29 protein-coding genes (2 of these 29 only partly in view) are annotated in these 57,671 nt (G+C 58.5%); 13 read left to right on the plus strand and 16 right to left on the minus strand.

Translation table 11 applies throughout. The features are described 5' to 3' along the window. The 3 genes from AAY81_RS07330 to AAY81_RS07340 form a co-directional block, all read right to left on the minus strand. On the minus strand, positions 1-280 hold the 5' portion of the coding sequence (locus tag AAY81_RS07330; RefSeq protein WP_066663319.1) for a helix-turn-helix domain-containing protein. Its footprint begins 272 nt before the window's first position; only the first 280 of its 552 coding nucleotides appear in the window; the start codon lies at positions 278-280; its stop codon lies beyond the left edge, outside the window. Between the two features lie 230 nt (positions 281-510). Next, positions 511-1,446, minus strand: coding sequence for a manganese-dependent inorganic pyrophosphatase (locus AAY81_RS07335; RefSeq protein ID WP_066663321.1), 936 nt, complete (start codon positions 1,444-1,446; stop codon positions 511-513). A gap of 37 nt (positions 1,447-1,483) precedes the next feature. After that, a complete protein-coding gene (locus AAY81_RS07340; protein WP_066663324.1) occupies positions 1,484-3,820 on the minus strand; it encodes an ATP-dependent helicase in 2,337 nt (778 codons plus the stop codon). A 302-nt stretch (positions 3,821-4,122) separates the two neighbouring features. Between AAY81_RS07340 and AAY81_RS07345 the strand changes: the two genes are divergently transcribed. The 4 genes from AAY81_RS07345 (at position 4,123) to AAY81_RS07360 (ending at position 8,874) form a co-directional block, all read left to right on the plus strand. After that, positions 4,123-5,250, plus strand: a complete 1,128-nt coding sequence (locus AAY81_RS07345; RefSeq protein WP_066663327.1) for a 5-methyltetrahydropteroyltriglutamate--homocysteine S-methyltransferase — start codon at positions 4,123-4,125, stop codon at positions 5,248-5,250. A 459-nt stretch (positions 5,251-5,709) separates the two neighbouring features. Continuing rightward, positions 5,710-6,312, plus strand: a complete 603-nt coding sequence (locus AAY81_RS07350; protein ID WP_066663329.1) for a tryptophan transporter — start codon at positions 5,710-5,712, stop codon at positions 6,310-6,312. A gap of 37 nt (positions 6,313-6,349) precedes the next feature. Continuing rightward, positions 6,350-8,107, plus strand: coding sequence for an ABC transporter ATP-binding protein (locus AAY81_RS10705; RefSeq protein WP_066663331.1), 1,758 nt, complete (start codon positions 6,350-6,352; stop codon positions 8,105-8,107). Then, a complete protein-coding gene (locus AAY81_RS07360) occupies positions 8,104-8,874 on the plus strand; it encodes an energy-coupling factor transporter transmembrane component T family protein (protein WP_066663334.1) in 771 nt (256 codons plus the stop codon). The genes AAY81_RS10705 and AAY81_RS07360 overlap by 4 nt, the downstream gene beginning before the upstream one ends. Before the next feature lie 82 nt (positions 8,875-8,956). Here AAY81_RS07360 and AAY81_RS10185 read toward each other — a convergent pair whose 3' ends face one another. From AAY81_RS10185 to AAY81_RS07380, 4 genes are all read right to left on the minus strand, one after another. Continuing rightward, on the minus strand, positions 8,957-11,479 hold the full coding sequence (locus AAY81_RS10185) for a S8 family serine peptidase (protein ID WP_169815804.1): 2,523 nt from the start codon (positions 11,477-11,479) through the stop codon (positions 8,957-8,959). A 38-nt stretch (positions 11,480-11,517) separates the two neighbouring features. Further along, complete coding sequence (locus tag AAY81_RS07370; RefSeq protein ID WP_066663337.1) at positions 11,518-12,108, minus strand: P-loop NTPase family protein; 591 nt, start codon at positions 12,106-12,108, stop codon at positions 11,518-11,520. Between the two features lie 208 nt (positions 12,109-12,316). Beyond that, positions 12,317-15,100, minus strand: coding sequence for a RodZ family helix-turn-helix domain-containing protein (locus AAY81_RS10605; protein WP_205630817.1), 2,784 nt, complete (start codon positions 15,098-15,100; stop codon positions 12,317-12,319). Between the two features lie 420 nt (positions 15,101-15,520). Further along, on the minus strand, positions 15,521-16,798 hold the full coding sequence (locus tag AAY81_RS07380; protein WP_240480570.1) for a MalY/PatB family protein: 1,278 nt from the start codon (positions 16,796-16,798) through the stop codon (positions 15,521-15,523). A 99-nt stretch (positions 16,799-16,897) separates the two neighbouring features. Here AAY81_RS07380 and AAY81_RS07385 point away from each other — a divergent pair, with 99 nt between their 5' ends. The 4 genes from AAY81_RS07385 to AAY81_RS07400 all read left to right on the plus strand — a co-directional run bounded on the left by AAY81_RS07385 (position 16,898) and on the right by AAY81_RS07400 (position 24,296). Then, the gene (locus tag AAY81_RS07385; RefSeq protein WP_066663344.1) at positions 16,898-19,027 is read left to right on the plus strand and encodes a hypothetical protein; all 2,130 of its coding nucleotides are present in this window, start codon (positions 16,898-16,900) and stop codon (positions 19,025-19,027) included. Positions 19,028-19,098: 71 nt separating this feature from the next. After that, complete coding sequence (locus AAY81_RS07390) at positions 19,099-19,974, plus strand: LysR family transcriptional regulator (protein WP_066663347.1); 876 nt, start codon at positions 19,099-19,101, stop codon at positions 19,972-19,974. 141 nt (positions 19,975-20,115) lie between these two features. Next, positions 20,116-22,341: an oxidoreductase gene (locus AAY81_RS07395; protein ID WP_066663350.1), complete on the plus strand. Its 2,226-nt coding sequence runs from the start codon at positions 20,116-20,118 to the stop codon at positions 22,339-22,341. Positions 22,342-22,508: 167 nt separating this feature from the next. Beyond that, entirely contained in the window at positions 22,509-24,296 is a 1,788-nt protein-coding gene (locus tag AAY81_RS07400; protein WP_066663353.1) for a sensor domain-containing diguanylate cyclase, read from the plus strand. Between the two features lie 22 nt (positions 24,297-24,318). On the opposite strand, the gene AAY81_RS07405 is transcribed toward AAY81_RS07400, so the two are convergent. The 5 genes from AAY81_RS07405 to AAY81_RS07425 form a co-directional block, all read right to left on the minus strand. Next, positions 24,319-26,013, minus strand: a complete 1,695-nt coding sequence (locus AAY81_RS07405) for an acyl-CoA dehydratase activase (RefSeq protein WP_066663356.1) — start codon at positions 26,011-26,013, stop codon at positions 24,319-24,321. Then, the gene (locus tag AAY81_RS07410) at positions 26,010-27,281 is read right to left on the minus strand and encodes a 2-hydroxyacyl-CoA dehydratase subunit D (RefSeq protein ID WP_066663359.1); all 1,272 of its coding nucleotides are present in this window, start codon (positions 27,279-27,281) and stop codon (positions 26,010-26,012) included. The genes AAY81_RS07405 and AAY81_RS07410 overlap by 4 nt, the downstream gene beginning before the upstream one ends. Positions 27,282-27,392: 111 nt before the next feature. Beyond that, positions 27,393-27,605, minus strand: a complete 213-nt coding sequence (locus AAY81_RS07415) for a hypothetical protein (protein ID WP_066663362.1) — start codon at positions 27,603-27,605, stop codon at positions 27,393-27,395. Continuing rightward, positions 27,602-29,128, minus strand: coding sequence for a Y-family DNA polymerase (locus AAY81_RS07420; RefSeq protein ID WP_066663365.1), 1,527 nt, complete (start codon positions 29,126-29,128; stop codon positions 27,602-27,604). The genes AAY81_RS07415 and AAY81_RS07420 overlap by 4 nt, the downstream gene beginning before the upstream one ends. Positions 29,129-29,143: 15 nt before the next feature. Further along, positions 29,144-30,283 carry a cation diffusion facilitator family transporter gene (locus tag AAY81_RS07425; protein ID WP_066663368.1) on the minus strand — a complete coding sequence of 380 codons (1,140 nt, stop codon included), beginning with the start codon at positions 30,281-30,283 and terminating at the stop codon, positions 29,144-29,146. A 177-nt stretch (positions 30,284-30,460) separates the two neighbouring features. Between AAY81_RS07425 and AAY81_RS07430 the strand changes: the two genes are divergently transcribed. The 4 genes from AAY81_RS07430 (at position 30,461) to AAY81_RS07450 (ending at position 35,656) form a co-directional block, all read left to right on the plus strand. Next, the gene (locus AAY81_RS07430) at positions 30,461-31,684 is read left to right on the plus strand and encodes a cation diffusion facilitator family transporter (RefSeq protein ID WP_082867916.1); all 1,224 of its coding nucleotides are present in this window, start codon (positions 30,461-30,463) and stop codon (positions 31,682-31,684) included. 420 nt (positions 31,685-32,104) lie between these two features. Beyond that, complete coding sequence (gene nadE, locus AAY81_RS07435; RefSeq protein WP_066663371.1) at positions 32,105-32,869, plus strand: NAD(+) synthase; 765 nt, start codon at positions 32,105-32,107, stop codon at positions 32,867-32,869. A gap of 315 nt (positions 32,870-33,184) precedes the next feature. After that, positions 33,185-34,912: an aminotransferase class I/II-fold pyridoxal phosphate-dependent enzyme gene (locus tag AAY81_RS07445; protein ID WP_074777214.1), complete on the plus strand. Its 1,728-nt coding sequence runs from the start codon at positions 33,185-33,187 to the stop codon at positions 34,910-34,912. A 96-nt stretch (positions 34,913-35,008) separates the two neighbouring features. Beyond that, positions 35,009-35,656 carry a class I SAM-dependent methyltransferase gene (locus tag AAY81_RS07450; RefSeq protein ID WP_066663378.1) on the plus strand — a complete coding sequence of 216 codons (648 nt, stop codon included), beginning with the start codon at positions 35,009-35,011 and terminating at the stop codon, positions 35,654-35,656. Positions 35,657-35,868: 212 nt separating this feature from the next. Here AAY81_RS07450 and dtd read toward each other — a convergent pair whose 3' ends face one another. The 3 genes from dtd to AAY81_RS07465 form a co-directional block, all read right to left on the minus strand. Next, positions 35,869-36,351: a D-aminoacyl-tRNA deacylase gene (gene dtd / locus AAY81_RS07455; RefSeq protein ID WP_066663381.1), complete on the minus strand. Its 483-nt coding sequence runs from the start codon at positions 36,349-36,351 to the stop codon at positions 35,869-35,871. Between the two features lie 2 nt (positions 36,352-36,353). Continuing rightward, complete coding sequence (locus AAY81_RS07460) at positions 36,354-37,574, minus strand: CDP-glycerol glycerophosphotransferase family protein (RefSeq protein ID WP_066663385.1); 1,221 nt, start codon at positions 37,572-37,574, stop codon at positions 36,354-36,356. A 188-nt stretch (positions 37,575-37,762) separates the two neighbouring features. Further along, positions 37,763-38,842 carry an acyltransferase family protein gene (locus AAY81_RS07465; RefSeq protein WP_074777220.1) on the minus strand — a complete coding sequence of 360 codons (1,080 nt, stop codon included), beginning with the start codon at positions 38,840-38,842 and terminating at the stop codon, positions 37,763-37,765. A 599-nt stretch (positions 38,843-39,441) separates the two neighbouring features. On the opposite strand from AAY81_RS07465, the gene AAY81_RS07470 reads away from it, so the two are divergent. Beyond that, on the plus strand, positions 39,442-40,458 hold the full coding sequence (locus tag AAY81_RS07470; RefSeq protein WP_143117346.1) for a hypothetical protein: 1,017 nt from the start codon (positions 39,442-39,444) through the stop codon (positions 40,456-40,458). 544 nt (positions 40,459-41,002) lie between these two features. Here the strand turns inward: AAY81_RS07470 and AAY81_RS10465 are convergent. Beyond that, positions 41,003-57,671, minus strand: the 3' portion of a protein-coding gene (locus tag AAY81_RS10465; RefSeq protein WP_066663396.1) for a BspA family leucine-rich repeat surface protein. The gene runs 15,962 nt beyond the window's last position; only the last 16,669 of its 32,631 coding nucleotides appear in the window; the start codon falls outside the window, past its right edge; the stop codon is at positions 41,003-41,005.

Raw genomic sequence — 57,671 nt, forward strand, 5'->3', positions numbered from 1 at the left:
AACCGGGAAGGCGGTTCACCTCACGACCGGCGCCAGCTTTGACCACCTGGATGTTGGTCAGGCGCGTCTCGCCGCCCGTAAGAATCTCGGTGAACTCAACGCCAAACTTATTCGCCATATGATAGATGGCGGAAATGGGTACGTCGGCACCCGTCTCTTCCCATTCAGTGTACGTATCGACATCTACGCCAAGCTCGGCTGCCATGGAATGACGCGATACCTCGCAGGCCTCACGGAGACCCTTGATGCGTTCGCCCAGCTCGCGAAAATCGTCTTGCATAGTCTTACCCCCTTGGGAAGTGTCGGGACCAGTGGCAATCAGTGTAGCGCACTTTAGTATGCGAAAGTGCCGAGGGCGCAAATCGTCACACGAGCGACGCATTGGGGCTGAAGAACGGCACGATCGGCCCTGCGAATTGGCGAAAGCATTGATTCGGGCACGAAAAAAGCCCGCCCCGCGATATGGCGGAGCAGGCTTGCAGTCGCTGTTCGGCGGAAACCGCGCGAAGGCTAGTTGGCAGCCAGGATGGGAGCGGCAACCTGCTTCTTGCGGGACAGGATGCCATCGATCCAAACCGTCTTGGAGCTATCGATGCCGAAGACGCTGTCGACGACAGCATGATTGCCCTCTACCAGGAAGTTGCTGCCCTCGGCCAGAATGTCGGTAACGAGCACGAGCACGAAGTCGTAGCCCTTTTCCTCCTGCAGCTTGCGCATGTAGGCGCGAGCTTCCTCTTCGCGCTTCATGGCACCTTCCAGGTCGACCGTTTCGTGCTGGGCGATGAGCACCGTGGTGGAACCTACTTCGAATTCCTTGGCGTCGGCACCCACGTACTTCTCGATGGGCAGATCGGCTTCGCCACCGCGGCACTTGAAGAGCTGCTGGCCAAACTCAACGTACTTCTTGCCCGTGATGCCTTCCAGGTAGGCGATCTGCTCTTCGTCGACCTTGGTAGCCGTGGGGGACTTCAAGATGACCGTGTCGGTGAGGATGGCGGACAGCAGCACGTTTGCGATGGCAACCGGAATCTCGATGTCATGCTGGCGGCAGAGCGCGGAAATGACCGTGCACGTAGAACCCCAGGGGCGAACCGTCATGTAAATGGGAGCGGCAGTGGCAACGTCGCCGATGCGATGGTGATCAACAATACCCACGACCTCGGCATCAGCCAGACCATCGACAGCCTGCTTCAGCTCGTTGTGGTCGACGAGCATGACCTTCTGGCCAGCTTCCACGTGGTCGATCAGACGAGGAGCGTCGATACCGTTCTGCTCGAGGTTCCAAGCCGTCTCGGGCGGAAGGGGGCCGAGGCAGACGGCCTCGTACACATCATCGCGGCCCTGGCGACGAGCCAGCTCGTTCTCGAAGAACGCCAGGCCTACAGCGGCCGAGATAGCGTCGTTGTCCGGATTCTTGTGTCCCACAATGATGATGGGTTCTGCCATGGGATTTCCTTCCTTTGCAGCTTTCAGGCTAAATGGATTACTTTCCGATTTTGACAATTGGAGCGTAGTCTTTCAACAATTTTTTGGTGGAACCGCTCTTCGAGAAGCGAATCGAGAGGGTATCTCCATCTACCTTCACAACGCGACCGCGGCCAAACACCTTATGGTCCACGATGTCGCCGATGGCAAACGTAGCACCTGCGGCGGCCTTCTTCTGGGGAGCCTTCGGGGCCGTATGCACGCGCTTCGACGTGCCACGCGCGCTGGACGTACCGAACACGCGTCCCTGCCCCGCTTCCGCGCTACTGCCGGAAATGCCGCGACGACTGCCACGCTTTTCCCAGCCCGTTCCCGAGAAGCCCGACGAACCCAGGCCCGTAGTGGAAAGCAGTTCGGAGGGAATCTCGGCCAGGAAGCGCGAGCGAGGATTCGCCTGCGTTTGACCAAACAGCTTGCGTTGACCCGCACAGGTAAGGTACAGACGCTTGCGAGCGCGCGTAATAGCAACGTAGGCCAAGCGACGTTCCTCTTCTACGCCCGCACCGTCGTTCATGCTGCTCATATGCGGGAAGATGGTTTCTTCCATGCCCGCGGTGAACACATAGTCGAACTCCAGGCCCTTCGCGGCATGCACCGTCATAAGCGTAACGGCCGTGCCGTCGTCGCTCATGGTATCCAGGTCGGTACGCAGCGTAACCCACTCGATGAAGTCGGAAAGCGAGTTGCCGGAAAGCACGCGAACGGGTTCTTCGCCCAGCTGTTCCGCACCTTCCCCACCGGCAACGGGCGCGGCGAACTGCGCATCGGAGTCATCGTGCGTGGCAGCGAATTCATCAACTACGCCCAAGAATTCCTTGATGTTCTCGGCGCGACCACGCGACTCGTCGGTATTCTCCTCTTCCAGGGCGCGCACCAGGCGGCTCTTATCGATGACCATCTCCACGAGCTTGCGCAGTTCGCCTTCCCAGAAGGACGTCTCCATGATGAGCTGAGTAAATTCGCCCAGGGCACGACGCGTTGCAGCACGGAAGGACTCATCGGCACAAGCCAGCTGGCAGGCCTCCAGGAACGTGCACGCATTCTCGATCGCCATCATGTCGATGCGCTCGACGGTGCTCTTGCCAATACCACGGCGCGGCACGTTGATGATGCGCTTAGCCGCCATGTCATCGGCAGGATTCACAGCAAGCGTGAGGTACGCCATAACATCGCGAATCTCGGCGCGATCGAAGAATCGCGTGCCGCCCACGATGCGATACGGAACGCCCGCACGCAGCAACATATCTTCAAGCGTACGACTCTGCGCATTCGTGCGGTAGAACAGGGCGAACTGGTTGTAACTTGCGCCCTTGCCATGCTGGCGCTCAATCTCGCCGGCAATCCAACGCCCTTCGTCGCGCTCGTCGCTGGCCAGGTACACCTGCACCTTTTCGCCCTCTTCGCCCGTAGAGATGAGCTTCTTGCTCTTACGATGCACGTTGTTGGCGATAACGGCATTGGCGGCATTCAGGATGGTAGCCGTAGAGCGGTAATTGCGCTCTAGCTTCACCGTGTGAGCGTTCGGGTAATCCTTCTCGAAATCCAGGATGTTGCGAATGTCGGCGCCACGCCAACTATAAATCGACTGGTCGTCGTCGCCTACGACCATGAGGTTGCGACGCTTGGCGGCCAGCAGCTGACAGATGGCGTACTGGGCGCGGTTGGTGTCCTGATACTCGTCGACCATGATGTAGCGGAAGCGATCCTGGTACGCCTCGAGCACCTGGGGATGATTCTTGAACAGCAGCCACGTAAATACGAGCAAGTCGTCGAAGTCGAATGCGTTCGCCTGGCGCAGGCGCTTCTGCAACTCGTCGTAGACGCGGGCCGCCACCTTGGTAATGGGGTCGGCAGCCTGGGCTTCGAACTCGCCAGGAAGCACGAGTTCGTTCTTCGCCGAGGAAATGCGGTTGCGGATGGCGTTCACCGGAAAGCGCTTCGGATCGATGTTCTGCTGCGCCATGATGTCCTTCACCAGGCGCTTGCTGTCGTCGTCGGCATAAATGGTGAAGCTATTCGAAAAGCCCAGCACCTCGGCATTCGCACGCAGAATGCGCACGCACATGCTGTGGAACGTGGAAACCCACATGCCGCGGGCGGCTGGCCCCACGATGCCATCCAGACGCTCGCGCATCTCGTTGGCCGCCTTGTTGGTAAACGTAATGGCCAGAATCTGCCAAGGCGGCACGGAAAGGTCTTCCACCATATGGGCAATGCGGTACGTAAGCACACGCGTCTTGCCGCTTCCGGCGCCAGCGAGAACGAGCAGCGGGCCTTCGGTGCATTCCACCGCTTCGCGCTGCTCGGGATTGAGCGAATTCAGGTCGATTGCCATGTACTCCCCATCGATAACGTGATTTCATCTGTGTCGTAGGCCACTTACTTTACTTCATAACGAAGCACGCCCCGCGGGATGGCACAAAGTAAGCAGAGCCGAAAACGCGACAGGGTAAGCCCATGCGCAAGTCCCATTCAGCAGTAACGCAGCCCATCGCTTTCCCACCAGGTGCTTTATACGAGAAGCCCCCAAACGAACACGCAATTCAGGCGTCAGCTATAGATTTTCCCGAACGCCCTGCAGACGGGCGGGCGCGTATACTAACAGCAATGCTTTCATACTCATGGAAAGGACGCCTCATGGCCATTGCCTACGATAAGAAGACCCCGCATCGTTTCGACGTCGTTGGAAGCTTCCTGCGCCCCGCTGCGCTGCGCGAAGCGCGTGCCCAATTCGCGGAGGGGGCAATCTCCCGCGAAGAGCTTACAGCCGTAGAAGATGACGCCATCCGCGATCTAGTAGCAAAGCAGCAGGCAGCTGGCCTTTCCACGATCACCGACGGCGAGTTTCGCCGTGCCACCTGGCACCTCGACTTCATGTGGGGTTTCGCAGGCATAGGCCATGCGCCCACCGAAACGGGCCTCCCCTTCCACGATGAAGCGGCTATGCTCGACGACACCTTCGTAACGGGCAAGATCCGTCTGGAAAGCGAGCATCCTTTTGTAGCCCACTATCGCTTCGTACGCGACCTAGAAGACGAGAATACGGTCGCGAAGCTCACCATCCCCGCGCCGGCACAGTTCCTGGAGCAGCTCATCATGCCGTTCAACGCCGAGCGTACCCGCGCATTCTACGCAACCGACGAAGAGGTCGCCGACGACCTGGTGGCCGCCTATGGCGCATTCATCAGCCAACTCTACGAGGCAGGCTGTCGCAACCTGCAGTTCGACGACTGCTCGTGGGGCATGCTCTGCGACAAGCGCGCACCCCTATTCTTCGGCACCGACGAAGCAGGCATCGAAGCCGTGAAGGAGCAGCTGCTCGCCGTGAACAATCGCGTACTCGACGCACGTCCCGAGGGCCTTACCATCAACACGCACGTCTGCCGCGGAAACTTCCACTCCACCTACGCCAACGAAGGCGGTTACGAAGCCGTGGCAAAAACGCTATTCGCACGTGAGCACGTTGACGCGTTCTTCCTGGAATTCGACGACGAACGCTCGGGTGGCTTCGAACCGCTGGCAAGCGTTGCGGAAGGCAAGCAAGTCGTGCTAGGCCTCATTACTTCGAAGCGCCCCGAGCTTGAAGACAAAGACCAGGTCATCGCACGCATCCGCGAAGCAGCGAAATACGTTCCGCTCGACCGCCTGTGCCTCTCGCCCCAGTGTGGCTTCGCTAGCTGCGAAATTGGCAACAAGCTCACCGAGGACGAGCAATGGGCCAAGATTGCACTGGTCCGCGAAATCGCCGAGGAGGTATGGGGCTAGCCACTACCACTTGGCGAAATCGCCTACCCCTTTTGAAAAAACTTGTTGACAGTGGCAAACCAATGCCCTTACACTTCGTTTCAATCGAATAGCTCGAAACCGTTGAGGCGAAGATCAAGCCAATCGGGCACTCACAGAGAGCGAGGGATGCTGGAATCCTCGCAGAACGCCAATTGGTAAATGGATCGCCGAGGGAAAGGGGAAAGGCCAACCCACAGGAAGGCCGAGTATCCGGACCGTGAGCCCGCGTTAGAGGCAGAACATGTGATGGCATGTTCACGAGTGGGTTTCCGCAAGGAAACCAAGCAAAGGTGGCACCGCAGGTTGAATGGCCTGCCCTTTGAAGCTCCAAGCCGGAGTTTTGAAGGGCGGGCCATTTTTTATTTGCGCGAAAACGACTTCGAGGCATTCGAACCTAGCAACCGGCCGCATAAGCGGCCACAACCGAAAGGAACAGCAATGTCCGAAGTAACCGCTACCCCCGCAGGCCAGAAGCGCACCGTACATGCCGTTGCCCAGGAAAAGAACGGCCTGAGCACGCAGGACCTCATCCTCATCGCCGTTTTGCTGGCAGCCGGCGCCGTGCTGAAGCTCACCGTGGGCTCCATGCTTGCCTCGTTTGGCATGAAGCCCAACTTCATCATCGCCATGTACTGCCTGGCCATCATCCTCACGCGCCCCAAGGTGGGCCAGGCCGCTATCATCGGACTCATCGCTGGCCTCATCTGCCAGCTGCCCATGCTCAACGCCACGCCGGGCCTGAACATCATCTCGGAAGTGCTGGGCGCGCTCGTTTGCGGCCTGCTCGTAAAGGTCCCCATGCGCATCGGCGGCAAAGCCGACATCAATCCCATCGTCAACACGTTCATTTCCACGGTAGTCTCCGGCGGAACCTTCGCACTCATGGCCATCTACATCAACGTGGTGAGCAACGCCAACAGCCAAACCACCTTCGCGGCAGCCGTAGGCGCATACGCACTCATCGTGCTGGGCACCGCCACGTTCAACGCCATTCTGAACCAAGTGCTCGTGCCCATCATGCGCAAGGTGCTGAAGAAATAGGCTGGCATCACGAGTTTCACCTCACAGGAGGATTGGCATGATCACTATTAGGGACTTCTCGTTCGTATACCGAGAAGGCGATGCGCCCACCGTAAGCGGCGTGAACCTAAACATTCCCAAGGGAGCCTTCGTGGGCATCACCGGCCCTGCGGGATGCGGCAAGAGCACGCTCACCTACGCACTCAACGGCATCATCCCCCACTGCTATCCCGGCGACTTCTACGGTTCCGTGCAAGTAGACGGCCTGGACACCTGCGAAGCATCGCTCACCGACATATCGCGCGTCGTCGGCAGCGTTTGCCAGGACATCGATTCGCAGATGGTTTCCTCCATCGTGGAAGACGAGATTCTCTACGGCCTGGAAAACTTCGGCGTGCCACACAGCGAAATCGAGGAGCGCGTTAGCGAGGCCCTAAACGACATGGGCATTGCCGAACTACGTGATCGCAGCATCGCAAGCCTTTCCGGCGGACAGAAGCAGAAGGTTGCCATTGCCTCCATCTTGGCACTGCAACCACGCGTGCTCGTACTCGACGAACCAACTGCCGAGCTCGACCCCGCCAGCTCGCTTCAGGTATTCGAACTGCTGGAACGTTACGCGCGCGAGCACGAAACCACAGTTGTAGTAGTCGAACAGAAAATCGCGCTGCTTGCACGCTTCGCCAGCCAACTGGTCATCATGAACGAAGGACGAATCGTTTTCGCCGACGAGCCACGCTGCGTACTTACCCACGCCAATGAACTAGCCAACCTGGGCGTAAACTGTCCGCGTGCAACCACGCTCATGAATCGCTTGGGCTACGGCGTATGCCGCAACGTGGAAGAAGCGCGCAACATGCTAGCCGAAGCACTACCCACGCCCACACACACCGCAACGATGCAGGTGGAACGCCTGAGTTCGCCCACACACACGCAACCCACCGTTCTGGAGTTCCGCAACGTACACGCCTCGTACGATGAGGGCACCCCCATCCTTCGCGGCGTGTCCTTCACCATACGGGAAGGTGAGTTCGTAGCATTCGCCGGCACCAACGGAGCAGGCAAGTCGACCACCATGCGCTTGGCAAATGGCCTCCTGAAACCCGATTCCGGCACCGTGCTCGTAAGCGGCAAGCCCACCACGCACCTGCAAACGAGCGAACTGGCCCAGCGCGTGGGGTTCCTATTCCAAAACCCCGACCGGCAGATATGCTGCCCCACCGTACGCGAAGAGCTCCTGTTCGGCTTCCGCGCGTTGAAGAAGGACGAATCGGAAGCCGCGAAACGTGTTGACGCAATCATTGAAGAGTTTGGGTTCAACCCCGACGACGATCCATTCCTGCTGAACCGCGGCACGCGCCAGTTACTGGCGCTCGCTTCCATCGTTGTGTTGGAGCCGCGCGTCATCATCCTGGACGAACCCACTACGGGCCTCGACTACCGCGAATGCGAGAAGGTCATGGGCATCATTCGTCGCCTCCACGCTTCGGGAACCACGGTAATCATCGTGTGCCACGACATGGAAGTGGTAGCCGACTTCGCCGAGCGCGTTATCGTAATGAACGAAGGCTGCGTCATTGGAGATGGCCCCACATTCGCCATGCTTCGCTCCGAGGAAACGCTCCAAAACGCCCACATGACGCCACCGCAGATAGTAGAGCTTTCGCTGACTCTACCCCTCGCTCGCCCCGATTTGGCGAACACGACCATCGCACGCGCGAACACGCTCGACGACATGGCAAACGCCATTGACGACATTCGCGTCAACCAATCCATGTCATCGCACGAACCTGCAACTGAAAGGAGCCCACGATGAGGGGATTCCTGGAATACATTCCTGGCAACTCGCTGCTGCATCGTTTGAACCCCATCACGAAGCTGTTGGGCGCCATCATCTTTGCCGCGGCCTGCTTCTGCACGTCGAACCTGCCCTTCCTCCTGGCCATGCTCATGGCTGGCGTGGCCATGGCTGCTAGCTGCGACATGATGCAGCAAACGTCAAAGCTCATGAAAGCCGTGCTCGTATTTTCGGCCATCCTGGCTCTCATCCAGCTACTCACCATCCCCAGCGGCGCCATGCTCATTCCCCTGCCCTGGGGCTATGTGGGATCCGACGGCGCCGGAGCGGCCGCAACCACCATCTTGCGCTTGGAAGCCGCAGCCATCCCCCTGTTCCTGACGTTCTACGTTACGAAGATCACCGACATGACAAACGCAGCCGTGAAAGTGCTGCACGTGCCCTATCGCTACGCGTTCACGTTTTCCTCGACCGTGCATTTCATCCCCGTATTCCTGAATGACATGCACGGCATCATGGAGGCCCAAACCGCACGCGGCGTGGAGTTCGATGCAGGCGGCATCGTGAACAAGGTACGCCTCATGGTTCCCCTCTGCGTTCCCCTGCTAGTAAGCTCCGTACGCAAGACGAATAGCGCCGCCATTGCCGCAGAAGTGCGTGGGTTCAATCTACGCACCCGCGCTTCGGGATACCACGAGTACCCCATGACGGCAACCGACTACGCAGCATTCGCGCTGGTTATCGGCATGCTAGCTGCTTCCATCTGCCTTACCGTTCTGCTGTAGCACGCCCACCATACGCACGAGGCCCTGCGCGAACCCGTCTGTTCGCGCAGGGCCTCGATTATACGCATGAACGAAAGGTCTGCTACCCCTCCGCCAAGGCGTACCAGGCGATTCCTTCGGCACGCCACCCCAAACGTACGAGCATGTCGTTTTCAGACGCGCTCGTAGTGAAGTTATGCGCACCCGACGTTGCATTGGGATTGTACTGGCGATACACGGGAACATCATCCTCGTCGGCGCTGTACCAGCCAATGCCCTCGTACTTCCAGCCGAGCCCTCGCAGCCAATCGCGCTCTTCGGCGCTCATCGTGTAATGATGATCGCCTCCATTCGGGTTATACAGACGATACACCGGCGTAGGCGAAACGGCAGCGGCAATCCACCCCACGCCTTCATATGTCCAACCAGCCCGCACCACGTCATCGCGCTCGGAAATGACCGCCGTATAGAAATGCTCACCGGAATTGGGGTTGTACAAGCGATACATTATCGAGGGCGCGTAAGAGACGGCAACTTCGATCGATTGAGCGGACGCCACGTAGTCGCAGTCGTCGGCATAGGAAACGGTAATAGTTGCCTCACCCACCGCCTTCGGCACGACAAGCCCGTCCTCCGTTACTTCGACAACCGCTTCGTCTGAAGAAGCGTAGGCAAGCATCGCATCTGATGCGACACCCCGTACTTCCAGGGGCGAAGCGGCATCGCCATAGTTCAGCTGGGTCGACGCCAGAGAAACGGTAAAAGGCTGCTCGGCCTTTTCGATGGTGAACTCAAGCGTTTGCGAGCCCGAATAGCTGCCCATGCCGGCAACAACCACCGTCGCCGTACCCGCATGCACGTTATCGGCGTACAGCACCGTGTAATCCACGCCTTCCTGAAGCACCGTACCATTAACATCAGCAACGGTCACCGCCGGCTCACACGCTTCGCCCGTGTAGACGGTACTTTCGTATTCCAGAGAGACGTCGAAGCAGGGAATGTACGCATCGAGCATCTCAAGCGCTGCACACGCATCTATCATTCCGTAGCCATAGAGTCGATCCCAGCCAGAATCACCCAAATCCGTGGATGACTGTTCCAAAATCTCCTGCGCGTCGTCTGGCGAAAGCGATGGACACTCAGCAAAAAGCAACGCAGCTATGCCAGCCACCAACGGCGATGCCTGAGAGGTACCATCAAGCCAGTTGTACGGCTTAGGATTTTCGTCCGCACTGTCATATTGAATCGTGCTCCAGATACGGGTGCCAGGAGCACTTATATCTTTCGTTCTATTCGAAGAGTCCCGCGTAACGCCTGTCTCGTTGTAATTCGACGAGGATGACTTCGTATACGCAGCACCACTCACCTTGACAAGATAATTCGCTAGAGCGGTCTCGTTCGTGAGGCTCGTTGGGGGCAAAACGCTGCTCGTAAGATTTATCACGCTCAAACAATCATCGTAATCGCCAGGATACTCGGCACACGGAGCGATAATGTTGCCTGACCCAGTATTCCCCGCGGCACACACCGTAAGAATACCCGCCTCGCGCGCAGCAGAAATGCACTGGCAGAGAGCGTCGTTGGACCAATCGTAATCGGTAAAAACCTTCACACCTGCGCTAATATTCACAACGCGGATATCGTATTCCTGCGCATGGTCGAGCACGTAATTCATCGCACGGAACGTATACTCCGACGTATTGCCGCCACTATCGTCGAACATCTTAACGGCCACGATATTCGCGTTATACGACGCACCGGCAACGCCCACGCCATTGTTCGCAACGCCCGAAATAATGCCCGCAACATGGGTGCCATGGCTATCGGAGCTCACGTCCGTAATTGCACCCTCGGTATCAGTCGCGGCATCGTACTGCGCGACAACGTTACCTTGAAGATCCTCGTGACTAGCATGGATACCCGTATCGAGCACGGCAACGCTCACATTGGCATCGGCCACGCTTTCATTGCTATTGTCGCAACGCGCCAAATCCCACGCCTCGGGAAGGTTCACGGCGTCGAGCGCCCACTGATACGAGAGCAACGTATCGTTCACCTGGGTCGTTTGCGCTTCCAATTCCACAGCAGCATCGGACTGGGCAGTAAGCCCCAGCAATTCGGCAGTGCTTTCGTCGTCGGATGTATCGGCCACCTCGTCGTCGGGCAGCTCGAAGATCCAATTGGGTTGAGCGGAAAGCACGCGCGGGTCGCTCTCCAACTCGGCAATGGCCTGCGCAACCGTCACGCCATCGGCCACGGGAAGGACCACCACCGCGCCCGAAGTGTAATCGCACGTAAGCACGCCGTCTTCGATTGAGCCCAGAACCACGTCACTGCTGGCTATATCGGCATCCTGCACCGATGTGGCTGCATCGACGACCGACTCGGCATCATCTTCCGCAATATCATTCTTAAATTGCACGAGCACTTCGCCCGCAACGTAGGCATCGCCTTCCGCTTCGGCGCTTACCCCCGTAACGTCTTCGGCGGCTTGCACCGAAAGGACATTCCCCAAAGACGATTCGTCCGCATATGCAGAATAATCGCCCAGAACCCCAAACGCGGAAGCGGGAACGCATGCCAGGGATAGCCCGACGGCGCACAGCGCCGACAAGAAAGCCCTCATGGCAGCTCCTCGCATCCGTATGAACAGGTAAACAGCGGTTAGTGTAGCAAATTCGCGTGGAGCAGATTACCACTTTGATCGTCGGGCTGCAGAATAACGTGCTCTCCCCATGCCGAGGCAAAGCGCTCGCAAGCGCATTCGACCAAAGACGACCGCACGATGATAAGGGCGTGAGGATACGCCGCGCTGGGACCCATGTCGAGCAGCGCCATGGCTTGCGTAAGACCCGCTCCGCGCACGAGCTCGAGCGGCCCCAATTCGTCCACCACGAGCAGCGACGGAAACGCGACCACGTCGTTTCGCTGGGCGGCAAGCGTGCTGAATAGCTCGTTTACCTGATTCACTGCATCTTCCTCGATGCGCCACTTGGTGCACGTCTCGTTCGCGTGAGCCGCTTCGGGCACGCCATCACCGGACAAATCACGTCGGAGCGCAAACCGAATGCGCCTGCCTTCGGGCAGCAACACGTTGTCGATGCCCCGCTTTTCGAACCCATCGGGCGTGCGCTCCCATATACCCGGAGCAATGACGCCCGCAGCAGGCACCCCATTCGCACGCAAGTATGCCAGCTCGGCTTCGAGCCAGCGAGTTTTCCCGATTTCGAATTCGCCCGTGAGAATGAAAAGCATGACAACTCCTGCAGCCGAACGACCGCTCCGTAGGCTAGGCACGTATACGCTGAACGGTAGCATGCCGCGTTGCGAGGTTCAAGCGAATGAGTCAGGCGCTTCGCCAAGCGCCCGCGAAAAGCGCAGGATGAACGCCTAGCAGTAGCTCGCCCCACGCAAAGGAGGGCGCCAAAGACGCCCTCCCAAGTGCATGTATGTTCGTTTACGCTTAGGACAGGGCCCTACGACGAATGCAGATGCCAAGCACGATCGCAGCGATAAGCTCGGCCAGAGCGAGGAACGCGAGAGCCAGGGGGCTCACGGAATCGCTCGTTGCAGGCACCGAAGTATTGCCGGCAGCAGATGCGGCCTTGGCATCGCTATTGACATTACTCTGGGCAGGCTCGCTCGCACCCGACGTGGCCGCATCGGCAGTCTGGGCATAAGCCTTGTCGACGCCCGTCTGGGAATCTACTGCGGGAATGCCAGAAGGCTCTTCCCCGGATTCGCCCGTCGGGTCAGTCGGCTCGGTCGACTCTCCACCCGTAGAGCCACCCTCACCCTGGCTACCGCTTTCGCCCGAGCCGCCTTCGCCCGAACCGCTCTCGCCGGAACCACCTTCGCCGGAAGTGCCGCTTTCACCCGAACCACCTTCGCCAGAACCGGTCTCGCCGGAACCACTCTCACCCGAAGCGCCTCCACCTTCACCCGAGCCACTCTCGCCAGAGCCGCCTTCGCCCGTGGTGCCGCCCTGGTCACCAGAGCCGCCTTCGCCCGAAGTGTTTCCGCCCTCAGGATTGGTAGTTCCGCCTTCGGCCCCTTCGCCACCAGTAGCGGTGTCGTCCATCAGGAAGACGAACGTGGAAAGCTTGCCATTCAACTCAATTTCGACTTCGCCGTTCTCGACAGTCGCCTTGTGCTCAATAATCTCCTCGGCGCTCGACTCGTCCTTCTTGTGAATCTGCAGGATCTTCAGCTTGTCACCATCTTTGGCGTTGATTCCGCTTTCCGCCATGTTGAACTTGAGCTTCATGCCCTCCAGACCCTCATGTTCGGTCACGTTCGTCGTAGTATTGCCGGAATCGTCGTTGTACTGAGTAAGGTCGACCTGTACCATGCCAAGCACCGTATCGGCTGACATCAAATCCGAATGGGCAGAAATAACGTTGCTTGCCTCGGACGCAGTTAAAGGCGACGAAGTCAACCCGTACGAAAGCACGCCAGCCGGCAGCGCATCTCGACTGAAAAGTCCGCCCGTCGCATACACGATCGATTGCCCCGCATTGTTCTTCAAGGGAATTGTGCGGAATACGGCGATGTAATTCGTATCGCACGTTACCGTATACACATAGTCATAACTCCAGCCAGAAGTTTCGAGTGGCGTGCCGTCGGCAGCAGACACGGGCTTCCATTCGTCGAAGATGTACTTAGCGTATTCGGTAGCGGCCTTCGTGGGATGAGCAGGCTTCCAAACTACCTTGGCCTCCGTACCCTCGTTGTACAGCCTGGAATCGACCGTAATGTAATTACCATTTTCGTCCGTGCCGCTTACCGGGACAATCGTGACGCCGTCATCCATGTAGAACGTAACTGCATACTGAGCTGCGGGAATATGAGGAACCAAATTAATGTACTTGATGTAGGGACTATTCGAGACCTGCCATGAATCAAGAGCGAAGTACTCAACGTACTTCTCAAACAGATTAGTCACATGGGTCACCGTCAGCTTGTACAAGCCCGTGGTGGCAACCGAGTACTCATTGGCAGCCGACGAGCAATACGCATACGGGAACCACTCATAATTCGTACCACCCCATTGCTGTTGCTCGGAGTACATGTCAAGATAATCTTTCTGCAAATCGACGATGAAGTCATCGCTGTTAAGCTCTATAAAATCGCCCGTAGTGGAGTCGCTGGCAACGATGATCATATTAGCAGGGCCCGCCGAAGCAGCAGCAACGCTAATGTGGAACACCACCGGATTTGAAGCGTAGAGCACATAGCCAACGTTCTCGTCTACAGTATTTTTCGAACGATATTCCTGCACGTACGTAAACTGGACAACGATGGTGCGCTCGCCAGGCGTTTCAAAATACGCCGAAGAGATCAAGTTCCTATATGAGTCAGATCCGCCAAAGTGGCTTTCACCCGTATTGGGATACAGAAGCTTAATGGTTCCGGTAAACGTGTCGTAGATATAAGGAAGGTGCCTATAAAACCTAAACGATGTGCTATCCGCAAACCGAGATGCATCAACCCTCCAAAGCCTGGACTTAGTGTCCATAAAGTCATCGATGGTGACACCACCATACTCCGTAAGGCTCGAGCCGCCTGCTATGCCACCACCCGATAAAGCGGGATTCGTAGTAGGGTCGGAATAATAGGTACCCTGACCCAGTGGAGTGCTGTTGAGATACCAGGTATACATCAAGCCTTGCTCAAAGGATCTCATGGTGTATTCACTCGTATCTTCGGACGGCAAGGGAACCGTAACGTACACCCCCGAACGAGCATCGTACACGGAACTCCCCAAGCGAAGGTAATCGACGCCAACCTCGAGGTTTACGCCCTTCCCAACCTCACTCGAGATATACACATGCACTGCATTAGTGGTTGGGTCCAACGTGGAGGTGCTGGCATCATACGAATCCGTCGTCCTAGGGGTAAGTCCCACAAACACGTTCGCCGTGCCATCATCCCCTGGATATGGAGTGCTATCAGCGACGCTCAAATTAGCACTGTCGGCGGATCCGCCCTTATTAGCCTGCGAAACTGCGGGGGTAGCAGAGGCTGGGGTATCCCCTCCTGCGTCGGGCGCAGTTACCTCTTCGGAGGACGGTGCGATGTCAGCGCCCGCTGCAGGCATAGAAGCATCCTCGGAAGACGCAATAGGAGCTGCAGACACATCAGCCACGGCCTGCTGGCCCTGGTCGACATCAACTACAACCTCGGAAGCGTTATCGCCGTTCACGCCTTGGTTTTCAGCGTCCGCATATGCGGGGGTAGTACCCATGGCAAATGCCAAGCAGAACGTGAATGAAAGGATTGCAAGAAACGAGAGTGCCCGCTTCGTAGGGGCCATGCCTTGCGTGGTCATGGAGGTCATCGCACACCACCCTCCTCGAAAAACGTGCAGAGACGACACCACTGTACCCTCGTTCATCACCAATCTCTTGCACGGTCGCAAAGCTAAACGGAGCGATTACCCATCCGTAATAGAAATGTTATCGATTCAGTATCACTTGTTATATCACCGCTGGGTACCCTACCCACATGTAAGCAATAGAAGCAACGGCCACTCCCCTTGCAAACAAAGCTCGCATGAGAAACGACCGTTATAAACGACTTTTCAAGCAGGCTCTACGACTCGGCGGCCGGCAACTTATCCTGGCGGACGAACGAGACTACAGATCCCAGGGAGGGGATCCCCCACCTACATGCGAGCAATCGCATCCGTAAGTTGGGTAAGCGCGCGTTGCACCGTTGCGCGTTGCGTAGCCAAATTCAGGCGGATGAAGCCATCGCCCTCGGGCCCGAACATATCGCCCAGATCAAGCCATAGCCCCGCTTCGTCCTCGATGAGCGCGCGTAGGTCTTCCCCGTACAAGCCAAGCTCGCGACAATCGACCCACGCAAGGTACGTGCTCTGGGCAGGCACCAGATGCAGCTGGGGCGCATGCTCGGCCAGATACGATTCAACCAGCGCCCAGTTCCCCTCGAGGTATTTCTTCAACTGCGCAAGCCATTCAGCGCCCTGTCGATAGCACGCCTCGGTAGCCACGAGCCCCAAGACGTTCGGTCTATTCGTGCCGGTAGCATGCATGGCGTCCTTGAATACGCGGCGAAGCTCGCCATTAGGGATGATGATGTTCGATGTTTCCAGCCCTGCCAAGTTGAACGTTTTACTGGCTGCCGTGCACACGACGCAACGCTGAGCAATCTGGTCGTCAAGCGTGGCGAACACCGTATGCTCATAGCCCGGGCGGACGAAGTCCATGTGAATCTCGTCCGACACTACTATGACGTCGTTGCGCAGGGCGATTTCCGCAATGCGCGCCAATTCGTCGCGCGTCCAGAGGCGCCCACCGGGATTATGGGGATTGCACAGCAGGAACAGCTTCGCTCCGCTTTCCTGAATCGTCTGCTCGAGCGCATCGAAATCGATGCTATAGATGCCATCTTGGTACGCAAGCGGCGCATTGGCCACGCGACGCCCGTTACGTTCGATCACATTGGTAAACGGATAGTACACGGGGCGCTGAATGACCACCGCATCACCCGGCTCGGTAAACGCACGCACGGCCATGGCCAGGGCGAACACTACGCCCGGCGTGGGGACGATCCAATTCGGGCTTACCTGCCAACCATAGCGCGCCATCCAGGAAACAACTGCCTCGCGATAGCCATCCCACGGATTCGTATAGCCGAAGACGGCATGGTCAACACGCTGATGCAGGGCTTCCACCACAGCAGGAGGCACGGTGAAATCCATGTCGGCAACCCACATGGACAGCAAACCCTCGCGCTTGCCCATTGCCGCAGCCGCATCGAACTTCATCGAATGGGATCCTCGCCTATCGACGGGCGCATCAAAATCGTATCGCTCCATGAGCACCTCCGCTGTTGTCGTTTTACTGTCGTTGTACCAGAGTTGGCAGTCGATAACGCGCAGTTCGAACTTCCACGCCGAATCGGCACGAACACGTGACATAGCACGTAAAGAAAGAGGGACGGCCAAAGGCTTTGCAATCGAGTTCGGCTTGCCTTACTATTGGTCAGAAACATCGAACGCAATCGAGGGGACACACCCATGAAACAGCACATCATCGGCATACGGAGCGCAACGGGAACCCGTCTGAGGTACGCCTTGGCCGCAGGAGCTATCTGCAGCCTGACCATCGCTCCCCTTACGCAGGCATTCGGCGACAACGAAGCAGCCAACCCGAATACGTCCAACGCAACGAACGACAACGCGCAAGAACAGATGCAGGAAGCGATTGCCAGCACGAAGAAGGAGATCGTCTATACCTACGCCGACGCAAATGGAAACACAACGCGCACGCAGGTAAACGACACGCTCACCAACCCTTCGGGAGCCTCGTTGCTTGACGACGCCTCCACGCTCACCGATATCGAAGGAAATGACAACGACCAAACCTACAGCCAGAACGGAACGAACCTGGTATGGTCGGCCGACGGAGACGAAGTAAGCTACAAGGGCTCACCCACCGAAAGCACGCCCATTACCATGAAGGTTTCGTACACGCTTGATGGGAACGCCATTTCCGCCGAACAGCTCGCGGGCAAAAGCGGACGCGTCACCATTCGCTTCGATTACGAAAACACCTCGTGGAACATGTGCGATGTAAACGGCACGCAGGAAAAGGTCTACACCCCATTTGCCTGCATCTCCACGCTGCTCCTTTCAAACGACCATTTCACGAATATCGAAACCGAAAACGGCAAGGTCATTGACGACGGGTCGAACAGTGTCGCCGTCGGTTTCGCCTTGCCCAGCCTGCAGGAATCGCTGGGCGTAAGCGAGGACGACTACGAGATTCCCTCCTATTTCGAAATCACTGCCGACGCCACCGACTTCCAACTAGACGGAAGCTACACGATAGCCACGACCGAGCTCTTCAGCGATATCAATACCGACAGTCTGAATATGGACGACATCGACAGCGCCCAGAGTGGACTGCAACAGGGCATGGATGCGCTCCTTTCGGGAACCGACGCGCTTGCCGCAGGTCTGCTCCAACTTGCTTCAGGCGCGCAAGCACTCGATAGCGGAACGCAAAGCTTGCACGCTGGAGCAAGCGCACTGCAAGAAGGTGCTGCAGCGCTGCCCAGCGGCACCCAACAGCTAGCCGAGGGCGCAAGCAACCTGGCAGAAGGGGCAAGCGCCCTTGAAGGCGCAACGGACCAGCTGAACAGCGGCACGCAAGCGCTTGCAAGCGGCACCGCGAGCCTCTCCGATGGCATCCAAGCGCTTCAGGGGAACGACAACGCCGGCCTGCAGCAAACCAGCATCGCCGCAGCTGCGCTCCAAAGCGGCCTGGGAAAGCTCGCAAGCGGCACGCAAGCGCTCATAGACGAGCTCGACGCAAACACATCGCGCCTTTACGGCGCAGGGAACGCTGCCAGCGCCGCCGCAAGCAGCGCAGGGGACGCCAAGAGCAATGCGCAAAGCGCGCTTACCACGCTCCAGGCGCTCAAGGACTCGGGAACGCTTTCGCAAGATGAAGAAAGGCAGGTAGACGACGCAATCAGCGCGCTTACCTCGACGAAGGCGAGCGCCAACAGCGCGCAGGTCGCAGCCGAAAGCGCCCAGGACAACATCGATTCGGCCATGCAGAGCATAAGCTCCACGGGAGACCTAGGCGCAGGCCTGCGCAGCACCCAAAGCGACCTTTCGAGCGCTGCAAGCGATGCCTCGGACCTGGCCACCAACGTATCGAGTGCGTACGACACCGCCGGAACCCTGGCGGATAGCGCCTCGAAAGTTTCCAGCGGCTCCAGCGAACTTGCCGAAAGTGCCAGCTCCATTACGAGCGGCATTTCCCGCCTTTCGAACGGAGCAGCCTCCGTTTCCAGCGCATCATCCCAGCTTGCCGCTTCAGCAACACCGCTCTACAAAGCGCTATGCCAGCTCAGCGGGGGCACGGAAACACTTGCATCGTCTACGCCACTGCTAGCCAACGGCCTGCAGAGCGCCTACGAAGGGTCCGTCGCACTCTCCAGCGGTCTCTCCACGTTCCAAAGCGAAGGCATTCAGAAGATCGTCGACGCCCTAGGAGACGCAGAGGCCGCCAAAGCGCGCCTGAACGCGGTCTCGGAAGAGGCAACGGCTTACGACAACTTCAGTGGCAAAGCCGCAGGCACGCAGGGTACCGTGCGCTTCGTGTTCAAAACGGCAGCCATCGAAGCTGGTAACTAGCCGATAAAAGCACCAAGACCTGGCATAACGCACCACATGTTACAATCTCCCCCGAAGAGAGGGAGACAATCATGAATAGCAACCAGCTGCGATGGTTCTGCAGCGCATGCGAAACGCGGTCGTTCGCCAAGGCAGCCGAAGCCACGTTCGTATCACGCCAGGCATTTGGTAAGGCGATCAAGAGCATGGAAGACGAACTGGGATGCCCCCTGTTCCACCGTACGGAGCAGGGGGTCACCCCTACCGAATCGGCAATGCTCATCTACCCCATCGCCCAGCGTTGCGTGAACGACATCGCGCACATGCGCGCCATTTGCGACGAGCACGCGCTTTGCACGCGCACGCCCATCCGCATCGCCATCGCCGACGGCGTAGTGGAGTCCATGGACGATAGCTTCTTCGACGAGCTAGAGCGCAAGAACCCCACCTGCGATATCGCCATCGAGAAGCACTTCTACACACGCTGCATGGACTACCTGCACGATGGCAAGGTCGACTTCGCTATCGCCCCTGGCCCGCTTCGTGAACAGCAGCTGGAATCCATTCCGCTGGCACGCGAACAAGTCTACGCAGCAACCGCGCCGGGAACCGTTCACTTTCCCGCCAACGAGGTCACGCTGGAAAACCTGGCCACGCTCTCCTTCTTTTCGGTGGGAAACGGCGAGCGCGCCATGCTCGGGCTCGATCGCATCTTCGAAGAGCACGGACTTGCCATCAACCGTATCGACCAGTACACCGAATTCGGCATCGTTATGCAGAAAGCCCATACAGGCACGGCAGCGGCACTCGTACCGGAAAGCATGCTCCCCCGCTTAGCTGCCGACATGGTCACCCTGCCCATCCCGCCAAGCATCACGACATGGGAGCTGCACTGCTTCTGGCTGCCGCACGAGCCCTCCAACGCAGAAGCAAGCATCATTCGCTTCATGCGGGAGCGAATGGTCTAGCTTTTCCCAAATCAAACGCTTGCGTAAACCCACAGTTTCACCCCTGCGCGCAATCGATTCTTCTCCATTCGCCCGCCCATTTGCTTGAATAGGCGCATCGGGCCCCAATGGGAGGTGGGCCCCATTCGCAAGGAGGAGAATATGGGAACTTGGGATGTGTCGCGTCGCGGCTTTCTGAAAGGCGCCATGCTGGGTGCCGTAGGCGCAGGCGTAGCCGGTACGGGCCTGGTGGGCTGCAGCAGCCCGAAGCAGGGCGCTTCCACCACAAACGCCGCAACCGCAACCTCGGGCGCTCAGGGTGACGTTATCGCCGCCGCGCAACTGAATCCGCAGGATTACGACTATCGCGACAACACCACCGACTTCAAGACGCTCTTCAGCAGCTGGAACCTGGGCAGCGTGGAGATTGGTAACCGCATGTGCAAGTCGGCTGCTGGTTCGGCCACCTACCTGGCAGGCTACACCGAGGAGCTGTATCAGTACTACCTGAACTTCGCCAAGGGCGGCGTGGAGATGATCTGGGTAGAAGGCGAAGCCATCACCATGCCCATGGATGGCAGCCCCCTGCCCAGCGAAGTGACCGACTTCTTCAAGAAACTTTCCGCTGAATGCGCAACGTACGGCGCTCACCTGGGCTTCCAGTGGGCCCCCTTCGGCCTGGACATCGCCGACATGCCAGTCGAAACCATCAAGGGCATCGAAGCTGCTGGCGCAGCACTCGCCGTGGCCTTGAAGGACATGGGCTTCGTAGCCATCGAGATCAACACTGCTGGCTTCAACCAAGGCCATCGCTTCCTCTCGCGCTTCTACAACACGCGCACTGACGAGTACGGCGCGGGCAGCATCGAGAATCGCGCTCGCTTCGACGCCGAATGCATTCAGGCCATTCATGCAGCTGCCGGCAACGATTTCGCCGTGCAGATCCTCATGGAGTGCGTTGAGGAAAACGACAATCTCACCAACGACTGCACGCTCATGACGCTCGACAACGCCGTAACCGAGCCGCACAACTCCGCCACCACCATCCAGGAGGGCATCGCTCTGGCAAAGGCACTGGAAGCCGCTGGCGCCGACTCGTTCCACCTGCGCCTGGGACCGCTGGGCAATCATCCCTGCCAATTTGGCAGCGACCTGTACTTCCTGCTGAACGGCGTGGAAGGTGCCACGGGCTATGGCACCCAGTGGGACTTCAGCAAGCACTGGGGCGGCAAGCTCATTGGCAACCACAGCGGTGCGGGCATGCTGCTGGACATCGCGGCCATGTACAAGAAGGAGCTGAAGGTTCCCGTAGGCTGCGTTACCTACATGGATCCCGCCCATGCGCCGAACTTCTTCGAAGAAGCCCTGGCCGACGGCAAAGTCGACTTTTACATGATGAATCGCCCGCTCACCGTTGACACGGAATACGTGAACAAGCTGCGCGAGGGCCGCATCGACGAAATCGCTCCCTGCACCCGTTGCCTGCACTGCCACGCTGGCAGCAACGAGATGAACGCCATGATGAGCTACTGCCGCGTGAACGCCCTGACCCAGCGCGTTATGCGCGCAAACGGGCCGGCAACCTACGAGCTTCCCGAAGCTGCCTCCAAGAAGAAGGTCATGGTCGTAGGCGCGGGCCCCGCCGGCATGGAAGCCGCGCGCATCGCCGCCCTGCGTGGTCACGATGTAACGCTGTTCGAGAAGAAGAGCTCCGTAGGCGGTTCGCTCCAGTTCGCGCACAACGTCAAGGGCGAACACGAGAACCTGGAAGATCTCATCGCCTACCTGAAGCGCCAGTGCGAGCTTGCCGGCGTTACCGTGAAGACGAACACCGAAGTCACCGCTGACACCATCGGCCAGGAAGCTCCCGACGCGCTCGTCATCGCCACGGGTGGCGTACGCCCCGAGCTGAACGTTAGCGGCGCCACCGTTATCGACCTCGAAGACTTCCTTTCCGCCGACATGGGCGAAAACGTGGTCGTATACGGATCGAGTGCACAGGCATTCGACACTGCCCTGTGGCTCACGGTCCACAAGAAGAAGGTCAATATCGTCACGCCGAACGGCAACGACGCGCTCGATATGCAGCAGAGTCAGCACGCTCATCGCTTCATGACCACCGCCCTGTACAGCCTGGGCGTGAAGGCATGGCCCGAAAGCACCATCAAGAGCGCATCCGATGGGAAGCTCGTCATCTCTTCGGCCGTGGCTGGCGTTGACGTGGAACTCGACTGCGACGCAATCGTAAACGTAGGCGACATGCAGCCCAACGAAGACCTTTCCGCTGGTACGGGCGTTTCCGAGGTGTACACCGTAGGCGACGCCGCCGCACCGTTCAACATCGCGAAGGCCATCCAGGCCGGCAACGACGCTGGACGCGCAATCTAGCCCTCTCCTTCATCCCGCGGTGGGCACCCCCCTGTAGACATTCGCCCATCGCGCCTCTATGCTGCCCTGCCGATTCGGCCCTACGAAATTGGCAGGGCAGCGCTTATAATTAGGTAGATGCGCTACGGCGCATACGCACCATCGGCTCCGGAAGGACGCGTTGCGCAGTGAAGCTTTACCAAATCATCTACCACGACGACGAATCGTTCAAAGACGAACTATCGGAAATCGCCGCACAGCGAGACGCCATCCCCGATTCCACGGCATTCTTTAACATCTGCTCATGCTCGACCGATTTCTCGATGCTCACGCATGCCGCGAGCATTATCGAGGACATCTTTCCGGGCGCCCCCTACATTGGAGCATCCACCTACAACAACATCGTCAACGCTGAAAACGTCCCCGAGAGCATGACAATCTGCTGCTGGCTTTTCGAAGACGCCCGCTCATACGTGCATGTCGGGCAACTGCCCCTTGCCGAAACCAATGAACAAGGAATCAACGCGGGGAGCATCATCACAAAGGAAGTCAATAGCCTAAGCTACGTACGTGCCGTGCAGCTCTTCACCACGCTCGAGCTTTCCTCCATGACAGAACTCTGCGACCAGCTTGGGGCGCTGAACCCATCAATTCACCTGGCAGGCGGCGCAGCCTTCTTCCCCGTGATCAACAAACCCGACGCGCGCGTCATCTCCTCGGCAGGAACCTGCGCAGACAAGTCCATCGTGTACGCCGCGCTTTGCGGCCCACGCCTACACGTGACCTCGCTCTTCATTTCGGGATGGAAGCCCTTGGGCCGCGAACTGCAGGTTACGAAATCCGAAGGCAACATCGTTCACGAGTTCGATGGGAAGCCCGCATTCGAGGCATATCGCCATTACCTGCACGCTGAAAACGATGAGTCCTTCGCAAATACCATTCGCGCGTTCCCGCTGGCATTCCAGCAGGACGGCGTGAGCATCACGCGTGAACCCATCTTCTGCACGCCCGAAGGCTCGCTCGTGCTTACAAGCGACATCAGCAATGCACGCACCATGCGTATTGCCTATGGCGACCCCGATGCCATCCTGCGCGATGCACGCGAAGCCGCAACGATCATTCGTCGCTTCAAGCCCGAAGGCATTCTGGCGGTATCATGCGCTTCGCGTCATGTGTTCTGGGGCGATCAAATCGCACGGGAGACCCGCCCCTTCCAAGAAGTCGCCCCCACGTACGGCATGTACTCAGCTTCGGAATTCATCCGCACGGGGTCATCGGTGTACCAGAACAACGTATCGCTCGTGATTCTAGCCCTACGCGAAGGCAAGGCCGCAGACCATATTCCCTACGCAAACCAGGTGGGAAACGACCAGATTCACATGGGAAGCACGCCCACGCTGCGCCTGGCCACCTTTATTCAAGCCGTCACGGACGAGCTAGAGGAAGCAAACCGAAAGCTTGACATTATGGCGCGCATGGATACCCTCACCGGACTCTACAACCGCGGCGAAATCGAACGTCGTATCGAAGTTGCCGTAGGCGGACAACCAGCCGTCGGAGGATTTTCGCCCCTGGACAGCGGCGAAACATCGCTCATCATGCTCGATGTCGACAACTTCAAGGCAATTAACGATACCTACGGCCACAAAGCGGGCGACACGGTGCTTCAGCACCTGGGTAGCACGCTTCGCCGATTCTCGCGCACATACCCCCTCGAAGGCGTAGCAGGACGCTGGGGCGGCGAAGAGTTCATGGTGCTTCTGGGAAACTGCAACGCCGATGCCGCAGCTCGCGTAGCGGAAAGCATTCGTCAGCACTTTGCCGGCATTGAAGAACCCGGCATGGAAACCCAGACCGTCAGCCTGGGCGTAACGCAAGTACGGCGCGGGGAATCCGCCGATGACGTGCTTCGACGCGTAGACGACGCGTTGTATGCCGCCAAGGCGAAGGGCAAGAACTGCGTCGTGGTGTTCTAGCAGTTCTCCCCTTCCGCTGTTCCTATTCAAGCGCAAACAACGCCGCGCCCAGTGCGCCGCATAGCTGTGCCTTGTCGGATATGTAGAGCTTCGTTTGAAGCTTCCGCTCGATCGCGTCAACGACGCCGGCATTTTGCGCCACGCCGCCCGTCATCATGAACGACTCTTCCGCGCCAACACGTCGTACGAGCGACGAGATTTTCGAAGCGACGGAGTTATTGAGCCCGTGGACGATATCGGGAACGGCCTTGCTCTGCGCCACCAGGCTCACAACCTCGGATTCCGCAAACACCGAGCACATGCTGGAGATGGTGATGTCTTCGCTCCATTCCAAGCCCATGACGCTCATGTCTTCGAGGGAAATCTGAAGGGCGCGCGCCATCATTTCCAGAAAGCGCCCCGTTCCAGCTGCGCATTTGTCATTCATGGCGAAATTTACGACATTGCCCGCATCGTCGATGCGAATAACCTTGTTGTCCTGTCCTCCGATGTCGATGATGGTACGCACGCTCGGGTTCAGATAGTGAGCTCCCTTCGCATGGCAGGTGATTTCCGTTACCGAATCATCGCCCTCGGCGATGTACGCGCGGCCATACCCCGTGGTAACCACATTGAGCACGTCTTCGCGCCTCATGCCCGCCTGTTCCAATGCCGCCGCCAGACAAGCCTCTGCACTTTTCTCGGCGCCCCCTCCTGTGGGTATGATTTGCGTCGCAACAATATCGCCCACGCCATTCAGAATCACGACATCGGTACTCGTGGAGCCGCTATCAATGCCCGCCACATATACCGGTCGCCCGCTCTTGGCCATTTCGTCCTTCGTCATGGATGCATCCCCTTGAGTATGTTTGGCTGTGCTGGACCGGCCAGCATGCAGCGTTTCGGCAAATGCTTCAATGCGCGTACGCAGCTGCTCGGCGCTTTGCAGCGAGAAGTCCGATTCGATGCGCAGCATGGGCACGTGCAGCTCCTTAGCCGCAAGCGCATATTCCGGCCCGTAAAAATCGCAGAACTTCATGCAGTGATAGACGATTCCCTTCAGGTTGGGATCCTCGAACAGCGCCCGTCGCGCATGCGGGTCGTTCATGCGACGACACGGCATCTGTTCTAGCAAAGCCTGCGCATACGCGTGGAAGAACGCTTCTTCATCGCTCGTAACAAGCGCTTCAGCAGGCATATTCAACATGCGATTTCCCGTGCATGTAAGGTTACGCACGGGAAGCTGGATCGCATCTTCTATCATGGCTTGAAGCTCGGCACCCACGCGCACGCCGAGTACGCCAACGTAATCACCCTGCAACGGCAGTGGGCGTTGAAATGCCGCCTGACATGCAGGCAAATCGAAGCCGCACCCCATCTGCTGCGCATAGGCATCCTTCAGCTTACGCAGCTCGCGCGCTAAAGCATCCACCTGGCATGGGCCACACGAATGGGGCAAATCCATAAGGTACGTAAACGCATGCTCGTCTTCGCGCCGAGAATCGCGCACGACCTCGTAAACGCGGCGCATCGTATCGCAGCAATTCACGAGCACCAAACGATCGGCATCCCCAGCAAGGGCATTCTGAATGACCGTCTTGCCGAACCCGCACAAGTTAACATGGGCAACGCTGTCAGACAAATCGAAATCGTTGGCCATATGTTCCAAGGTCTGGCACGACTGGCCAAAGCCCGCAAAGAGCTCAGTAGGCGTGTACTTGCATACCGTACATATCATGCGCGCCTCCCCTCCAGCAGCTCCAAGAACGCATCGAAGCGTGTGGACGTCTGGCCATCGCTGCGATTCGAGACATCGATACCATCGCCATCGAGCAGCAGGCACGGCATGCCCTCTTCTTCCAAGCGGCGCTTGATGAGGTGAGACACGCCCAACGTTGCCTTGCAGCCCCAGTGATTGTAGAGGACGACGCCATCGGCCTGTGTCATACGCGTCAGTTCAAGCGCACGCTGCACGCGATTCTCGCCCTCCCCATTGAAGCACGAATACACCAGCCTACGTGCCATCGCTTCGTAGGGCTGTGACGGATCGACATCCACCAGCATGGGATCAGCCGCCATGTCGCTGGCGCAAATGAAGCACTCGTCGTTGAAATTCACTCGATCGATGAGTGGCTGCTGAGAGAACGGCATCGTATGCATCCACACCAGGCGAAGGCCACTGCTTTCCGGGGCGTCGCGCATATCGGATTCCAACATCTGGCAAAAACGCTCGGTCTCGGGAGAGCCACTTACCAAGTGATTCATAAGCACTGCGTACATTTCGGTTGTCATATCACCCGGCAGGCGCTTCCCAGGCGAAGCTTGCAGAAATCGCCGATACGCCAAAGCCGACCGCCACGAACGCGCCACTGTCTCGCACAACGCTTCATGCGTAATGGTGCGGTGCGTGCAATCCTGTACGAATTCGACCATCTGCCGCAACTGACGCGCCACGCTGGCCACGGCATCCTGGCTCCTATCGAATGGCACGTCAATGCAAAACCCCGGAACGTCAAACTGCCTTTGGATCGCCGGAAACGTTATGAGATTGCCGTCGCACGCCAACGTGGTATACACGACGAATGCAGGCTTCGGAAGCATGCCAGCTGCCGCAGCGCCCAAATACACACGATGGTAGCTGCACATCGTTTCCGAAAAACCCGCATCGCTCGCCTTATCCAGAAATGCACGTTCCGCCTGAGAGCCGCCGATAAAACTCGAAAGCTGCTCGACGGAATACGGCAGGACCCCCGCCACCTGCAATGGCTCATATGGTGTAAACAGGCTGGTGGCCGCAGCGTTTTCCGGATGTCTCAGCGCCTGGGTAATCTTGCTCATGGCCACGCGAGAGGCATAGCGGCGAGAAGGCGGCAAGCGGCGCTCGCCCACCAGGGCGAGATTTGCCAATTGAGCTCGCCACCCTGCATACATAATGCGACCCGCCCGTCGCGGGTGCTCGTCCACCTGGCTCATAATGAGCTGGCCGAACGTATGCACGACATCCATTCGGTACTTCCTATTCTTTGATATGCAAATAATTTGATTATCTAAGTAAGTATAGGGGTTATCGCCCGTCATGTCTGGGCGAATTACTACGCAGGTAGCGAAACACACAGGCTAATGGCCGCGTGCTGTATCCTCGATGATATCGGTAAAGCCAGATAGGGCGGCGAATGGAGCAAACTGGGCACCTCGGTCTTCACGCGGCATGGGGGCATGCGTGAGGGATACGGGCCTCGGAACATCGACGATGTCGCCATATGCCGCCATGACCGCCATTTCGTCGAGGATCGCCTGGGCCTGTTCGGTATCGAAAGCTTCCCCGCTCATGCGCGATGACCTCCGATCTGGGAATTACGCTGTATGGTAGTGGCGCCCTCTTTCAAATCCATGCCCTTGAGCACGGCATTCTTGCCAAAGCGATGCCGTGCGGCAAGAATGGCCTGCTGCATGCGATGCTCCTGCGCAAGACGAGCGTTTTCGCGCGCCTCACGTTCCTGCTGCTCGGCAGGGTCTTCCAGCAGGGAAAGCTGCTCGCCCGCACCGCTAACGGAATGCGCGGCAGCGGCAAACCCACGCTGCGTAATACCACAAGCCACGACGTTCAGGCGCCGCACCAACAAGTGCCGACTGACGATTTCGTCGAACAAATTCATGACCGCATCTACGATCAGGCGCGAAGACGACGTGCTACACGGAAGCGTTGCCGTGCCATGCGCATGACGCGGCACGCTGCGGCCATACCAATCGGTCGCAGCATCTACGGATACGCCCATGCTGGCCGCAGATTCGCAGTTGGAAATGTCGTAGCCCACGGTAATGACGACCTGATTGCATTCCAGGCCGGCATCGACGAGATCGAATGAAAGCTGGTCGGCCATTTCGCGCATGACCAAACGTGCTTCTTCCCATTCGTACGGGCACATGAGCACCTGACCCGAACCAAGGCTGTTGGACTTCGGACGATAGGATTTCACGTCGGCCATAGTACATGGTTCGTAGCCCCAGGCATGATCGATGAGCAACTCTGCATTCTTGCCGAACAGCCGATACAGCAGATCCTCGTTCCTGCGATCATGCGAACCACCCAGCGAACAGCGAGCAACATCGCCCATGGTATGCATGCCATGGGCTGCCAGCTTGCGCGCATATCCCGGGCCCACGCGCCAGAAATCGGTAATGGGCGTATGAGCCCACAACCTGCGACGATAACTACTTTCGGTAAGCTGCGCAATGCGTGCGCCATGCTCGTTCGGTTGCGCGTGCTTGGCCACGATGTCCATGGCGACCTTGGCCAAATATAGATTCGACCCAATGCCGCATGTAGCGGTAATACCCGTTTCCTGCAAGACTTCGGCCAACAGCTTTTCGGCAAAGGCGCGTGGCGTGATGTGACCCGTTCGCAAATAGCCGGTAACGTCGATGAACACTTCGTCGATGGAATACACGTGCACGTCTTCGGGCGAAACGTGACGCAGGTAGATCTCGTAAATTTCCGCGGAGCGTTTCAGATATTCCGCCATCTGAGGTCGAGCCGCAACGAAATCCACCTCGAGCGATGGGTCTCGTTCCAGTTCGGGAGCGTAGATGGACTTCCCCCGCAGAGTACCGCCTGCAGCGTGCCGCCGCATGGCATTCACCTGAGCCAAGCGCTGCTTCACCTCGAACAGGCGCGCGCGGCCAGAAATGCCCAGCGCCTTCAACGAAGGAGATACCGCCAAGCAGATGGTCTTGTCGGTGCGTTCCACATCGGCCACCACCAGGTTCGCAGTAAGTGGGTCGAGCCCACGTTGCGCGCATTCCACACTGGCGTAAAACGACTTGAGGTCGATGGCTAAATAGGTACGCTCCATAGGCAAACCAACAGGCTAGTCGCTGATATCGGAATCGAGGGTAGCAACAAATTCGTATGCGGGGAACTGGCGATGCAGTTCCTGGCAGACACCTTCCACTACGGCAGGGCGATCGGGGGCGTCGAAGCCCACCACCATGTCGAACTGGACGCGCTTCGCTTCCTCATTCACATAGAAGCCGTGCGTCTGCAGGATGTTGCGGTCGTTGTTCGCCAAGCGCATGAGCGCCAGGAAGATATCGGCCTGTTCGCCCGTACGCTGCGTATTCGTGGAGTAAATGCCCACGGTATGCACCATGACATCGCATTTCTCCATGACGGCATCCTGCACCTTACGCGTAAGGGCGTCGATTTCCGTGGCCGTAAGCGTGTCGTCGACCTCCACGTGCACGCTGCCAAAATAGCGATTCGGACCGTAATCGTTCAGCACCAGGTCGTATGCGCCATGCACACCAGGGACCGTCATGACGGCAGCGCGCACTTCCTGCGCCAAGCTGGCATCGATGCGACCGCCCAGAATCTTCGCGATGGCCTCGCGCAGGATGTCGACGCCAGCCTTGACGATGAAACCGGAGATGACAAGGCCCAGCCAGGCTTCCAACGAGACGCCAAACAGGATGAAGATTACCGCCGCCACCAGCGTAGAGGCGGAAATGATAGCGTCCATGAGGGCATCGGTACCACTGGCGCGCAAGGAGCCGGAATTGAGCGCCTTGCCACGGGAAAGCGCGTAACGGCCCAAAGCGATCTTCGCCACCACGGCAACGCCCACCACGATGAGCGTGACCGCCTCGTACGTAGCCTCTTCGGGGTTGATAATGCGCCAAATGGATTCGCGCGCGGCTTCCACGCCCGCGAAGGCAACCACAATGCCAATGGCGATGGTAGTGAGGTATTCCGCTCGGCCGTGCCCAAACGGATGCGAGGCATCGGCGGGACGCGACGCAAGCTTCGTACCCACGATGGTAACTACGGAAGAGAAGGCGTCGGAGAGGTTGTTCACGGCGTCGAGCTTAATGGCGATGGAGTTTGACAGCGCGCCCACGGCAGCCTTGAACGCCGCAAGCAAGATGTTCGCAACGATGCCCACGATGCTGGCCCTTACGATGCCTGCATCGCGTTCCTGCATGCTGAGCGCCTGAGCGTCTTCGGACATTGCCCCTCCTTTCCGTGTACACCCTTGCAGTATACACGAACAGATGTACGATGTTAAGCAAGCCGCCCCGCACATCACAAATAGTTTGTTAAACCTAATTGAACAGGCGGTTTACGTATAAACAGCACCTGCATCCATATCTGATATTCTAAGGCAAACACAGAAACGGAGATACGCATGAGCACAAACAAAGCCGCCGACGAAGACCGAATACACACCGCCAGCGCCCTGGGCACGAAACCAAGCACGTGGGTGCGCGTCTCACACGATGCGCAGGCCGCCTCCAGCGCTGGCGAACAGGAAGAAGAACAGGTCTACATTCACGGCGACCTCGATGAGGAAGACGACTCCATCGACGACAACGTAGCCGACACCGACTCCATCGCCATGCGTCGCCACCGCGCACGCAAACGCGCGAAACCCCTCTCCCCTGCCGAGCAGCTGAAGCGCAACCGCACGGTCATCTCGGCCGTAGCAGCAGGAGTCATCGTCTCCATCATCAAGTTCATCACCGCCGCCTTCACCGGCTCGGTGGCCATGCTTTCCGAAGGCGTGCATTCGCTGGTAGACGCAGCGAACGATTCGCTCATGCTCGTGGGCGCACGCGGTTCGAAGCGCCAGCCCGACTTGGAGCACCCCTTCGGATACGGGCGCATGGTGTACTTCTATACGTTCATCGTATCCGTGGTCATCTTGCTCTTTGGCGGCGGGTTCACCATCATGCAGGGCATCTCCGCATTGCAATCGCCCGAAACAGGCGTGGAGAACCCCGTCGTGGCTATCGTAGTGCTGCTCGTGGGCACCGCCATTGAAAGCGTTTCGCTCTCCATCGCGTTTCGCGAGGTAAACCAAGCGCGCGGCGACGATACGCTCATGGAGTACATCCGCACGAGCAAGGCGCCCACCAGCTTTACCGTGCTATTGGAAGACACTGCCGCCGTGTTGGGCATGCTGTTCGCGCTGGCGGGCATCGTGGCCACGGCCCTTACGGGCAATGGAACCTACGACGCCATCGCCTCCATTGCCATTGGCGCGCTCATGGCCATCTTCGCCGTGGTACTGGTGCGAGAAACATCGAGCCTGCTCATTGGCGAGGGCCTCGATCGCGACGAGATCGAGGACATCGTGTTCATCGTGGAGGAGGATCCCGCCGTCATCAAATGCGGCCGCGTGCTCTCCATGTACATGGGTCCGAAAGACATGGTCCTGAACCTGGACGTGACCTTCGATGACGAGCTCGACGAAGGAGATATCCTGCAGGCCATCGACCGCGTTGAAGCCGAAATCATCGATGATTATCCGCAGTGTTCCGCTATCTTCATCGAGGTGGAATCGCTGAATCAGGTGTACCGCCAACGCGCCGACCGCGCCCTGGCCTTCCAAGAGGCGGAAGAGGATTAATCCGCCGACGGCCGCAGCGCGCATCCCTTCGGGACCCCGCTCCGCTACTCACGTGGCTTAAGCCCCACACGGGCCTAAGCCTACGCTCGTGCGCTGCACTGGTTCATGCTTTTACTTGCGCTGCCCAGGATGCCCCACGGATTTGCGTGAAGCTTCGCTTCCCGCTCTCCGTGGGGCATCCTGGGCTTAGCGCATTTTTGTATGCTTTCACAGGGTCCCGAAGGGGGTGCGCGCTGCGGCCGTACCGACGGGTGAGCGAGGCAATCTTTTGTTGGCGCGAGTCGGACCCGTGAACAAACCTCCGTCCCCCGTTCACACAGCCTCTGCCACGTACAGGCAATTCGCGTTTCAAGTGGATGAACAATCGGCACGGTAGCTGACGCGCGGGTATACTGGGTCGTACGAAAGAAAGGACACCGCATGCTCGCAAATCCCAACGCAACGCTCGAAGCTCTTACCAGCTGGATCCGCGACTACTTCGCCGAAAATGGCTCCACCGCACACGCCGTCGTGGGCATTTCGGGCGGCAAGGATTCCAGCGTAGTCGCCGCGCTCTGCGTACGCGCGCTGGGCGCCAACCGCGTAGTGGGAGTGCTCATGCCGAACGGCGAGCAGGCCGATATTGAAGACGCGCGCGAGGTCGTAGCGCATTTGGGCATTCGCTCCATCTGCGTGGACATATCGGGCGCAACCGCAGCGCTTTCAAGCGCACTCATTGGCGCCGAGGGATTCGCCGAAGCAGCGGGCGACAACGCGGGACTCTCGCGCGACACGCGCATCAACCTTCCCGCACGCATTCGCATGACCACGCTTTACGCCGTAGCGCAAAGCCTGCCCAGCGGCGCACGCGTGGCAAACACCTGCAATCGCAGCGAAGACTACGTGGGCTACTCCACGAAGTACGGCGACGCTGCGGGTGATTTCAGCCCACTCGCGAACATCCTGGTAGAGGAAGTACGTCAGCTGGGCAGTGCGCTCGGTCTTCCCGAGCACCTGGTTCAGAAGACGCCAAGCGACGGGCTTTCAGGCCAGAGCGACGAAGACAAGCTCGGCTTCACGTACGCCACGCTCGACCATTACATCACCACGGGCGAATGCGATGACGCCGCCGCGCGAGAACGCATCGATACGCTCCACACCATGAACCTGCACAAGCTGAAGCCCATGCCGGCATTTCAGCTGTAAGCTTCACGCCATACGCTACTGCCGAGCGCGAGGGCCCAAAAGCTCTTGCGCTCCTCTTTTCGACCCCTCCATGCGCACCCGCTTACACGATCTTTCGCGCACCCCGTTCGCATCCTCCCGCGCATGCTTTCACTCCTCCCCACACCCCCTATGCCATCCCAAGGCTCCACGTACGCAGCCCTATCGCGTACGCCGCATGCCACGCACCGCCTACCATCTGCGCCTTCTTATTGAACTATTTTGAACTCGTTGCTTTTACCAGAACAAGGGCGGTGGTAAGCTTGGGATATTGAACTTCCGGAGCAAGGAGGCACCATGGCAAAGCAAACGTTCGCAGATCGGCTGGTGCTGGCAATGGACCAGCGCGGCCTCAAGCAGATCGATTTGGTTCATATTGCCGCCCAGAACCACGTTAAACTTGGAAAAAGCCAGGTTAGCCAGTATATTAGCGGAAAAACGATCCCACGAGCGGGCGTCATGGAGTTCCTTGCAGACACACTTGGCGTCTCGAAGGAATGGCTTGCCGATGGAACCCCTATTCCCGTTGCCAAGCCCATTGAACCCGCTCCCGCAGCCACCGCTGCAAAAGTTGAACCAACACCTGCCAGCCCTCATTTCCAGAACGCGGCATCACAGCCCGCGGCAAGCGCTGCAACCACGGCAAGTTCATCGACTACACAACCCGCTGCGGCACCCGTTCGCCCAACCACAACCACTGCCGCTGCGCAAACCGGCTTCGCTGCCGCAGCAACCGCTGCCGCCGCACGAGCCGCTGCACCTCACCCCGCTCCGCAACCCACCCCGAACACTCCCCTGGAGGCCCGACACATGCGTACCTTCGCCAAATCTTCCAAGCTCGATAACGTCCTCTACGACGTGCGCGGTCCCGTGGTCGACGAAGCCAACCGCATGGAGGACGCGGGCACACAGGTCTTGAAGCTCAACATCGGCAACCCCGCCACGTTTGGGTTTCGCACGCCCGACGAAGTCATCTACGATATGCGCCGCCAGCTCACCGACTGCGAGGGCTACTCGGCGAGCCGCGGCCTCTTCAGCGCGCGCAAGGCCATCATGCAGTACTCGCAAATCAAGGGACTGCCCAACGTAACCATGGACGACATCTACACGGGCAATGGCGTAAGCGAACTCATCAACATCTGCATGTCCGCGCTGCTCGACTCTGGCGACGAGATTCTCATCCCCTCGCCCGATTACCCGCTCTGGACGGCATGCGCGACGCTTGCCGGCGGCACGCCCGTGCATTACATCTGCGACGAGCAGGCGGAATGGTATCCCGATATGGACGACATCCGCTCGAAGATCACCAGCCGCACGAAGGCCATCGTCATCATCAACCCGAACAACCCCACCGGCGCGCTCTACCCGCGCGAGGTACTGCAGGAAATCGTTGACATCGCTCGCGAGCACCAGCTCATCATCTTCAGCGACGAAATCTACGATCGCCTGGTCATGGATGGCGAAGAGCACGTCTCCATCGCCAGCATGGCGCCCGACCTGTTCTGCGTTACCTTTAGCGGCCTTTCGAAGTCGCACATGATCGCGGGCTTCCGCATTGGCTGGATGGTCCTTTCGGGCAACAAGCGCATCGCCCGCGACTACATTCTGGGCCTGAACATGCTTTCCAACATGCGCCTCTGCAGCAACGTGCCCGCGCAATCCATCGTGCAGACGGCGCTCTGGGGCCATCAGAGCGTACAGGACTACATCGTGCCCGGCGGGCGTATCTACGAACAGCGCGAATTCGTATACAACGCCCTGAAGGACATTCCGGGCATTTCCGTGGTGAAGCCGAAGGCAGCGTTCTACATCTTCCCGAAGATCGACACCGCGCGCTTCAACATCACCGACGACGTGCAGTTCGCCCTGGACCTGCTGCGCGAGAAGCGCATCCTCGTCGTGCAGGGCACCGGCTTCAACTGGTCGCATCCCGACCACTTCCGCGTGGTTTATCTGCCGCGTGTTGAGGTTTTGGGCACCGCCATGGAACAACTCGCCGACTTCCTGATGTACTATCGTCAGTAACTCACAACCCGGCCGCCGCGCCTCGCGAGAACCACCTAGCGCGGCGGCTGAAAGCGGGCTCATGCCCGCTTGTTACCTCGCGAAAGGATGCCATACATGAACAGAAGCGCATCGAACGTACCCGCAGATGCCCTAGCGGGCAACCCAGGCAACCCCACGGGCGAAGCAGGGCGCGCCATGCTGGAACGCATGAACGAAAGCCACGGCGAGCTCACCGAGTGGGCGCTGGGCTTCGTGGAATTCCAGAATGGGTACGAAGCGCTCGACGTAGGCTGCGGAGGCGGCGCCACCATGCAGCGCATCGCACGACGCTACGCGGGCGGCCACGTGCACGGCATCGACCATTCCAAGGAAGCCGTCGCCCTTGCACGGAAAACGAACCAGAAGACCATCGAAGCGGGCCGCATGACGGTACGCCGCGCTTCCGTGGAACGCTTGCCCTTCGACAGCGGGTCGATTGACATGGCAGTCAGCGTGGAAAGCCTGTACTTCTGGCCGCGCCCCGACGCCGGCCTAGGCGAAATCTGCCGCGTGCTGCGGCAAGGCGGGCAGCTGGTCATTGCGCTCGAGGCGTACGAAAACGGCAATCTGCCGGAAAACGTGCAGGCGAATGCGCAGCAGTTCGGGTTATTCATGCCCACCATGGGCGAGCTTCGCTGCCTCCTTCGCGAAGCGGGCTTCGACAGCGTGGACATCTGCACGCAGCCCAATACGCTCTGGCTGGCGGCTATCGCCACGAAATAGCCGGTTTCCATAGGGCTACAAGGCCGTCTCGCAGCAATGCGGGATGGCCTTTTTCGTTGGATGAGACCATGTAGCCATGCGCGGGAAAACGATGCCTCAGACGACGGCTCATGACGTTGCGGGATTTGGCCGCGAACTTGCAGCGTGGTAATGCGCGCGTTCGCGAAGCCGCTCGCGCCACGCGAAATGAAGGGTGCGCGGAGAAGCGCAGGCTAGAGCTCGTTTGTGTCGAGCCAGATGGTGAACGGACCGCTGTTTTCGATGGACACGTGCATGTCGGCGCCGAATTCGCCCACGGCAATGATGCCCAGGTCGTTTTGGGCCAACTGGCAGAAATAGCGGTACAACTCGCGTGCCTTCTGCGGGTTGCCCGCCTCGGTGAAGCCGGGGCGATTACCACGGCGGCAGTTCGCGTACAGCGTGAACTGCGAGACCACGAGCACTTCCCCATTCACGTCCGCAAGCGAGAGGTTGGTTTTTCCGTTCTCGTCATCAAAGATGCGCAAGCGCGAAATCTTGCGCCACAAACGCTCGGCTTCGGCTTCCGAATCGTCTTCGCCAACGCCCAGAAACACCACCAGACCGCGCGAAATGTCGCGGTGGGGCTCACCTTCGATAATGCCCGAAAACGTGCCTTCCGTGCCATCCTGAATGGCTACAGAGGCACTCGTAACGCGTTGAAGCAAAGCCCGCATGGCTATTCCCCCTCCGTTGGTAGGTTTGTGGCGATTGCGGAGCCAAACACGACCTGCGCAATGCGCTCGGTGGCGTGCCCGTCGCAGGCCGACATGAACTTCTCGCGGAACGCATCGATCTGCATGGCGTCGAAATCGCGTTCGGCGGCGGTCAGCCACGCGACCAGCTCTTCCGTGGTCGTGCACACCGGGCCCGGCGTAAGCTCGTCGTAGTCGTAGTAGAAGCCGCGCCAATCGTCGTAGTCGGCGCGGTCGTAGGCGAAGAAGGCCAGCGGGCGACGCAGGAGCGAGTACTCGAACACGAGCGACGAGTAGTCGGAAATGCACGCAGAGCTGGCGGCCATAAGCTCGTCGATGGCCAAGTCACCGTGCGTGACGTCGAACGCGAAGTCGCGGCAGCTGTCGGGAATTGCAGGCGGCTGCTTCACGAAGGGGTGATGCTTGATGACGAGCGCCCAACGATCGCCAAACTCCTGCTTCAGGCGTTCGATATCCAGCTGGTCGGGGCCTTCCGCACTAGCCACGCGGCCACGGAAGGTGGGCGCATACAGCAGGATCTTACGACCAGCGATGCCGGGAAGCGCCTTTTCCACGCGGGCATGCGAGCGCTGCAGGAAATCGGGACGGAAGAATATATCGGTACGGCTGACGCCCAGGGCCTGCACAACCTGGGGCATATCCTCCAGATGCATGGCCTCGATGTAAGCCCAATTCACTTCGGGGCTGCTGGTGGTTACCAGCGAAAGGTTGCTGTAGAACGGATGGCGCAGCTTCTGCTTGCGCGAACCGCCGAACTTCAGGTCGGCCGTGCTCATGCCCCATTTCTTGAAAGCGCCGCAGCCATGCCACAGCTGCACCACCTGCGAGCCCTCGCGCAGCGGCACGCAGCTGACCACGTTCGAGGCATCGTTCAGGAACACGTAGGGAGCCGTAGCGATTTCGCGGAGCATGGCCAGGCAGTTGCGATGGTACTGGGTGTAGCGCACGCGCGATTCGCCCAGGAAGAGCACGCTGAGGGAAAGCCCAGACTCGCGCTGCAAGCGCTCGTGCATGAGCTTGAAGCTGTCGGAGAGCTTCGGCTCGCGCACTTCCACGAACACGACTTTGCCCGGAACGAGCGGCTGACGCGCTGCCCTTCGGTACACGCGCGGATACCACACCGAGAGGCAAAATTCGCGCATCAGACGCTTCGGAATGCGCAAGAGCGGCTTGAGGATGGACATGGGTCTCCTGTTCGGGCAATGCTAGGTAACTGGGATAGGATACACCACGCACGGACGGAGCGGGAAACGGCGAGCGAGGGCGAAGGCACGGCTTGAAGACTGCGCGCACGACGAGAAACAGTCCCGTACGCGAAATAGACCACACGGAAATGCTCCGCCCACACGCGTCCGGGGTCGCACGAACGCCGCTAAGCCGCCGTTGTTCGCACGCGGGCACTCACATGGGCCACGCCACGCAACCGGGCTCCCAGCCAGCTGAAGGGCTTGCTGAACACGGGAAGAGACAGCACCACGGTGATGATGACGCCCAGGCCAATGCACACGAAGGGCCACGAGATGCCGTGCGCCATCAGGAAGCCATAGGCATCGCAAGCGTGCAAAGCGCAAAGAACGGGGAAATGCAGCATGTAGACAGCCAGCGTTCTCGTTCCGAATTCCGAAACAAGTGCAATGCGGCGGCGCGGCACAACCGCCAACACGCTCGCGCACATAGCGGCAGAAATGACATACGCCACTCCGCGATGCATCCATGAGCAGCCTACCAAGCCAGCTTTGATAGCGTTCTCGAATGAATTCCGCCCTGTGAACAGCGGACGGAAATGGTAAGCGTCACCGACGCGCACAAGGCACAAAACAGCGAAAGCCACGATGACCACGACCCCCACTACGCGCAGCCACGGGTACGCCAACGCACGCTCAACCCGAGCGGGATTCAACATATGGCCCAGCCAGAAGAAGGGCAGGAACACCATGATACGCGAGAGGTAAAGGTAGTCGGAAATGCTGGAGTCATAGCCAACCAGCATGCCCAAAACGAGCGCCCCAACCAGAACAACCCAAACGTTCACACGACGCAAGATCCATGAGAACGTGTAAAACGCAGCGAGTGCAAAGAGATACCAGGGAATCCCTCCATCGCCGAGCAGGGTAAACTTCACCGCACTCGTATCGCCGCCCTGGATAACGGCGATCACAAAATACGTCGCGAACAGAAGGACCTTCAGCAGAAAGCCGAGAGCGACCATCTGCACGACGCGCTCAAGCGTCTTCTGACCCGTAAGTCGTTCGCGACTCAGGAACAGGCCGGAGATGAAAAGAAACAGCGGCATGTGAAATGAATAGATGAAGACGAACAGGCTTTTCGCACCCGGATGAGAGATAGCGCACATGTCGATAACGTGGCCGACAACCACCAAGACGATCAACACGAATTTCACGTTGTCGTAATACGCAATGCGCCCATGCGATTGCGCTACCGCGTCCTTCACGTGTTCCCCCATTCTTCCCCCGATTCTCTCACGCTTCACCAGGCCAGAATACATTTGCCTATTGTAGCCATATGCGCTAACGAGAGGCAAAAGGGACCAGCGAAACATCAGCGAGATGGAATCATGACGCCGCCCCATTTTTCCGGAAAAACTGGGTTTCAGACTGCTTATCGCGGGCGAAATGGCGCCCAAGGAAAAATCGAACTGGGGGTTTCAAAGCAACCCACCACAAGCAGGTCCATTTCTCCGGAAAACTGAAAAGCCCATGCGCACATCCATGGACGCAACGCATCAGCGGCGGGTTCCGCTCCAACCACCACAACGGATATCGCGCAGTTAGTGAGAGTCGCACAACAGTCGCGCAATGGTCGCGTTTCGATAGCGCACCAGGTCAAAGATAAAGCCCGTTTATCTGGGGAAATATATAGTAGATTTAGCGATTGCAGTCCGCTAAACTCGATGGCAAATCGCCTCGACGAAACGCCTTTCCAATCGCATTTTCGGTAGCCATCAAGCATCTGCGGGGGCGAAGCCCAAGGCATACATTTCAGCGGCACTAGGTTCTATCAGGCCCATGCATACGGGATTGGGAGGAATCGTTGACGACGTTCATTCTTGGTTACCGCACGGCACTTGCATATTGGAGCGCGCGCAAGTCGAGCACACTCCATCGCCCCCTCTCTCCATCCGAAGAAATGTGCGCGCTGGCAGAAGCCGCTACGCCCAGCAAAGACCAGGCGATGAGGATCATCGAGGCGCAGCTCTTTTCGGGAATCGAAGCGCCATTAGACCTGATCGTAACAAAGAGAAACGCATCCCTACGGACTTCGTATATGCGCGTCCACGGACAAGTCTCGCCGTTACCTCCCGGTTCCATCACCTTCGCGGGAAGCATTTCGGGAGATGAAGACGAATTGAGCGTATTTGTCTCCACCCCAGAACTCTGCCTCGTTCAGATGGGATGCTTCGCGGAACGACACGAGCTCGCAGAGCTCGCCTTCGAGTTATGCGGCGACTACGCGCTTCGCCCTGATGGGATGGGCGGAACCAATATTATCAAGCGACCGCATACAACAACCGCCGATAGCTTACGTGCGTACATCGCAAGAGCAGCAGATGTGCACGGCGTAAAACGCGCACGGTTTGCAGCCGAGTGCGTCGTAGATAGCTCAAGGTCGCCACGCGAATCGCAAATTGCGCTCGAAATGACGCTATCGCATAGGCTGGGAGGATACGGGCTGCCACGACCGAAGCTAAACGAAAAGATCACCCTAGAAGGAGCAGCTCGCAGAGCGGCGGGCGTACGAGAAATCTATCCCGATTTCTATTGGCCCAACGCAGGACTTGTCCTCGAATACGACAGCGACGCATTTCACTCAGACAGCGCCAAACGCGAGCGGGACATCCGCAAACGCAATGCCTACGAGATGCTCGGACTCCACGCGTTGTCCTTAACGCATCGGCAATTCACCGACCAGCTTCAATTTGCCTGCATCATGGAAGAAGTCGGCAGAATGCTGGGATGCAAGACACATGCCTTAACAACAATCCAGCAGCGCAAACGCGCCCAACTACACGGCTTTCTTACACACGGAAGCAGGCAACCCCGTTTATAGCGCCCTCGTAAAGGCAACCACCGCGTCAGTTTTTCCGGAGAAATGGACCTGCCAGAGGAGTGTTCGGACGGAATCGCGCTCGGGAACACTCGCGAGCTGGGGCTTCGCGATGGCGCCCATCCGGAGAGGTCGGTTTCTCCGGAAAAACGAATCGAGGCTGAGGGGCAAGGCGGCGGAGGCGGAAATGCGAAAGTGCAGGCGATAGACGATCGGGGCCTCGAGCAGGGCAATCTAGTCTCGGCGGCTTTCCATGGCCGCCCGTACGGTGCGGCCCCAAGACAAAGCGCACGCTCGGGCAGGTGTGGAAAGGGCGAAGCCGGTGAAACTCGAGTGAGTACGAGAGGATAACGCCGACGACTGACGACCAGAGCGGAAGCAACGACCTGCGCGATAAGGCCCGAAAAAATGCCTGCGCTGGTGGGCGGAGGTATCGCCCACCAGCGCAGATAGGTTTAAACGGAGGAGCCCGACCTGGGCCTTGATCGCGCTCCCCCGCTCTATCCATGACCCGCGGGCTTGTGCCCGCAGGTCCTAGATAACGAAGTTACGCAACCAGGCCCTGGGCGGCGCCAGTTGGAGACGCCGCCTGGAGAGCATCCTGGTTGATGACAGCTGCGAGGGGGCTTGCGCCCGTCTCGAGCTGACAAATCGCTGCCGCAAGCCCATCAGGGCCTACCGCAGATAATATGGCATCATCCTCCGCTTGGGGTGGGTAACCCCCAGCGGAATCCGAATCACCACTCATGGCAACGAGGCCAACACCCGAAGCGTCGCCGATAGCGTTTTCGACCAAAACGGCATCGCCCGCATTGGCATCCGAAAGAGCCGTCTCGCTGGCACCATCAGCCTCGCTGATAATAGCGGCAGCATCAGAGGCCACATCCAGCATGGCAGCAGAAGCAGCATCACCAGCCGCAACCATCTGGCCAATCGCAGACGCGGAAGCGCCCGCAGCGGCATCGGCGCTCATCGAAGAATCGGTCGTAGCTCCGCTAAACAATGCAAGCATGGCAACCGTTTCGTCCTGTGCAGGCTCAGACGCGAGGGTTAGGGGCTCAACCGCAACCGCCGCAACATCCTGCTCGGATAGCGCAACGAGCGCGGTACCCCCTCCCCCACTATCGTCGGATAGAGCCGCCAGGGCTGTGGCACCCGACCCGGTACTCAACGCCGCAAGCGGAGTTGCCGAGCCAGCGCCAAACGACGTCAGTGTCGTCGCAATGAGATTCTTGCTTGCATCGGTCCTATAAATCACGCCATCCGAAGTCTTCAGATAATACGCGTAGATCGACATTATGTACGTCCTGTCATCGTTCCTACCAAGGTAGCCGAGCAGGTTGGCGTACGTAGTAGCCGTGTCAATCTTATCCCCGGTCTCAATACCCCAACCAAGGAATGTATAACCAGGCAATGCAGGCTGGCGATTCTGATAAATCGCGGATCCAACAGAGTAGTAATTCGTATTGCTGTTAGCGTAAGAAGCGGCACCCGTAGGCGTGTTGTACTTAATCTTGTACGCAGAAGTTGCCCAGTTCGTATACACGGTGCACTTAAGGGGAAGACGCTCAAAGGTAAGCGGATCACGAGCCTGAGTGTCGTTGTACTTCATTATTTCGCCGATTGTCTTGGCATTTGTCACCACCGTCGCACCGAGAGCAGAGGTTTTATCAATCCACGGCTTTGTAGCGTTCAGGTAATAGCCGTCACGTACGGGGCTCTTGCCCTGGAGCACGTTTGCCACATTCCAGGCAACCTGCTTATCGGGATATGTCGTGCCGCCCTTGGTCTCGTACGAAACAGTAACCTTCAACCAGTTCCACGTTCCAAACACCTTGCCATGACCCGTCAAAGGATCAATGGTCGTCAGATTCGCAAACGTATGCGTGGTGAGCAGGTTTGCGCCAAGCGTTGCGTTAGTCAACTTCCATTTGTTGAACTCATGGCCCAAATACGTGATAACGCTGCCATTTGCCGTCTCGGACGCCGGAAGATCGCGGGGATCCTTCACAACGAACCCGGGCATAGAGCTTGACGCCGGGTACGTGTACAGTAGGTCAAGATTAGTATCCGACAGCTTAACTGTACGCTCGAACAGCTTACGCGGAATGCATTTCGTAATAGCAAGGTTCTCGATTTGCGCCGTCGTATATGATCCGCTCAAAATACCGTTCTTCTGAGCATTAGTAAGACCCAATCGCGAATCAGTGGGATCGGCGTAAAGCAACGCCAGCGTATCAGCCACCGCAATATCATCAGGACCCCAGTACTCGATAACGCGCGTCTCTTCTTCCCAAATCGCGTACAAGTAGTTCGCCTCGGGGTCGGTAACCGTTTCCTTCAGCTTCCACTTCTCCCACGGAATGTTGTCCGGATCATCGGGATTACGATACGGGAACTCAATGTTCTCCTTGAGGCAGAGCGGATTATGGCTCCAGCCAAGGAAGATATAGCCCTCCCTCGTGAACTTGTTATCGCTCACGGCAACTTCCTCGTCGGTCACGCCCCAGGTATCGGGGGTCGTACCGTAGTCGGTCATGTCGCCATTGCCACCCGGGAAGATAAACTTCGGGTTAATGGTCGGATAAATATTCGCATAGTACGTGATCTTCTGCGGCAGAGGCTGCCAGATCGCGTACAGACGCAAGCTGCTCGGCGGCATCGTGAACGTCGCAAACGTGTATTCGGGGCTTGTGTAGCTGCTCTTCGCGGGGTTATTCAGGTCGGTAGACCAACCCATCAGCTGGTAGCCATAGCGAATGATATCGGCTGTGTTGTACGGCGTCACCGTGTCGTCTACGCGAATCGCACCAGGGTTACCCTGGGTCGGCGTGACGATCGGGTCGACAAACGTAGGCGCCGCTTCCGCAATGCCGCTATCCCAGGTGCCCTTCACGGGCTCCCAGATGATCTGCACGTAATTCGCGGAGTAGTACAGGTAGAGCACCAACGTGCTGGCGAAGGTATCGTTATCCACCGCATCCAGCTTGCCCTCGGAAACATGAGGCGGATTCGCCGCGTTCTCGGTAGCCGTAAGCGTGGGATTGTACGAATACCCGCTATCGATAATATCCTGACGCAGGTAGTCGATACCGTCGTAGTACACGCCAGCCTCGCCCGTCTCGATGGTCACGATGTACTGGAAGCCATTCGGGTTGGCCGTATTCTCCTTCCAGTGGTGCACCTCGAACTCGATGCCGGTACGCGCTTGAGCGAACAGGAACAGCTCCAAACCACCATCAGCGGTAATCACGCCGCTGCGCACTTCCTTGTACTTCGGCTCGGTCTCGCCCTCCTCGGTATACGTGTAGCTGGGATAGTAGAAATACCCCGGCAGGTTGATGTACGTGGTGCCGTCAATCGTAACCGTATCGTCCACATCGCCCGTGAGCACATCGGTGCGCAGAATCATCGGATCGCCGCCCGTGGGCGTGCCATCGGCGCCCGGGCCACCGTTGTGCACCAGGCCATCGGCGCCCACACGGTACGTGTACACCGTGTAATTCACCACGTTAGCCTGATAGTACAGGTACAGCACTGTGGAGCCATCGGGCTCGATATTAGCCTGCCAATTAGTGCCAAACTTCGCATTGAAGACGTGCGCGGAATCAAACGTGTAGCCATTGAACGTCTTGGCAACGGCCGTTGCCAAGGTATCGCTCGTGCCCTGCAGGTTCTCGGTGGCCATGATGCGCTTCGGGGAATCCAGCTCGCCATTACTCTTCACACGCACGTGATACACCACGTACTTCGTGTCGTCGCGCGGAATCCACACGGCATAGACCACGTTGTCGTTGTTATCCAGCAGCAACGTCCAATTGCTGCCCACGGCCACGTCGCTCGTGCCCGCATCGGCCAAAGCCTTGGTCGTTGCCCAGCCGCCGAAGTTGTAGCCCACGCGCGAAAGCAAGCCCGTGGGGTCGGCAACCTTCACGGTGCCGCCGTACACGCCGTACGTATCGGGCACGCTACCCTGGGCCTTCTTGGAATTGTTGTCGTACGCCAGGCGACGCACCGAAGGCGTCCAATGCGCGTACAGGACGGTATTACCCGCCGGCATATTCCACGTGGTAAGCGTGGGAAGCAGCTCGATGGCGCCCGTCGGATCGTTTACCGACCAGCCCAGGAAGTCGTAGCCAATCTGCGTGGGGATGGGAATGGTCACCACATCACCCGTGGCGTACGAAGTGGGCCCGATTACTGAGGTGCCATCGGCGAACTGACCGGTGGTGCCGTCGATGGTCAGGTTATACGCAAGCACCATGTAATAGATCTTCAGCACCATAGAACCATCGGCTGCAATAACAGCGTCGGTAGCGCCATAACGCGCCAGCGTATCGGACGGGCTGTATACGAAGCCGTCGAAGGTAACCAGCTCGTTGGCGGCGTATACCGTGCTGTTCGTCTCGCCGTAGCGTTCCACGGTAAGCGCCTTGTACGGCGAGGAGCCATCGGTATGCAGCTGCCAATGCTCCACCTTGTACGGAGTGGTGCTCTTGGCCACGTAGTAGATGTAGAATACGTCGCTGGAAGCACCCATACCCGTAATGGCCTGCGAAGACAGATAGGCATTGTAGGTGGTGCCACCCACCGTGGCGCCGGAGAAGCTCGGATCGAGCTCGTAGCCCACCAGGCGCGGGTCATTGGGCCTATGCAGGCCCGCATCCACAACGTCAATGGTCAAGCCGACCTGACCGTCGTGATACTCGGTGGAGTCGATAAGCTCGATATCCGTATATGCCGCGTTGGTGCGGTAGATCTTTACCGTGTAATCGATACCCATGAGGGCCTTGTAGTACAGCAGCATAACCGACGTGCCGTCGCCGGCAACCTCGATGCGGATGACACTATCGCCAAAGCCGTCATCGGCGGTCTTGTAGCTCCACGTGCTGTCCCAAATGTAGCCCGTGAGTGTCTGGGCCACGTCGACGCCATGGATAACCTTGCCCGCCTCGGCCGTACGCGTCTCGTCGGTCTCGCTGATGAACATGGTGCCCACGTTGTTCAGGAAGACATGACGCACCGTGTAGGAAACGGTATCGGGCTTGTAGTAGATATGCAGGATGGTGGTTCCGTCGCCGTTCAGGTTCGCAGTCGTCACGTTGCCCGCGTTGGTGCTGTCGAACGTCCAGCCCACCGGCGGGTTAATCAGACCCAGCGCCGAAGCGTCAAGGGTGGTATCGGTCGTGCCGGTACGCTTTACCTTGCTCACCGTCTCGCCATCGGAATTCACGTAATGGTACGCCACCGTATACATGGTGTCGCTACGCGCACGCCACGTGGCCGTCATGGTACCCACACGAGATGCCATGCCCGGCATGGGGATGGAGGCGCCCGGTGCGTACACCGTGCCATCCTGATCGAACGTCCAGCTCACCAGCACGTAGCCGGGACGGTACACCTGGCCTTCCTCTTCGCCCTGCGTAGGCAGCGTGATGCCCACGCCCGCCTCGTACTGGTCGACTCGCGTCACGCCGGAATACGACCAGCCGGCATCGGAAGCCACCAAGTCGTAGATGATCGTCATGGGCTGCGCCACGTAGTACATGACGAGCGCCGTGGTGCCCTTGCGGTCGACGATGGCCGAAGGTGCAGCATCGGAAGCATAACCAGGCGTGTAGACATAGCCCGTGTACTGCGACGACAGGTCGTCGGCGTATACGCGCGTGCCCGTCGTGGCGGTATGCTCTTCCTTCACTTCGAAGAGCAGCTTGCCCTTGGAGGTCACGCGACGCTGATACACCACGTATTTCGTGTTGGTGTTGGGCTGCCAGATGGCATACAGCGTAGCATCGCTATACGGCATGGTATATGCGGAACCAGGAGCATACACCCACGTAAGGTCGCCCTCAGCCGGCTTCACATCGGTCCAGCCAATGAGCGTGTAGCCAGCGTAGGTAACCTCTGCCGCAGAAGGCAGCGTGGTGGCATGGCCCGAGGTAACCGAACGCGGATTAGCGCCGCCATACGAAGGCATCTCGGCCGCCGTCATAGCCGGAGGCAGATTGCCCGCCAGGTCGAACGTGAGCTGCGCATCGTATTCCATGTAGTACAGGCGAAGCACCGTGGTGCCCATGGCGCTGACTTCATCCTCGATCTTAACGAGCTCGATGCCGCTCGGCTGGTACGTAGTGAGCATGTAGTAGCCGCTGAACGTGCGCGTCCAACCCTTGGACACGGCGTTCACCGTGGTGCCCGTGGTCTGGTACGGATGCGTGTCGGTGGCAGCCAGCGTAACGGTGCCCGCCGCGTTGACCAGGTAGTATTCCACCGTGACGCTGATGTTGTCGCTCGGTTGGAACACGTAATAGTACGTAGCCGACTTATAGGCTCCATCTACGCGCTCGGGAACGAGCGACATGCCAGCGAGCTGGCGATGGCTTACGCCGCCCACCGTGTAGGTCATGGTGACCTTATTGCCGTCCTCGTCTACCCAGTACCCATACGTGTAACCCGTATTGGGCGTAACAGTGGCGCCCAACGGCGTACCAGAGACGGGATACAGGCTTTCGGCCGACATGGTGCCCGGCGAACCGCCGCCATTCAGCTGCACGGTACCGCGCGCCGGATCGGCAACGATGTACGTAATGGTGATCTGCGGCGCTTCCTGGAAGACCGCGTAGTAGATGGAGGGATCAGGCCACGCATTGGGAGCCGCAGGCGTAGGCGGTACGAACTTGTAGCCCTGGTACGTATAGGTAACCGCACCCACCGTACGAGTGAACGTAGTGGCAGTAGAATCGCTACTCAGGGTATTGCCCGCAGCGTCGACCCATTTCACGAATACGTAGCCATTATTGGGAACGGCGTACGAACCCTTGGCCGCGCCACCGACGCCGGTAACGACTTCGCTCTCGCGATAGACGAAACCACCCGTGGAAACGCCGCCATACGGACCGCTATCAACCGCGTACTCGATGGTGGAAGGATACGCGGGAATCCAATGGATGTAGATGACCTTGTCCAGGCCGCCCACCGTATAGGGCGAACCGGGAATGTATACTACGTCGCCATTGGGTGTGTCGGAATAGCCATCCATAACCCAACCGTCACTACGCGTTGCGTAGTCGAAGAGCGGCAAGCGCGAGCAGTAGCCCGGCGCATAGCTACCCGTCTGATCGAAGTAATTCGTCGGAGAACTCATCGAGCTGTACTTCGTCGTATCCAACGTGATCGTGATGTTCGCAGGATCGGGGTTGTTCTCATTGATGGTGAACACATGGCGGATGGGCGTCCACAACGCCACAAACTCGTAGTTCGCGTCCACCGTCGTGGGGAATGCCTCGTTCAGAATCAAATCGGTGCCCAGGGCAAACATGGTGGCATTCACGCCTGCATCGAACAGCATCGTGTTCGCATACACGCTAGGCGTGTAGTCAAATGCCAGAATAAGCTGGTTATACGTCGCCAGGTTCACGTTCGTATGCATAATCGGATCGGGCGTAACCGTGGCATAGCCACCACTCACCGTCACGATGTGCTTACGCCACGCCCAACCAGCGAACTCGTAGCCCTCCTTGCCCTGCGGTGCAAACGTAGAGATAGGCGGATAACCCGCCACACTACTGTCAACGGCGCCATTGTAGTAGCCACGCGTGGTAATGGGCGTGTTCACGGGGATATCCTGAATGAGCGTCTGGTCGTCGACGCCCTGCACGAAGCTACCGCCAGAGCCCGTCATATAAGCCATGACGCGCGGCTCTACGAAGACGGCCGTGAACGTGGTGTCACCCATGATCTGGATGGTGGAAGGCGACATAGTAAAGTCGGTAACGGTCGTGCCGTCATCCATGGTCATGGTGTAGTTCCAGCCCATGTTGATCCAGTTGTTGTGATCGAGCAGGCGAATCTGGATATCCTTCACGCGCGGCGTGTACGTACCCATCTCAACGCCATTACGATACGCATAGCTTCCCGAAGGCACCAACGTGGGATACGTGGTGGCATCATCGTACAGGTCGCCCTTCGCGGCATCCGCGGTGTCGATGTTGAAGCGCACCGTATAGCCCTTGGCCTCCCAGAAGCCAATGATGATCACATTGTCGTCGGGCATCCAGAAGTCATACGGATACGCAACCGAACCATTGTACGGGCCAACCTCCAAATTGTTCGCCCAGATAGGAATGGGATTGCCTGCGCCGTTGTACACCAGGTAGCCACCCGCGCCGTCGGTATTCAAGACCGCCAAACCAGACGCTACGGTACTACCAGGCTGACCGCGGTCGACCTTCACCGTAGTGGTCAAGTCGTAGTTCTTCCACAGCTCGGCGTAATCCACGCCAATCAGGTCGGTAGCCTTGTACGCCACCCAACCGCTGAACTGATAGCCATTCACGCCAACGGTAGCCGCGGTATCGTCGAAGATGACCGAGCTGTTGCGATACAGGCCACGCGGTTGATTGGTGGGCGCAATGGGCGAATCGGCAGGCACGATGCCCTGACCGTTCAACACATAGCGATACGTAAGCGTGAAGCAGCCAATGTCGTAGTACAGCTTGATCTTCGACAGGCCATCCGCCGTTACCGTAATGGTGGTGGTGGAAATATCGGGGCGGTACAGGTGATGCGAGACCTCGGACAGGTCGAGACGCGTCACGCCGTCGGTATCGAACGGCTTAATCAGGTCGCTGTCAGCCGCAACGGTGATCACATCTCCCGTCTTGGCATCGTAGCTCGCCGTGTAGCTCTCGTTGATGAAGTACTCGCCCGAGCCATCCTGCAACCAGTATTCCACCACGTAATGCGTGGCAGATTCGCTGAACCTGGCAATGTAGACGATGTCATGGTAGATGCCATCGGAAGCACGTCCAGGTACGAACTCGTAGTAGCCATACTCCGTATTGAGCGTGCCCATACCATAGTAGTTGCCCTCGCCATCGTAGAAGCCCAGGAAGTCATATCCATCGCGGATATAGAGGTACGTGCCCATGGCCGTGCCCGTAGCGGGTGCGACCTTCTCGTACGTACGCGTGAGCCAGCCAGCATCGGCAACGTCGACCGAGTACGTAATGGTAATGTCATCGTCTTCCGTGAAGACGGCGATGTACGTTGCATCATGATATGCGCCATCAGCGCCGCGAGGCGGAATGAACGTGCGCTCGGTGCTCACGATATTGCCCGATTCGTCAGCCCAATGCAGGAAGTGATAGCCCAGCTGCGAGTACGCGGTAATGGCGCGCGGGCCAGGCTCATTCACGGGCGTGAGCGGGTTGCCCTCGTCGTCATACAGAACGTTGCCGTCCTTGTCGATCAGGTAGCCGTCTTCGTTCACATTCTGCTTCAGCGGGTCGACCATGTAGCCCGTACCAGCCCACACCGTCTGATATGCGTAGCCGTCGCCCCAGTTCAGGCCCTGGTCATCTTGGTCGTCGGCCAGCGTGCCGTCGGAATTGTCCCAATCGACCCACCAGTTCGACGTGGTGTACTTGATGGTGGCCTGCTGCTGCTCCCACATGGCGTACAGCGTGGTAATAGCCGCCGGAATCGGGTACACAGCATTAGGCTCGTACGTCGTGCCCAGACCATCGGGGTCGGTATTCCACGACTTCAGAACGTAGCCGGGACGCAGCACGTCGGTCTTGGAAGGCGTCACGAACGGCGAGTACGCCACGCCCTTCACGGGGGCCAGCTTCTCTTCGCGCGTGCCGTTGCTATTGTGAATAATCACACCAGCGCCCTCGTTCGGGTCGAAGTACACCGTGTAGCTGCCGCGAATCCACAGCGCCGTGACGGTAATGTCATACGAAGGAACCGTGCCATTGGTAACGGGATTGGTGACGTAGACGCCACCGAAGAACTCTTCCAGGCTCTTGCCATCAATCTTCGATACGTACGGATAGTAGTGGTAGACCGTGGTGCCGTAGCCGCCATCGACCTCCCAACCAGCAAACACGTAACCCTCATCGCCAATGGGCAGGTAACGGTTCAGATTGTTCGTACCGTCGGAGAGGAACTCGTTCCAATCGTACAGGTTCGGATACTGCAGCAAATAGCGTGCACGGTTCTCGCCCGCTACCGTAGGCTCCTCGTTATCCGGATCGACGTCGCGTTCACAAATAATGTCATAGTCAGGCATGCCATAGCCCATTTCGGGGATCTGCGTACCTGCGCGCAAGTTATCGAACTGCGTGCCCGCCATGCCCTCGAACTGGCCATGCTCGCCATTCTTGAAGGTCACGGAATACAGGCGCTCCCACTTCGGACGTACGAAGCCATTGCCCAGCACGCGAATATCGGTAAGGTCGCACGGCGTGCCGTTGTACACGGGACCGGAAAGCTCATGACCCTCCAGGTCGTAGAACTTGCCACCTATGACGTTCACTGCACCAGTACCCGTAACCTCGGTACCATCATCGAGCGTGAACACCCACTCCCAGTTGTACAGGCCATAATTGTCCTTGGCGTAGCCATAGCCCGGCGTCGTAGTGATCTTGCCGTCGCGATAGGAAAGCTTATCGTAGTAGGAAAGCGTGCCATCCCAAGTAAGGTAGCTCGGATCATCAACGTTCACCAAACCACCCGTGTAGGGATTGTCGACGGTGACGGTGTAAGTACGCGCAACCCAATGCACGTACAGGTTCATCGTCCATACGTCTTCGCCGTCATCGTCCTGCGAAAGCACCAGCGAGCCATTGGCGCGCAGCTTCGCGATTTCCGCGCTGGAAAGCTGGAAGACTTCCCCGTCGGCCCACAAACGATCGCTCTGCGTCGTGCCGGCAATGTACGACCACGCATCAAAGCGATAGCCATTCAGCGTGAACAGATTCGGATCAAGCTGCGTAGGCGTATCGAAGCTCGTCACCTGCGTGTACGTGCCACTCGGATACCAGCTTGCCGTCGTGTCGGTCTCGTTGTACACGGCACCGGGAACCGGATTCCAATGGAACACGATGGTCGCATTGGCGGGCGCCCACGTGGCAATGAGCGTAATAACGCCATCGCCATCGGCGTCGGGCAAGTCGGCCACGGCAATGCCCGACAGATCCCAGCCGTACACCTTATGCTGCGAGCCATTTACGGTGGTCTCGGAGGTTACGATGACCTGGCCGTCCTCGTTCTTCCAACCCGCAAAGACCATGCCCTTCTTGCCCTTCGGAGCGCCGCTGCCAGAAGTATCGCCCGCAAACTTGGGGGTCTTCGTTCCAGCATCCATGGAAACGTGCGGGAAGTACGTCTGGCCATTTACGGCAGCCTTCTTCTGCGCGTCGGTCGTTCCAGGCGCGGTAGCGGTATCAACGAAGAAGTTCGTGCCATCTTCGTAACCAGGATCGTTCGCCAGGTAGTTCACTACGTGAGCCGGCGCCCATACGGCAGTGAAGAACACAGGGCCCGTAATGACGAAATCGTAGATGCCATTCGGGGTGAGCGTACCCGACTCATAATCCAGGCCCAGCTTCAGGGCATCGTCGGTGACCATGCGGTATTCCCAATGATCCAGGCAATAGCCGTCGATGGGGTTGGTCTGTACCTCTCCCCTGTCAAGCGTATCGCCATGGAAGACGTAGCTCTTGCCGGATACGGTACCCAGGCCGGTATTGCTGCTCTCGTACACGATGGGCACGTTGCTGCCGATCCAGTGCAGGTACACGTCCACGGTATGAGGCGAACCATCTTCCTCCATGGTGGACCACAGATTGCTGAACGTGCCGCCATTGTCGATAAAGCAGAAGTAATCGTCCCAACCAGGATTGTACGCGTAGCGCTCGGGGTCGCTCGTATGGTGCCAGAGTCGATCGGTAAGGGCATGCCAGTCGCCAAAGTCATAGCCCGTGTGGATATATTCATTCCAGGGCATGGTATAGAGCTGGTCGTAACGCAGGCCGGTAAGCTCGACCATGTCACGCAGATTGCCCGTGTCGGCATCGCGCACGAAGCCAGCATTGCCCTCGTCGTTGTAGCCATAACCATGGAAGCGCACGTTATAGGTGATGGGGCTCCAATGTGCGTAGAACACTACGTCGTCATTACCCATAACAAAGGTGCTCTGGAAATCGTAATCGGGGGTATCACCCTGCTTGTTGGGCGTGGCATCCCAGCCTACCAGGAGGTAGCCCTTGCGATAGAATCCCGTAGACTGGTCATCGCGCGCACGCGTGACGGTAACGCCCTCCTCGTAGTACTTGGTTTCGGGCGTAACAGCAGGGTTTCCACTGCCATCCGTGGAAACGATGCTGCCACCGTTTACGTTGTAGCTCACGGTATGGCCCACATACTTCCATACAACGTAGAGAATGTACGTCTCGCCCTCGCCCACCAGATCGGTGACCTTCACGCGGTCGGTCAGGGGCACGCCATTCACCACCTGCACCACGCCTGCTGCCGCCTGCGTGGAGTCGTGGTTCCAACCAGCGAACGTGTAGCCATCGCGCGTGTAGCGACCATAAGCCGTCTTCAGCGGCGTGGCAACGCCCACTTCGATCTTCTGATCGGTAAGGCCAAGCGAGCTAGGATCGGACTGTGTGCCGCGATCGAAGCGCACCGTCCAGTAGCGCTCGGGCACGACTTCGCGCCAGACCGCATACAGCGTCACCGTATCGCCGTCGAGCAGCGACAGGTTGCGCACGCGCTGGTTGTCCTGGAACTGTACGTTGCCCGCCTTGGCCAAATCGTAATCGGTGTTCCAGCCGATGAACACGTAGCCCTCGCGACGGAAGTTGATGCCCACCGGGGTGATGCGCTGGTATACGCCAATGGTGAATTCCTGATCCTGGATGCCAGCGGAATCTAGGTCGTAGTCGTAGCCACCGTCAAATTTCACGGTGTAGTGACCGGCATCTTCGCCATCGCCACCACCACTCGGCTCGTCGGGAAGCTCGATCTCCTCCCAGACGGCGTACAGCGTGATGGCATCGTCGCCAGAAGCACCCGTGAGGATGTTCTTCACCAGCTGGTAGTCGTCGTACTCAACCAGGCCGTCGGCAGCGCGGCTCGCATCGGAATTCCAGCCCAGGAAGCGGTATCCATACGCGGTGAAGCGACCACCATTGGCGGTAAGGCGCTGCGCAACGTCATAGGTAAATTCCTGCGTGACGGTATGCGTAACGCCATAGCAGTCGAAGTCGGCGAGCGGAACGCCACTGAACGTAACAGTGTACGTATTGGGCGCAAAGCGCGCGTACCACGTCTGGCCGTCCTCCCAGTATTCGGTAGCCGCCTTGGTAGGCGCCCACGCGGAATCAGTGGACAGACAACCACCCTGCTCGGAAACGTTGCCGTTGCGATCGAGCACGTTGGGCTGGTACCAACCCAGGAAGTGGTAGCCCTCGTTTGCCACGGCCACGGAGCCCTTGGGAACGCCCGTGCTGTAGTTGAGGACTTCGCTCGCCGTTTCCACGGTGCCGCCCACGGTGGTCACGTTGCCATTGGCGTCGGCCACCTTGTAATACACGTTCACGTAGTTATCAAGCCAATGCGCGATAAGCGTAATCACGCGCGGCGTATCGTCGCCTTCGGCAGCCGTAGCAATATCGCTCGTTTCGTCAATGAGCGTGCCTGCGCTGGTGTACCAGCCATCGAAGCGATAGCCGTCGCGCCTGGGGGCCACCGAGGGAATGAAATTCGTGCTATCCCAGTACAGACCGCCACGCGGTGCCACATAAGCGCCGCCATCGGAGTTGAACTGCACTGCATACACGTACTGCAGGTAAATGGCGTACAGCGTAGTATGCTCAGCGGGCATGGTGTACGTGCCACCCGGTGCATACAGGGCAAAGCCCGTGGGCGACGTACCCCAACCCGTGAAGCGATACCCAGGACGCGACACGGCATCATAGCCGGGCAGCGTAATCTGGGAGTCGCCCACCTGGTTAGTCAGCACATAGTCATTCGTACCCGAAGCGCCCGAGGGAGCCGACGTCGTCCAGCTAGCCGACTGATCCACGGTATTCAGATTGAAGGTAAGGTTCTTCACCGACGTCCATTCAGCAACGTAGATGGTCGTGCCGTCCTCCACGAACGGAAGCACGGTGCCCCAGGCGTAGAACGTACCCGAATTGGTGCCGCTGGCGCAGCGCCAACCCGCGAATACGAAGCCGTCCTTGCCCGTGGGCCTGTACGACGACGAACCGTCATCCTCCTTCACCATTTCGGTAACGCCGTTGTATTCGGGCGTGGGCTGACCAACGGTCAGGGCCTCGAACTGCGTACCCCACTTCTTGCCCGTGTTGAAGGCGCCATGTTCACCCGCCATATAAACCACGGCCGGCTCGTAAGACCACAGTGCGTAGAACTCGGTAGGACCAAGGATGTTCACGCCCTTGTAGGTAATGCCATTGATAGTGGTATCCACCGGCGAAAGTACCGTACCAGTGATGGTGGTGCCCCATTCAGTGGTAGTCACGTAGCGCCAGCCCACGAACGTGAAGCCGTCACGCGCCTTCCAAGAGACGACGCTGATGTCGGGCTGCGAACCCGTGTACACCGTCATTGCCGGGTTGGGGCCAACCACGCTACCCCGCGTGTAATCATCGGAGAACCAGGTGACCTCGTTCGCCTTGGGCGTCCACAGGGCATACATGCGGATAACCGTACCAGCAATGCTCGTCAGGTCGCGCACGACCTCCATATCCTCGAAGACGTAGCCACCAGGATAGCCATTTACCTTGATAGAGGTATTGGCATTATCAACCGAAAGCGCCCAGCCGGCGAAGTCGTAGCCCTCGCGCTCGAACTGGTTCGGGTTGAGCGACTGATCATAGCTGAAGGTCATGGGCTGACGATCCATGGAGCCGCGGAAGACGGGCGTGCCGGCCTCGTACTCGATGACGTACGTGCTGGCCGTCCAATGGGCATACAGCGTGAACACGCGGATGGTGCCCGTAAGCGGCACCGTGGGAACCACGTACGTGGCGCCCGGATAGTACTTGGTGCCCTGACCGTATTCGTCATCGGTCCAGTAGTCGAGTACCCAACCAGGGCGCGTGAACACATTGGCTGCGGCCACGTAGGCCGAATCGCCCATGCTATGGTATTCAACGTAGTTACCAGCAATGCCCGTACTCGTAAGCACGGCGTCGGAAGCATTACCCTCGTAGGTAACGTACACCTCGCCTGCCCTCCACACGGCATACAGCGTTACCACTGCGCCATCGTCGAGCGAGAGGTTCTTCAGCACATCACCGTTGTAGTACATGGTGCCCAGACCATCGGAACGCGTGTTCCAGCCAATGAACTCGTAGGCAACACGCGTGGGCTCGATAACGTCGAGCGTGAGGGACTTGCCCACCTTCATGGCGATTGGGTCGATGCTACCGCCGCCACCATTCATGTTGAACTTGATGGTGTAGCTATGCGGCGATACCACTACGTACCACGTGCTGTTCGACTCGTCCCAGATGTCGTAGACGCCCAAGTACGGGTTGTACGTACGCTTGCGCGGCGTAATGGTTTCCTCGAACTTCTTCTGTACCGTGCCACCCGTCTCGTACACCGGGTCGGTATCCTCGGAAACCGTGGTAATACGCCCAGCGGCATCGGTGTACTGGTAAACGATCTGATAGTCAGCATCGTACCAATACAGGAAGTCATACCCCGGATTCGCCGTGAACGACGTACCCGTGGGAACGCCATGTACGGAACGCACCGTCTCGGAGTCGAGCGTCAGCATGCCGCCTTCAGGCGCATCCTGCAAGTCGGGCGTGATGATGTAGTAATTGATCTGCGTGTAGGATTCCACCCACTTGGCGTAAAGCGTTACCACCGTACCGTCGGTATCGATGGGCTCGCCCGTCATCAGGTCGATGGGAGCAATGGCCTCGAACAGCATGGAATTGGAAATCTTGGCCGACGTGGAACCGCCATCCAGATTGGTGTACCAACCCGCAAAGGTATAACCCGTCTTCTCGGGATCGGGTACGCCGTCCAACAGCTCATTGCTATTCCAATTCAAGCCATCCTTGCGACCCGTGAAGGTGTACGAGCCGTTAGCCGGCCACGCGCCACCCATGTTGTCGAACACCACAGAATACGTGCGCGGCACCCAGTGAGCGTAGAGCGTAGCATTGTAGCCGAACATCTTAATGGTCGAGCCAGGCGCATACAGCACCTCGACCGTGGGATCTTCCATCCAGCCATCCAGATCGTAGCCGTACTTGCGCACGTCGGAAGCCGTAGGCAACGTCACGTCGTCGTCACTCGCATACGCACGGGTAATGAGAGCCGTGCTGTTCGTGGCCCAGCCGCCCATCTCGTCGAAGGAAAGCGTCTGCATGCGTGCACGGTACACGGCGTAGAACGTCAGGTTCTCGTTGATGGTGCCAATGTTCGACCAGATCTCGCCCATATTGCGCAGCTGGTAGGTCGTGCCATCGGAAAGCGTAATCTGCCAGTACTGGAACTCCCAACCCGGCTTCGCACGCGGATTGCCATAGTTCTTAATGTTGGTTTCCGTCGTATCGTAGCCATCGACATTCGTCTTGTCGTTGTCATAGAAGTAGTACAGCGTCGTCGCCGAGCCACCCGGCACGCTCAGCCAATACGTCTTGCCCTCGGCAACCACGAACTGGCCATGATCGCCCGGATCGTAAATGACCGTGTAGGAATCATGCGCCCAATGCACGTAGAACTTCGTGTCGCCCAGGATGGTAAGCGTGGTCGGGTCGGCCAGATAGCCGGTATACACCGTGCCATCGGCCAGCGTCATCTCGTACGTATAATACGCAAACGACATGGTCACCACATTGCCATTGGCGTCGGTCATAACCGTAGGCGTAGCCGTGACGGGCTGCGTCATCTTGGTGTTGTACGTCCAATAGCTTTCGATAATTGCCGCATACACGGGGTCGTTGTTGTAGTCGCGTACGGGCAGACCCTCGTACATGACCTGCACCTTATCGGGCGAAGCCACCGCACCCGGCTGCGAAAGCGAGCCAGCCAGCTTACCCCAGTCGGCATGGTTCAGCGAGCCATTGCGTACGGGGTACAGATAGTGCATCTCGTCACTAATGAGCTGCACCTTGTACGTAGCAATGGTCCACTGCGCATACAGATGAATTTCATCGCCCGGGGTGCTCGTCAGGTTGAAGGTAATCGTGCCGGCATCGGCGAACGACAGGGTACCCGTTCCATCGGGCTTGTCATTCCAACCAGCAAAGTCGTAGCCAACGCGCTTGAACGTATTCGGCGTAAGCGTCTGCGTGAAGTCATCGTAGGCAATGGGCTGGTTTTCCATGACGCCCGCGTAGATGCCTTCCGGAGCGGAATTGTCATGGTAGACGATG

The organism is Denitrobacterium detoxificans, from assembly GCF_001643775.1.
Classification (GTDB): domain Bacteria; phylum Actinomycetota; class Coriobacteriia; order Coriobacteriales; family Eggerthellaceae; genus Denitrobacterium; species Denitrobacterium detoxificans.

What these genes read in the sequence shown, in the direction of transcription:
- AAY81_RS07460 (WP_066663385.1), bottom strand. Translation starts at nt 37,574, where the DNA reads ATGTCCATCCTCAAGCCGCTCTTGCGCATTCCGAAGCGTCTGATGCGC.
- nadE (WP_066663371.1), top strand. Translation starts at nt 32,105, where the DNA reads ATGCTCGCAAATCCCAACGCAACGCTCGAAGCTCTTACCAGCTGGATC.
- AAY81_RS07425 (WP_066663368.1), bottom strand. Translation starts at nt 30,283, where the DNA reads ATGTCCGAAGACGCTCAGGCGCTCAGCATGCAGGAACGCGATGCAGGC.
- AAY81_RS07445 (WP_074777214.1), top strand. Translation starts at nt 33,185, where the DNA reads ATGGCAAAGCAAACGTTCGCAGATCGGCTGGTGCTGGCAATGGACCAG.
- AAY81_RS10185 (WP_169815804.1), bottom strand. Translation starts at nt 11,479, where the DNA reads ATGAGGGCTTTCTTGTCGGCGCTGTGCGCCGTCGGGCTATCCCTGGCA.
- AAY81_RS07405 (WP_066663356.1), bottom strand. Translation starts at nt 26,013, where the DNA reads ATGATATGTACGGTATGCAAGTACACGCCTACTGAGCTCTTTGCGGGC.
- AAY81_RS07360 (WP_066663334.1), top strand. Translation starts at nt 8,104, where the DNA reads ATGAGGGGATTCCTGGAATACATTCCTGGCAACTCGCTGCTGCATCGT.
- AAY81_RS07395 (WP_066663350.1), top strand. Translation starts at nt 20,116, where the DNA reads ATGGGAACTTGGGATGTGTCGCGTCGCGGCTTTCTGAAAGGCGCCATG.
- AAY81_RS07410 (WP_066663359.1), bottom strand. Translation starts at nt 27,281, where the DNA reads ATGGATGTCGTGCATACGTTCGGCCAGCTCATTATGAGCCAGGTGGAC.
- AAY81_RS07350 (WP_066663329.1), top strand. Translation starts at nt 5,710, where the DNA reads ATGTCCGAAGTAACCGCTACCCCCGCAGGCCAGAAGCGCACCGTACAT.
- AAY81_RS07415 (WP_066663362.1), bottom strand. Translation starts at nt 27,605, where the DNA reads ATGAGCGGGGAAGCTTTCGATACCGAACAGGCCCAGGCGATCCTCGAC.
- AAY81_RS07335 (WP_066663321.1), bottom strand. Translation starts at nt 1,446, where the DNA reads ATGGCAGAACCCATCATCATTGTGGGACACAAGAATCCGGACAACGAC.
- AAY81_RS07340 (WP_066663324.1), bottom strand. Translation starts at nt 3,820, where the DNA reads ATGGCAATCGACCTGAATTCGCTCAATCCCGAGCAGCGCGAAGCGGTG.
- AAY81_RS07380 (WP_240480570.1), bottom strand. Translation starts at nt 16,798, where the DNA reads ATGTCACGTGTTCGTGCCGATTCGGCGTGGAAGTTCGAACTGCGCGTT.
- AAY81_RS10705 (WP_066663331.1), top strand. Translation starts at nt 6,350, where the DNA reads ATGATCACTATTAGGGACTTCTCGTTCGTATACCGAGAAGGCGATGCG.
- AAY81_RS07390 (WP_066663347.1), top strand. Translation starts at nt 19,099, where the DNA reads ATGAATAGCAACCAGCTGCGATGGTTCTGCAGCGCATGCGAAACGCGG.
- AAY81_RS07370 (WP_066663337.1), bottom strand. Translation starts at nt 12,108, where the DNA reads ATGCTTTTCATTCTCACGGGCGAATTCGAAATCGGGAAAACTCGCTGG.
- AAY81_RS07385 (WP_066663344.1), top strand. Translation starts at nt 16,898, where the DNA reads ATGAAACAGCACATCATCGGCATACGGAGCGCAACGGGAACCCGTCTG.
- AAY81_RS07345 (WP_066663327.1), top strand. Translation starts at nt 4,123, where the DNA reads ATGGCCATTGCCTACGATAAGAAGACCCCGCATCGTTTCGACGTCGTT.
- AAY81_RS07420 (WP_066663365.1), bottom strand. Translation starts at nt 29,128, where the DNA reads ATGGAGCGTACCTATTTAGCCATCGACCTCAAGTCGTTTTACGCCAGT.
- AAY81_RS07450 (WP_066663378.1), top strand. Translation starts at nt 35,009, where the DNA reads ATGAACAGAAGCGCATCGAACGTACCCGCAGATGCCCTAGCGGGCAAC.
- AAY81_RS10605 (WP_205630817.1), bottom strand. Translation starts at nt 15,100, where the DNA reads ATGGGTACTACCCCCGCATATGCGGACGCTGAAAACCAAGGCGTGAAC.
- dtd (WP_066663381.1), bottom strand. Translation starts at nt 36,351, where the DNA reads ATGCGGGCTTTGCTTCAACGCGTTACGAGTGCCTCTGTAGCCATTCAG.
- AAY81_RS07430 (WP_082867916.1), top strand. Translation starts at nt 30,461, where the DNA reads ATGAGCACAAACAAAGCCGCCGACGAAGACCGAATACACACCGCCAGC.